The sequence below is a fragment of the Actinomyces sp. oral taxon 175 str. F0384 genome (assembly GCF_000223355.1).
In the GTDB taxonomy this organism is placed as follows: Bacteria; Actinomycetota; Actinomycetes; order Actinomycetales; family Actinomycetaceae; genus Actinomyces; species Actinomyces oris.
This window is the reverse complement of the sequence record NZ_AFUR01000001.1, coordinates 1434873-1490794: the sequence shown is the minus strand read 5'-3', so window position 1 is coordinate 1490794 and position 55922 is coordinate 1434873. Positions and strand designations below refer to the sequence as shown.

Sequence of the window (55922 nt, the reverse complement as noted above, 5' to 3'; positions counted from 1 at the left end):
CCAGATCGCCGCCTCCGTCTCCACGCCCCTGGCCCTGGCCTCCACCCGTGCGGGAACCACCGGGCACTACGGCTTCGACAAGGGGGCCGAGGCAGTCATGCCGCCAGTGACCAAGTAGTCCCTGTCCTCAGCGACGCAGGTGACTCGGCCGGCCCGGACGCTGCGGCCGCGTCATGGGTGGCGACGCCGCGATCGGTCCCCGCCCTGCCTTAGGCTGAGTCCATGGCTGGCACGATCACGCGAGTAAGGTCCTGCGCCCGAGACCTGGCGAGGACGGGTCTCAAGGCGGCGGGCACCGCCCTGTCCTGGTCCACCTGTCTGGCGCCCATTGCCCAGGGACTGGAGCGCACCAACTTCCACGGCCGCACCGTGAGCCTGCGCGGGGGAGTCGGGGCAGCAGCCGGTGCCGTGACGGCTGGGATCGAGGCCGGCAGGCTTCTGCGGGGCAGGACGGGCTCACCCTCACGGGCAGGACTGGCCGCCACCATCGCGGCTGGGGCCGGTGGGTGCGCCGGCCTGGTCGACGACCTCGATGCCGGGGCCCACGACGGCGACACCCCCGCCAAGGGGCTCAAGGGTCACCTCACCGCCCTGGCTCACGGGCGTGTCACCACCGGAGCCCTCAAGATCGCCGTCATCGGCTCAGGGGCGCTTGTCGGCGGTGTCCTCCTGGCCCGCCACCGATGCACGGGCGCCGGCGCACGTCTGCTGGCGTCCAGCGCCGTCGACGCCGCGTCCAGCGCCGTGGTCATCGCAGCCTGGGCGAACCTGCTCAACCTGCTCGACCTGCGCCCCGGACGGGCGCTCAAGACCGCCTGCATCGTGAGCACCCCGCTGCTGGCCACCCCCGGACGCGACGGCGAGCCCACCCGGATGCTGGCCGCGGGCACCCTGGGAGTCAGTCTCGCAGCCCTGCCGGAGGACCTCCTGGAGAACACGATGCTGGGGGACACCGGGGCCAACGCCGTCGGCGCCCTGCTGGGCACCGCCCTGGCCTGCCACCCCCACGCCGCGGTGCGCGCCGGGGCCGCCCTGAGCGGGGTGAGCCTCATCCTGGCCAGCGAGAAGGTCTCCTTCTCCCGCGTCATCAGCGAGACCCCGGTGCTGGCCGCACTCGACGGGCTGGGACGCCGCCCCTGATGACGGCCCAGCAACGCCGCGGCGGACTGCTCTCAGTGGCCGGGTCCGTCGCCGGCCTGACCCTTGTCTCCCGCGTCCTGGGGTTCCTGCGCTGGCTCGTCCAGGCCGCCACCGTCGGCACCGGAACGGTGGCGGGCGCCTACACCACGGCCAACCAGCTGCCCAACACCCTCTACGAGGTCGTCGTCGGCGGGGTCCTGGCCGCCACCGTCGTTCCGCTCCTGGCGGCACCGATCGCCGCGGGCCGGCGTGAGGAGGTCACCGCCACCGCCTCGGGGCTGCTGGGCCTGGTCCTGGCGGTCCTGACCCCACTGTCCCTGGGGCTCATCGTCCTGGCCGCCCCGATCGCCTCCCTGTTCCCCACCTCCCAGGGCGTGGACCCGACGCTTCAGCATGAGCTCGTCGCCTCCTTCCTGCGCATGTTCGCCCTGCAGGTGCCCATGTACGGGGTGGCCGTCGTCCTCACCGGTGTCCTCCAGGCTCACAACCGCTTCACCTGGCCAGCGCTGACACCGATGCTCTCCAGCCTCGTGGTCATGGCGACCTATGGTCTCTACGGGGTGCTGGCCGGCGGCGACGACGCGGCCGCCTCCAGGCTCGCCCTCCAGGTGCTGGGTTGGGGGACGACCCTCGGGGTGGCCGCCCTCAGCCTGCCGCTGCTGTGGCCGGTCCACCGGCTGGGGCTGGGTCTGCGCCCCACCCTGAGACTGGGGGGCGCCCAGGCCCGGCGGGCGCTGCGGCTCGGCGGGGCCGGGGTGTGGACGATCCTGGCCCAGCAGGTGAGCGTCCTGGTGGTCCTGGCCATGGCCCGTTGGGGAGGGCAGACCGGAACTGCTGCGGTCTATCAGTACACGCAGGCCGTCTACGTCCTTCCCTACGCGGTGCTGGCCGTCCCCGTGGCCACCGTCCTCTACCCCCGCCTGACCGCCGCCTTCGAGGCCCGCGAGCTGTCGGCGGGCAGTCCTGGCGGCACAGGCGAGGAGAACGTCAGGAGGCTGGTGGCCACCTCCACGGCCCTGGTCACCGCCGTCGCCGTGGCCGGAACCGCCATGCTGCTGGCCGCCAGCGCAGCCGCCGAGCGCTTCTTCTCCTTCAAGCAGGTCGACGGGATGGGCCAGGCGCTGGCCGTCCTGGCTCCGGGATTGATCGGCTACGCCCTCATCTACCAGGTCACCCGGGTCCTGTTCGCCGCCGACCGCTCTCGGCCCGCCGCTCACGCCACCGCGGCCGGCTGGCTGACCGTGGCGGTGGCCTGCGCCGCCTGCGTGCGCCTCATGGCGCCCGCAGGCGGGGACGGGCGCGCCACCCTCGTGGCCCTGGGAATGGGCACGACCATTGGGATGACGGTGGCTGGGGTGAGTCTGCTCGCCGTCCTGGCCCGAGTCATGGGGGGCCGGGTGCTGCGCGCGACCCTGACCGCGCTCGGTGCGGGGCTGCCCGTGGCCCTCGTCCTCGGGCTGGCCGTCCGAGAGGCGACCACCCGCGTCACCTCCCTGCCCCTGGCCGTCATCACCGCCGTGATCGGTGCCGCTGCGGCCGCGGCCCTCGTCCTGGTGGTCATCCACCTGGCTGACCGCAGCCTCCTGGCATCGGTACTTGGCGGCAGGCCGACGGTGACAACGAAGGACGACAAGGAGCAACCATGAGCGACGTCGACGCCACGAATAAGCCCGGTGCCGTACAGGACCCGCAGGTCGGGCGCCGGAGGATCCTCCAGGTGTGCGGATCGGCCGCTGGAGGGGTGCGGGCCCACCTGGCTGACTGCGCCCGCCTCCTGGCCGCCGACGGCCACGACGTCATTGTTGAGGCCCCTGCCGCGGTCCTTGACGGACTGGATATCGAGCCGGCTCGCGCCGAGCCACTCGAGATCGGCCCCCGCCCCAGCCTCAACGACACCCTGGCCGTGGCCAGGCTGCGTCGCCTGGGCCGGCGCGCCGACGTCCTTCACGCCCACGGCCTGCGAGCCGGGGCCCTGGCCGCCCTGGCCCTGGGACGACGCCGCCGCGGACGCACGCGGCTGGTCGTCACCCTCCACAACCTCACCGTCGGGGGGCGCCTGACCACCTTGGTGGGGGACAGGCTCGAGCGGCTCATCGCCCGGCGCGCCGACCTCGTCCTGGCGGTCAGCCCCGACCTGGCCGAACGGGCCCAGGATCTCGGCGCCCCACACGTCGAGCTCGCCATCATCCCCGCGGTGCCACCCCAGCAGCCCGCTGAACCGGGCGCCTCCGACGCGGCCGCGGCGGAGGATGCCTGGCCGCGAAGCGGGGCCCGCCTCCTGACCGTCGCCCGCCTGGCTCCGCAGAAAGGCCTGCCGCTGCTGCTCGAGGCCGCCGCGATCCTCTCCCGCGAGGTTGACGCCGGCCGGCTGACCGCCTTCACCTGGGCCCTCGCCGGGGACGGCCCCGGCCGCGAGCAGGCCGCTGAGCGCATCGCCGCCGAACAGCTCCCGGTCACCCTCCTGGGGCGGCGAAGCGATGCTCCGGCCCTCATGGAGATCGCTGACGTCGTCGTCCAGACCAGCCTGTGGGAGGGCCAGCCCCTCACCATCCAGGAGGCTCTGCGCGCAGGCACCGCGATCGTGGCCACCGACGTCGGAGGCACCGCCGTGACCGCCAGAGGAGGAGCCGTCCTCGTGGACCCTCAGGCCCAGGCCATCGCGGAGGCACTTCGAACCCTCCTGAGCGACCCCGATGCCCGCACTCGCGCCGCTGAGCGCGCGCAGGCGGCGGCCAGAGGCCTTTCCGGGCTCGAGGACCTGGCGGCCCAGCTGCGACAGACGGTCCTCGATCTGCACTGAGCCGCCCTGTCCCGAGCGGTAGCATCGTGGTGCCCGAGCGCCCAGCAGCGACGACGCCGGCAGCGAGAATGAGGAGCCAATTGTGGATCATCCGGTGATGAGGACCCGCAGCAGCGACGGCATAGTGAACAGCCTCGCTGACACGCGAGAACCTGGGCGGGAGCTGGTCTCCAGCGAGCGGGTCTGGAGCGGGCCGATCTTCGCCGTCGACGCCGACCAGGTGCGCCTGGGGCCCGGTCAGGAACCGGTGTCCCGTCAGGTCGTCGTCCACCACGACGCCGTCGCCGTCGTCGCCCTGCGCGAGGGCGATACATCCTCCCAGCCCGACGGCGCCGCGGAGATCCTCATGATCCGCCAGTACCGTCATCCCGTGCGCGCCTGCCTGTGGGAGATCCCCGCGGGACTGCTCGACGTGGCGGGGGAGGAACCGGCCGTCGCCGCCGCCCGAGAGCTCGCCGAGGAGACCGACTACGAGGCGGCCACCTGGCACACGCTGGCCGAGTTCTACGCCTCGCCCGGCTTCACCACCGAGGGGGCCCGGATCTTCCTCGCCCAGGACCTGACCCTGCTGCCCGAGGACCGGCGCACCGTCCGCGAGGACGAGGAGGCCGAGTTCGTGCCCACCTGGGTCCGTCTGGATGAGGCCCTCGACGCCGTCATGGGCGGCCGCCTGCACAACCCCTCCACGGTGCTCGGAGTCCTGGCTACGGTCCAGGCGCGCACCCGCGGCTGGGTGGGACTGCGTCCCGCTGACGCCCCCTGGCTGCGCAGCCCGGAGAGCCTCTAGGAACCCGCACCGGAGTAACGGCTGCAGGAGTAGCAGACAGTACAGGGCAGCAACGGGCCTCACAGCCGTGGAATCAGCGCCATTCCACTAGTTAGGTGTTCCTAAGTGAGGCTCACCTTTGATTAGGTGACGTGTTCAATCCCACCTTGCGACGCTCCGTCGTGAACTTGCCAGCGTTGAATTCGGCAAGCAAGATCTTGGTTAAACTCGTGGCACAACGACCAGCGACGCCTCGCAGGTCAGTGCCTGGAGCCGGTCCAGGGCAAGGCCGAACCGGCCGCAACGGGGCAGGCCGTGAGGCGTCGGAAGCGACTAGGGGAGGAGAACCGTCATGACTCAGAGTGACGACGACTCTACCCGGGCACGCGTTCTCGACCTCATCGCTGAGAAGGGACCGGTGTCGGCGGCGCAGCTCGCCAAGGTCCTGAGCCTGACGCCGGCCGCCGTGCGCAGGCACATCACCGCCCTTGAGGACGCTGAGCAGATCGAGGTGCACACGCCGGCCCAGACGGGCAAGCGCGGCCGCGGTCGCCCGGCCCGGCACTACGTCCTGACGCCCAAGGCCCGCACCTCCTTCGCGGAGGGCTACTCCGACCTGGCCAACCGCGCCCTGCACTACCTGTCCCAGGTGGCCGGTGACAAGGCGGTCGACTCCTTCGCCGCGGCCAGGGGCCGTGACCTCGAGCGCCGCTACGCCACCGTCGTCGAGGCGGCCGGCAAGGACCCCTCGGAGAGGGCCCGCGCCCTGGCGGACGCCCTGACTCTCGACGGCTACGCGGCCTCGGTGCGCGACGTCGGGGACGGGTCCTTCGCCGTCCAGCTGTGCCAGGGCAACTGCCCGGTGCGCGATGTGGCCGGGGAGTTCCACGAGCTGTGCGACGCCGAGACCCAGGCCATCTCCCGGCTCGTGGGCGTCCCGGTCCAGCGTCTGGCCACCCTGGCCGGAGGCGAGCACGTCTGTACCACCCACATTCCGATCGCCATGCCCGCGCTGCGCAAGCGCGCGGTTCGGGCGGCGGCTAAGACGCGAGGCCTTGAGACCAAGCGAATGGAAGGAACCCGATGACACTGCCGACAACCGAGACCACGCGTAGCACCGACGACGAGATCATCGACTCGATCTCGACGAGCTACGACTTCGGCTGGCACGACTCCGACGAGGCCGGTGAGAAGGCCAAGCGAGGCCTTGATGAGCAGGTGGTCCGCGAGATCTCCGCCATCAAGGGCGAGCCGGAGTGGATGCTGGCCAAGCGTCTCAAGGCCTACTCCACCTTCGAGCGCAAGCCCATGCCCACCTGGGGCGTGGACCTCTCCCAGCTCGACATGGACGCCGTCAAGTACTACGTGCGCTCCACGGACCGGCCGGCCAACTCCTGGGACGACCTGCCCGAGGACATCAAGAACACCTACGACCGCATCGGCATCCCCGAGGCCGAGCGCGAGCGCCTGGTGGCCGGCGTGGCCGCCCAGTACGAGTCGGAGGTCGTCTACCACCAGATCCGCGGTGACCTGGAGGAGCAGGGCGTCATCTTCGTGGACACCGACACCGCCGTGCGCGAGTACCCCGAGCTCGTCAAGGAGTACTTCGGGACCGTGGTGCCCGCCGGCGACAACAAGTTCGCCGCCCTCAACACGGCCGTGTGGTCCGGGGGCTCCTTCATCTACGTCCCCAAGGGCGTCCACGTCGAGATCCCGCTCCAGGCCTACTTCCGCATCAACACCGAGAACATGGGCCAGTTCGAGCGCACGCTCATCATCGCCGACGAGGACTCCTACGTCCACTACGTCGAGGGCTGCACCGCCCCCATCTACTCCACCGACTCCCTGCACTCGGCGATCGTGGAGATCGTGGTCAAGAAGAACGCCCGCGTGCGCTACACGACCATCCAGAACTGGTCCAACAACGTCTACAACCTGGTGACTCAGCGCGCTACCTGCGAGGAGGGCGCCACCATGGAGTGGATCGACGGCAACATCGGCTCCAAGCGGAACATGAAGTACCCGGCCGTCTTCCTCATGGGCCCTCACGCCCGCGGCGAGGCCCTGTCCATCGCCTTCGCCGGCGCGGACCAGCATCAGGACACCGGCGCCAAGATGGTCCACATGGCGCCCCACACCTCCAGCCACATCGTCTCCAAGTCGATCGCCCGCCACGGTGGCCGCAGCGCCTACCGCGGACTGGTGCAGATCATGAAGAACGCCCGGCACTCCAAGTCCAACGTGCTGTGCGACGCGCTCCTGGTCGATGAGATCTCCCGATCGGACACCTACCCCTACGTCGACGTGCGCACCGACGACGTCGAGATGGGCCACGAGGCGACCGTCTCCAAGGTGAGCGCCGACCAGCTCTTCTACCTCATGCAGCGCGGGCTGACCGAGACCGAGGCCATGGCCACGATCGTGCGCGGCTTCGTCGAGCCCATTGCCCGGGAGCTGCCCATGGAGTACGCCCTCGAGCTCAACCGGCTCATCGAGCTGCAGATGGAGAACTCGGTGGGCTGACCCACCGCAGCGGATCCTCCCTCGTCAGCCCACTCAGCCTTCGACCCACACCTCATCACACCGGCCTGCTGCCGGCCAAGGAGCACCTCCACATGCCTGAACTCTCCACCGACCACTCGAGCGCCACGCTCGACGGCGCCCACTCCCACGGCGGGCCGCGCTACGTCTCCTCGCGCGCCGACCGCCCCACCTCCTTCGACCCCGCCGACATCCCGGTGCCGCGCGGCCGTGAGGAGGAGTGGCGCTTCACGCCGATGAAGCGCTTCGCCCCGCTGTTCGACCTCGACGCCATCCGCGCGGCCACCGCCGGCCAGAGCGATGCCGGTGTCCGTATCGAGACGGACCTGCCCGACGGCGTGAGCCTGGAGACGGTCGCGCGCAGCGACGCCCGCATCGGCACCGTGGGTGCCCCGGTCGACCGCACCGGCGTCACCGCCTGGAACGGCACAGAGACCGCCACGGTGCTCACGCTGGAGCCCGGCGCCCAGCTGGAGCGGGCCGCCCGACTGAACATCATCGGCCAGGACGCACAGCTCGCCCGCCCCACCGCCCAGCACATCCTCGTCGCTGCCGAGGCCGGTTCCAAGGGAACCGTCGTCCTGGACCACACCGGCACCGCCGCCCTGACCCAGGGTGTCGAGGTGACGGTCGCCGACGGCGCCGAGCTCACCCTGGTGACCGTCCAGGGCTGGGAGGACGGGGCTGTCCATGCCTCCAACCACCGGGTCAAGGTCTGTGACCGCGGCGTCCTCAAGCACGTCGTCGTCAGCCTCGGCGGAGACGTGCGCATCTGCCCCGACCTGGGCTTCTCCGGCGAGGGCGGCCACATCGACGCCTACGGCGTCTACTTCACCGATGCCGGCCAGCACCAGGAGCACCGCCCCTACGTGGCCCACACCGAGCCCCACTGCTACTCGCGTGTCACCTACAAGGGCGCCCTCCAGGGCGAGGGGGCGCACGCCGTGTGGGTGGGGGACTGCCTCATCGGCCAGGCCGCCCGTGGCACCGACACCTACGAGCTCAACCGCAACCTGGTCCTCACCGAGGGGGCCAAGGCCGACTCCGTGCCGAACCTGGAGATCGAGAACGGCAACATCGAGGGGGCCGGCCACGCCAGCGCCACCGGCCGCTTCGACGACCAGCAGCTGTTCTACCTGCGTGCCCGCGGCATCCCCGAGACCGAGGCCCGCCGCCTCGTCGTCCTGGGCTTCTTCAACGAGATCGTCGCCGAGATCGGTGTCGACGAGGTCGAGGAGCGCCTCATGGCCGCCATCGAGAAGGAGCTCGAGCTCACCGGACTCATCACCGCCCGCACCGACCAGGACCCCGCCGCCGAGCCGGCAGCCGAGTGACAGGCCGGACCCGCACGACGGTCCGCCCACCCGCAACCAGACCACAACCCAGCTGAAAGAAACGTCGCATGAGCACTCTGCAGATCAAGAACCTCCACGTCCAGGTGGCCACCAACGACGGCCCCAAGCCCATCCTCAAGGGCGTCGACCTGACCATCGACTCCAACCAGGTCCACGCCATCATGGGCCCCAACGGCTCGGGCAAGTCCACCCTGGCCTACTCCATTGCCGGTCACCCCGACTACGAGGTCACCGACGGTGAGGTCCTCCTCGACGGTGTCGACCTGCTGGAGATGAGCGTGGACGAGCGCGCCCGGGCCGGCCTCTTCCTGGCCATGCAGTACCCCGTCGAGGTCCCCGGCGTCACCGTGGCCAACTTCCTGCGCACGGCCAAGACCGCCATCGACGGCCAGGCCCCCAAGGTGCGCCAGTGGGTCGGCGAGGTCAACCAGGCCATGAAGAACCTGCGGATGGACACCGCCTTCTCCCAGCGCGACGTTAACGCCGGCTTCTCCGGCGGTGAGAAGAAGCGCTTCGAGATCCTCCAGATGGAGCTGCTCCGTCCCCGCTTCGCCGTCCTGGACGAGACCGACTCCGGCCTGGACGTTGACGCCCTGCGCATCGTCTCCGAGGGCGTCAATCGCCTCCACGACGAGACCGACGCCGGCTTCCTCCTCATCACCCACTACACGCGCATCCTGCGCTACATCAAGCCCGACCACGTCCACGTCTTCGTCGACGGGCGCGTGGCCGAGGCCGGCGGCCCCGACCTGGCCGACCGCCTCGAGGAAGAGGGCTACGACCGCTACCTGGCCTGACAGTCCTCACCGTGCCGGGGCCGACGACGGTGCGCCGCGCAACAAGGCGCCGTCGCCGGCCCCGGCATTGAGGCAGGGGGACTAGGGTTCCTCGTGACCTCAGCCCCCGCCGTCGGCGACCATGCCCGGAACCGCCCCGCACCGAATCGGAAAGGCACGTCATGACTCAGTCCACGGCCCCACTCACCGGGGCGCCTTCGACCGGCGCGCTCAACGCGGAGGAGGTCGCCGCGATCCGCGCCGACTTCCCCTACCTGGAGCGGCCCGCCCGCAACGGCGAGGCTCTGGCCTACCTGGACTGGGCGGCCACGAGCCAGAAGCCCGCCGGCGTTATCGCCACGGAGGCCGACTTCTACCGCATGTCCAACGGCGCGGCGGGGCGCTCGACCTACCAGCTCGCCGACGAGGCCACCGCCACCTTTGAGGACGCCCGCGACGCCGTCGCCGCCTTCGTCGGGGCGCGCGGCAGTGAGCTCGTCTTCACCAAGAACGCCACCGAGGCCATCAACCTCGTGGCTCTGGCCATCGGGCACGCCAGCCAGGGCCGGTCGGCGGCCCGCGGTGGCGGGCCTTCCGCGGCCGATGACCCGGCTCGGCGCCTCATCATCGGAGAGGGCGACGAGGTGGTCGTCACCCGCGCTGAGCACCACGCCAACCTCGTGCCCTGGCAGGAGCTGTGCGCCCGCACCGGCGCCACCCTGCGCTGGCTGGACCTGACTGAGGACGGGCGCATCGATGCCGCCACCCTGGACGTCATCACCGAGCGCACCCGCGTCCTGGCCCTGACTCACGCCTCCAACGTCACCGGTGCGATCAGCCCACTCGACCTCATCCTCCCGCGCGCCCAGCAGGTCGGTGCGCTCGTTGTCCTGGACACCTGCCAGTCCGCTGCTCACCTCCCGTTGGACTTCGGCGCCCTGAAGACCGCGGGCGTGGACGCCATGGTGCTCTCCAGCCACAAGATGCTCGGCCCGACCGGCATCGGCGCGCTCGTGGCCACCGAGGAGCTCCTGGCTGCGATGCCACCGGTGCTCACCGGCGGCTCCATGATTGAGATCGTCACCATGGAGTCGTCGACCTTCATGAGCGGCCCGCCCCGTTTCGAGGCCGGCAGCCAGCCGCTGGCGCAGGCCGCGGGATGGCGCACCGCCGTGGAGTACCTGGCCCGGATCGGCCTGGACCGGCTCCACGCCACCGAGCAGGCCCTGACCCAGCAGGTGCTCGAGGGCCTGGCCCAGGCTCCCGGGCTGCGGCTGGTCGGCCCGGCCGACACGACCGACCGCCTGGGCGTGGTCGCCTTCTCCATCGAGGGAGTCCACCCTCACGACGTCGGCCAGGTCCTCGACGCCGCCGGCGTCGCCGTGCGCACCGGCCACCACTGCGCCCAGCCCATCCACCAGCACTTCGGCATCCACGCCTCCTCGCGCCTGTCCTTCGGGGCCTGCTCCACTCCCGAGGAGGTGGACCGCTTCCTGTCCGCCATCGCCGACGTCCGGCGCTACTTCCAGAGGTGAGCATGAACGAACTCGACCAGCTCTACCAGCAAGTCATCCTCGACCACTCCCGCGAGCGCCACGGCTCCGGCGCCCTCGACGCCCCGGACGCCACCAGCCACCAGGTCAACCCCACCTGTGGTGACGACGTGACCCTGGGGGTGCGCGTCAAGGACGGCAAGATCGAGGCCATCGGCTGGGAGGGGGACGGCTGCTCCATCTCCCAGGCCTCCATCTCCGTCATGCACGACCTCGTCAACGGCGCCGACCTGGCCACCGTGGCCCGCCTCGAGGCGGACTTCGATACCCTCATGCACTCGCGCGGCAAGGGCGTCGACGACGCCGTCCTGGATGACCTGGAGGACGGGGCCGCCTTCGAGGGTGTCTCGAAGTACCCCAACCGCGTCAAGTGCGCCCTGCTGGGGTGGATGGCCCTCAAGGACGCCCTGGCCAAGTCCGGCGTCGCCCTGCCCACCGTTGAGCCGAACGGCGCCGAGTAGATCAATTTCCTGACACCACTGTCCGACCCGCGAGGAAGAAGGAAGAAGCCATGAGTGACAACCCCAGCGGGATGCCGGCTGCCGCCGACAACCCCATGGCTGCCCAGCAGCCGCCGGCCCCCGTCGCCAGCACCGAGGGCGTCGATGTCGCCGCCGTCGAGGAGGCCCTGCGCGACGTCATCGACCCTGAGCTCGGTATCAACGTCGTCGACCTCGGCCTGCTCTACGGGGTGTCGATCGAGCCCGACGGCACTGTCGTGCTCGACATGACCCTGACCACCGCCGCCTGCCCGCTCACCGACGTCATTGAGGAGCAGGCCCAGCAGGCCCTGTCCCTCATTGCCGACAAGGTCCGCATCCAGTGGGTGTGGCTGCCGCCGTGGGGGCCGGACAAGATCACCCCTGAGGGCCGCGAGCAGCTGCGCGCCCTGGGCTTCAACGTCTGAGCCTCTGTCGAGGCCGCCGTCAGGTCAGGTCCTCCTCGACACCGAGGACCGCCTCGCGCAGGACACGCGCGTGGCAGTGGACGTGGTCGTGGCCGGCGAACAGGAGCGTGACGCGCCCATCGAGGGCCTCGTCGCGCAGGTGCTCGACGGCGGCGACTGCCTCGGGCCTCTCGGTGAGCTCGGCCCGGTAGGCCTCGACGAACTGGGGCCAGGGCAGGTCCCCGCTGTGGAAGGCCCGCCGCAGCTCGGTGGTGGGGGTGGCGTCCTTGGCCCACTCGTCGAGAGCGGCGCGCTCCTTGGACACGCCACGGGGCCAGAGCCGGTCCACCAGGACCCGTGCTCCGTCCTCGGCACTGGGCTCCTCACGGATGCCTTTGAGAACCACGTTGTCAGATGAAGGAAGGCGTTGACTCATACCAGCGACGCTACTCGCCCAATCCGTCGGTGCGGTCCCATCGGCTCGCAGTGAACCGGGCGTGCGAGCGGCGCTCACCGACTCAGGCGCCATCGGTCGATCGCGGTGAGGAACTCCCGTTCCAAGGCCCGGGTGAGCCGCGCATCGGGGTACCCCGTGGCTCCGATGAGGCTGAAGAGCCCCCGGACCGCATCGCTGTCGACGCTGCTGGCCAGGGCTCCAAGGCGCTCAGGCGGCAGCCGGGCCTCCATCCGGGAGACCATGACCTGGGCGCGCTGCTCGATCTGCGCCTCTGACATCTCGGTCGGCTCCTGGGAGTAAAGGGCCAGTGACTCGGCGTCGTAGTCAGGATCCGGGTCCACGAAGAGGAACTCCGCCTCCGGCGGCATCTGGCCGCGATAGCAGGCCAGGTCGGTCAGGTCCCGCTCCTTGCGTACGGCGCAGCGGGTGGCCTCATCGGCAGCGGCCTGCTCCAGCCGGTCGAAGAAGGCCGCCATACGTGGGGACATCGGTGAGACCGTCGAACCGGCTTTGGCTCGCTCCAGCAGGCCGGCGAGCATGTCCCTCTGTCTGGCGACCTCGGCCAGGTGATCCTCCACGGCGGCCAGTGCCCCGGCCAGGTCCTCGACCACGGAGCCGGCCGCAGCGCGGGCTTCAACCGTTTCGGCTGCGGGCGCGTCGTCGGGTTGCTCGACGCCGGTAGCCTCGGACTCGTCGAGAACGCGCCTGATGGTCTCCAGGGACACACCGGCCTGGACCAGCCAGCGGATCCGGGAGAGCCGGGCCACATGGCTCAGGTCGTAGTCGCGCCAGCCGCCACGTTCACCGGGAACTGGAAGCAGCCCCAGCGAGTGGTAGTAGCGCACCGTGCGCACGGTCGTTCCGGTCAGCTCGGCGATCTCAGCAACGCGCATGGGGACAGTCTCACACGGCACCCGGATCCTGAACTGTTCGGATCCGCTTGGCGGGGGCGAACCATGGGGAGAGCGAACCGTTTGCCGGGGCATGCCCGCGTTGCTACTGTGCCCGCGTGATGACAGGCGGATCAGGTACCGACGGCGGCAGCGGCGCCCCGTCTCACCCTCCGCAGGCGGGAGGGTCCTGGTGAACGGCACGCGAGGCAACCTGCAGGTCGGCGACCTGCTCCAGGGCACTGCAGGCGCCCTGTCAGTCACAGGCTGCCTGCTCTTCAAGGAATGGGACTCCCAGGACCACTGCTTCTACTACTGGGAGGAGTGGCAGCTTATCGGGGCCAGCAACGCCGACACCTGGGTCGAGGTCGACCACGATCCCGGCAAGGTCCTCTTCTACGAACCCGTTCGTCTCCAGGAGACGATCGAGCCGTGGGCCCTGACCGTCGGCCAGACGATGCCGCTGACGATCAATGGCGTCCTGCACCGGGGCATGGTTGAGGAGGTGACCACCGGTACCCTTGAGAACGTCATCGGTTCCCCGGTGTGCCCACTCAACATCGGCGAGACCATGACCTACGCCGAGGTGCGGTTGACGGACCCGGCCGGCGTGACCAGCAGACTGACCATCGACAGCCACCGTTTCCGTGACCTCCTGGCATACCGCAAGACCTCCTTGTCCACTGCGCAGCAGAAGCAGTTCTTCGGGCGGGTCCTGTACAACCGCCGATCTGCCCCCGGAAGAACCGGCCGGAACATCGGATGCGCGGTCGTCGCTGCCTTCGTCAGTATCGTGCTCGTCGGCGGACTGTTCTCGGCGTGCACCAACCCCAGCCGCTACAGTGGCGACGCCGATCCCACCAGCACCTCGCACTCGGGCTCCTCGCGGGGCTATCGCCACCGGCCGGTCTACGGGGGTGGCGGAGGCGGAGTCGGCAAGTAGGTCCGCCCCATCGGTGGTGGGCTTCCCGCCATGCATTGTTGACGGCGGGAGAGCGAGGATGGGGACCTCAGCCCGTTTGTCGGCTGTCCGCCTCGTTGCTACCGTGCTCGCGTGATTGCGGTGAGCCTGTGTTCCGTCAGCTACAAGATCAGTGGCGCCGAGCCGTATGCGCTCAACGACCTGTCCACCGTGGAGTCAATTCTCCTTGGCGCCGCCCAGACGGCGGGACTGACAGCCGTCTCCAGCGCTCACCACCGCTTCGAGCCCCAGGGACTGAGCGCCGTCATCATTCTGTCCGAGTCGCATATCGCCGCCCACACCTGGCCCGAGTCCGGCACCGGCTACGTGACGCTCACCAGCTGTCGCACACTGACCCCCGCCCAGATCGAGGCCGTGGGGGAGCTGGTGCGCAAGCGCCTGCGGGCCCAGCAGGTGACCAGCTCGGAGATCACGCTGTGAGTGTCAGAGGCGATCTGAGAGTCGGTGAGACACTACGGGGTTCCCTGAGGAAGAAGCGCCGCTCCTACACCGTCATGGGACGAGTTGTCCTGAAACGACGGGATCAGGGAAGCCGGCGCCCCGTCAAGCGGGAGCAGTGGCGCCTGATCGACGACGAGGGTAAAGAGCTCTGGCTGGAGATCCGTCGAGACACCAACAAGGTGGTACTTCACGAGCCGGTTCCTGTTCAGCCGGCGATCGACCCGCTCACCCTCGAGGTCGGTTGGAGCCGGAAGCTGAGAGTCCGCGGCCGGCCGTGCACCGTCGAGGTCACGAATGTGCGCCGTGCTGAGATCGACCACGAGACCGGGGCCATCAATCATCCGCACGGGGCTCTCACCGCGACGACGTGCGCCGATCTCCGCGTGGTGGAAGCGCAGGGCTCGATCTCCACCATGGTGGTCGATGCACATCGCCTCCACACCCGAGAGATCTACAGCGAAACAGGTCTGTCCTCCTCGAAGCAGTACAAGGTCTTCGGTAGGCCCGTGACCCGGCCGTGGTGGATACCCGGTTTCATGCGAAGGTTCTGGCGGTGGTTCCCCGCGGCAATCTCCGGGGCGAGTAGAAGCGATTGGGCCCCTGTGTTCTGGATCGTCCTGATGTTCGTCGTTCTGGTGCTGGCCGAGCTGATCGATGACGAAGAGGGTTTCATTCCCGCAAGCGGCGGCTCCTTCCGGAACCGCTCGGTCTACGGCGGCGGGGGCGGCGGCGTCGGAAAATGACCTGGAGCCCACTAACTCAACCCCCTCAACGGTCACACACGAAGGAGAAGACATGTCGCTCATGACCATCGCTCACCACTCATCGGTCGACCTCAACTGGCAGTCACTGCTGAGCACCATCGTCTACGCGGTGCTCGGAGTGGTCCTGCTCATGGTGTTCGCGCTGCTGGTCAACCGCATCTTCCGCCTCGACCTCAGACGCGAGCTCATTGAGGACCAGAACATCGGCCTGGGGGTCGCCTTCGCCGGCACGGCGCTGGCCATCGCCATCATCATCGCCGCCACCATCCTGAGCTGAGCCGCACACCATGACCCACGGCCGAATCGGGCGACGAGAGAACGTCGCCCTGTTCACTGCGGCGCTGCTCGCCGCGATCGGCGGGCTCATCTACGAGCTCATCCTGGGCACGGCCGCCTCCTACCTCCTGGGCGACTCCGTGCTCAGCTTCAGTCTGGCCACTGGTATCACCCTGTTCGGCATGGGCATCGGCTCACTGTTGGTCAACCGCTTCCGTGCAGCGCCGGCAGTCGTCTTCGGTGTCAGCGAGGTGCTCCTGGGCCTCATCGGTGGCAACTCCGTCCTCCTGCTGTACCTGGCCTTTGGGCGCACCCGCCTGCACTGGGTCGTCTTCGGCGGCATCAGCCTGACCATCGGCATCCTCATCGGCCTGGAGATCCCGCTGCTGGTGCGGACCTTCGCCGCCTTCGGACGCCGCTCGACCAGCGAGCTGCTCGGCAAGGTCATGGCCATCGACTACTTCGGCTCCCTGGTGGCCTCCCTGGTCTTCCCCCTGGTGCTCCTCCCGCAGCTCGGTCTCATGCGCGGGGCCTACCTGGTAGGTGCCCTCAACGTCCTGGTGGCACTGCTCGTCCTGCTCCAGGTGCGCACACCGCGCAAGATCCTGTGGGCGGCCACCGCCGCCGTCGTGGCACTGGTCGGCATGTTCGCAGCCGCCAACCGCATCGAGCGCAGCGTGGAGGCGCTGACCTACAACGACCCGATCGTCTACTACCAGCAGACCGCCTACCAGAAGGTCGTCCTTACCCAGTACCAGGACGACCTGCGCCTGTACCTCAACGGCCAGCTCCAGTTCTCCAGTCTGGACGAGGCCAGGTACCACGAGACCCTGTCCGCCAGTGCCATGACCTCGGTGAAGGAACCCGCCCACGTGCTCGTGCTCGGCGGCGGCGACGGCCTGCTGGCCCGAGAGATCCTGCGCTACCCCAGCGTCACGGACGTCACCATCGTGGACATCGACCCCGACGTCACCGAGCTGGCACGAAGCAACCGCCTGCTCAAGGACCTCAACCACGCCTCCCTGTCCGACCCCAGGGTGAAGGTCGTCAACGACGACGCCTTCACCTACGTCCAGAACTCCAAAGCGACCTACGACGTCGCTCTCATTGACCTGGTCGACCCCTCCAATGAGAAGCTCGCCAAGCTCTACTCCACCGAGTTCTATCGGAACATCGAGGCGCGGCTTGCACCCGAGGGCGTCATGGTCACCCAGGCCACCTCCACCTTCTTCTCACCCCACGCCTTCTCCACAGTGGCCAGCACCGTCGCCGCCGCTCAGCCGGATCGACAGATCCTGCCCTTCTCCACCAATGTCCCCTCCTTCGGGGAGTGGGGCTTCGTGCTGTCCACCAGGACGCCGCAGAAGCTCATCAGCCAGCCGCTGCCCAAAGGCCTGACCTACCAGGACCGGAAGACCCTGGAGTTCATCATGCGAACCAAGCCGGCCCGCACCGAAACCATGGAGCCCTCCACCCTTCTGCATCCCCGGATCGTCGAGGTCTACAACCAAGACATGCGGCAGTGGCGCTACTACTGAACCGCCCGGAAAGAGACGGCGAAGCCGGTTCGGTCTGAATCGTCCCGAAGCGACTTCGCCGTCACCCTGTTGCCGCATCGCGGCGGCCGCCTCACCTCATCTCAAGATTCTGATGGACAGCCAGGCGGCGATTCCGCCGATCATCACGCAGCTCATGAGGGACATGATGACTGCCATGCCGATGATGAACAGATAGTGCATTGCCGCCAGTGTTGCCAGCCAGATGAGCGTGACACGAGCAGCGCGAGGAAGTGCCGTCGCCAGGCATGCCCCTGCTGCGACGATCACCAGGCCGCTGACGGCGAAGCTCATGAAGCCGGGGTCAGTGACGCTGACCGACTCGAGCGTCCCTCCCCAGATGATGATGAGGAGACCGCAGACGGCCAGGCATGCTCCGGCGATGTCTCGTCCGCTCAGCTGCTGCCGGGACGACTTGTCGCGGTTCGTTGCTGTCATGTTGTTGTCTTCCTTCCGATGATGCGATGTACAGTCGTTGTCGCGGCGGCGCCTGTCGCTATCCGGTCTTCGCCGAGTCCGCGAGCTCGCGTCCCCAGCTGTGGGCGTCGGTCTCCTGGCCGGTGGCCAGCGGGCCCTTGTTCGCCGTGACCACGAAGCTTCTGACCGACACCGTCCGCCGACCCTGACGCCGCTGTAGCGTCTTGGCGATCGCCTTGGCCGCTGAGCCGCTGAGCCAGCCCTTGGAGATGACCGTGTCGAAGGCGGCGACGCTGAGAGCGGCTGGAACCTCTGCGTCTCCCAGCCACTCGCTGATCCCCGGGGAGTTGTTGCCCGGCCCCGCCTGCGCACGGGCCTTGGCCCGCGTGGTCATGGTCGGCAGGCGCCGGTTGTGGGTGGGAGCTCCCAGGACGAGCAGATCCAGGTCCGAGGGCAGGGCACTCGGAGCCCGGGCAACGTCGACGACCTGAGCCTCGATGCCGCCCTCGATCAACCCGGCGGCGACGGCCTCGGCGATGACCCGGGTATTGCCGAAGTAGGACTCAACAACGATGAGTGCCCTGGTCATGGTGTCCTCCTGAAGGCTGGTACCGGCGATGTCACTGGCGACGTGTGCGTCATGAACCCACTGTCAGGTGTGACGCCACGTCGCACGCAAACGGGGCCCGCCGCTCTCAAGGCGGCGGGCCCCGTCAGACCGAGAGGATCGGTGGGGAGGAAGGACGAGCCGGGGCGACGAACGGCGTCGCCCCGGCGTGTCTCAGAGCTGGGAGGCGTCGACGGCGAAGGTGTTGCAGGCCTGCACTGAGCCGGAGTTCATCCCGGTGGTGAACCAGCGCACGCGCTGCTCGGAGGATCCGTGGGTCCACGTGTCGGAGTCGACGTGCCCCTTGGCCCGCTCCTGGATGTGGTCATCGCCCACGGCCTCGGCGGCGCCCAGCGCGCCCTTGATCTCCTCACTGCTGGGACGATTGAGGAAGGGCTTGCCGGTGTCCGGGTCGGGGGTGGAGGAGGCGTGGTTGACCCAGATCCCCGCGTAGCAGTCCGCCTGGAGCTCCAGTCGCACCGAGTCCGACGTCGCACCGCTGCCCGAGCGGTCGGCCTTGGCCATCTGCCCGGTCAGGTGCTGGATGTGGTGGCCGAACTCGTGGGCCACGATGTACTCCTCCGCCAGGGGCGTGTCAGCGGCCCCCAGGGAGCGCTCCATCTCGGAGAAGAAGCTCATGTCCAGGTAGACCGTCCGGTCCCCTGAGCAGTAGAAGGGACCGACCGCCGAGGAGGCGTTGCCGCAGGCCGAGGAGATCTGGGTGCCGTCCCACAGGACGAACTCGGGCTTGGCGTACTTGAGCCCCGCCTGGGCCGGCAGCTGCTCGGTCCACACCGCGTCGAGGGACTCCGCGGTGGCCACCATGCGGCACTGGGTGTACTTGTTGGCACTGTCCCCGCTGGTGCACACGGAGGTGTCGATCGATGAGGCCGTCGACGTCGTCGTCCCGGTCTGCTGCTGCGCTCCCAGCATGGACGTCAGGTCCACTCCCGTGAGCTGGGAGATGAGGACGACGGCGATGACGGTCAGGATGGAGCCGCCACCGATCATGGCGCCCCGGCCTCCGCCGGAACGGGTCTGGACCCGGTTGGGGTCGAGCTGGATATCGCGGTTGAAGGACACTGGCCACCTCTGAGAACACGCCTGCAATGAGGCTCGGACGAAGCCCACGCTACCGCGACACCACCACCGGCGCGAAGCGGGGACACCGAGGAGAATAGCGGCGGGACCCTGCACAGTCCCTGGAAGGCCTGGTCGGGGTAGCCTGATGCCGTGCTCTACGACCTGCTGTACAAGACCGTGCTGACCCGTATCGACCCCGAGCTGATCCACGACGTGTGCCTGGACGCGATCGAGATCACCGGCAAGGTTCCCCTCGTCAGGGACGTAGTGCGCCAGATGTGGGGGCGCAGGCCGGTCTTCCCCGTGCCCTCGGCCAACCAGGGCGGCCCCTTCGCCCGACCCGTGCCCGGCATCCTGGGGCTCGCAGCGGGCATGGACAAGGAGGGGCAGGCTGTTGAGGGCCTGGACATGCTCGGCTTCGGCTTCATCGAGGTCGGCACCTTCACCGCCCACCCCCAGGGCGGCAACGACAAGCCCCGCATGTGGCGCTACCCGCAGATGCGCGCCGTGCGCAACCGCATGGGCTTCAACAACTCCGGGGCGGATGAGGCCGCCAAGCGCCTGCGGGCACTGCGCCGCACTCCGCGAGGGCGATCCATCGTCGTCGGCGCGAACATCGGCAAGACCAAGGTGACCCCGCTCGAGGAGGCGGTGGAGGACTACCGCTACTCGGCCGCGGCAGTGGCCCGCTGGGTCGACTACCTCGTCGTCAACGTCTCCAGCCCCAACACCCCCGGGCTGCGCAGCCTGCAGAGCGTTGAGACGCTGCGACCGATCCTCGAGGCGGTGCGCGAGGCCGCCGACCGCGCCGCCAGGCGGCACGTCCCGCTCCTGGTCAAGATCGCCCCGGACCTGGCTGACGAGGACATCGACGCGGTTGCGCAGATGGTCCTGGACATGGGCCTCGACGGGGTGGTGGCCACCAACACGACCATCGACCACGACCTGGGGGAGGGCGGCCTGTCCGGCGCCCCACTTCTGCCCCGCGCCCTGGAGGTCGTGCGCCGCCTGCGCCGCGGGCTGGGGCAGGAGCCCACGATCATCGGCGTCGGAGGCATCTCCTCCGTCATGGACGCCGAGCTCATGCTCGACGCGGGTGCGGACCTGCTTCAGGCCTACACGGCCTTCATCTACAACGGTCCCGCCTGGCCGGGGCGCATCAACCGGGCCCTGGCCACCGGCTCCGCCGCTCGGGCGACTGCCTGAGCCCCGGGCGACCGCGGCGCCGCCCCACAGCTGCCCGGAACGGATCAGGAGGGGTACTGCCCCCGACTGACCAGGGCGGCGGGACGGCGCCAGCGCCGCAGCATGAAGCAGCGCGACATGATGTAGAAGAGGATCGTCCCCTCGTCCTTGACCTTCTCCTGACCGAACTTCGCGGTCAGGCGGCGGCGCAGACGCGCCCAGCACCAGACGGCGTCGGCGATCGCCAGAAGTAGGTAGCCGTTCATCGCCAGCACTGTGTAGAAGCTGACGAGCGGGTAGTGGGGCAGGATGCGGCTGAACCCGAAGGAGATGATGAGCAGGACGAAGATGAGGGGCATGAAGTACTCGCCCAGGTTGAAGCGCGCATCAACGAAGTCGCGGATGTAGCGCTTGATCGGCCCCTTCTCACGGGAGGGAAGGTACTTCTCCTCACCGGTGATCATGGCCTCGTTCTGGCGCTTCCAGGCGGCGTCACGGGCCGCTCGCGCCTCCCGCTTGGCGGCCGCACGGTCCTTGGGGACCACGGGGTGCAGGTTCTTGGCCTGCTGGTCCTTACGCCGGGGCGTGGGGCGTCCTTTGCCTCCGGGCTTGGGGGAGGGCTCGGCCACGGGCTCCGGCTCAGGGGTCTGGCTGCGCTTCTTGAACAGGCTCACGGTGCCAAGACTAGCGGCAGCGGCGCGATACCCTGAAAACCATGATCACCGTTGATGCCGTGCGCACCGCCGTGCACACCTCCATGCCCACCATCGTCTCCGACCTGACGGACCTGGTCGCGATTCCCTCGGTCTCCGCCTCCAGCCACGACCAGTCCGAGGTCCAGCGCTCCGCCGAGGCCGTGGCCGCGCTCCTGCGCGACAGCGGTCTGGATGCCGAGATCCTCTCGGTGCCCGCCCCCGACGGCACCCCCGGTCGGCCCGCCGTCCTGGCCCACAAGGCCGGCCCCCAGGGCAGCCCGCACGTCCTGCTCTACTCCCACCACGACGTCCAGCCCGTCGGCGACCCGACCGGCTGGGACCAGGCCGACCCCTTCACCGCCGAGCGGCGCGGGGAGCGGCTGTTCGGACGCGGAACCGCTGACGACAAGGCCGGCGTCATCACCCACGCCCACGCCCTGCGCATCCTGGCCTCCCTGGCCGACGGCGAGCTGCCCTGCTCCGTGACGGTCTTCATCGAGGGTGAGGAGGAGGTGGGCAGCCCCTCTTTCGAGAACTTCCTGACCACCCACCGCGACCGCCTGGCCTCCGACGTCATCGTCGTGGCCGACTCCTCCAACTGGAAGGTCGGCATCCCGTCCCTGACCACCTCGCTGCGCGGCGTCGTCCAGGTCGACGTCCGTCTCGACATGCTCGACCACGCGCTTCACTCCGGCATGTACGGCGGCCCCGTGCTGGATGCCGCCACCGCCATGTGCCGACTGATCGCCTCCTGCCACGACGACGCCGGTGACGTCGCCGTGGCCGGACTGGTCAGCCGGTCCCAGGCCGACGCCGACTTCCCCGACTACCCGGAGGCCGACTTCCGCGCCGACGCTGGCATTCTCGACGGCGTCGAGCTCACCGGCACCGGCGACCTCACTGCCCGGCTGTGGACCAAGCCCTCCCTGACGCTCATCGGCATGGACGTCACGCCCCTGGACCTGGCCGGCAACGTCCTGACCCCCTCGTGCACGGCCCGGCTCTCGCTGCGCATCGCTCCTGGACAGGATCCGGCCGCGGCCCAGGAGGCCCTGGTCGCCCACCTGGAGAAGCACGTGCCCTTCGGGGGCCGGCTGACCGTCAACGGCCGTGAAGCCGGGCCCGCCTTCGACGGCTCCGAGGTCACGCCCGCCTCCGAGGCCGCCCACTGGGCCCTGTCCACCGCCTGGGACACCGAGGCCGTCAATATCGGACAGGGCGGCTCCATCCCCTTCATCGCCACCCTCAAGGAGACCTTCCCGGGGGCCCAGGTGCTCGTCACCGGGATCGAGGACCCCGACACCCGGGCCCACAGCGAGAACGAGTCCATGCACCTGGGCGAGCTCGAGCACATCGTGGTCGCCGAGGCCCTCCTCCTGGCCCGTCTGAGCGGCGCCATCGGCTCATGACGGCCAGTGCTCAACGCGCCCACCACCGGAGAACGAGCACATGAAGGTTCTCCTCGCCCCTGGCGGGCTGTGGCCCGAGCCCGCTGGAGTGCCCCTAGCGGGCTCGGGACCAGGTCTCGCCCCGGGCCGGGTCGCCTCCTGTCTGGCACGGGGCTGGCGGGCGGCGCGCCCCCATGACGCCCTGACCCTGCTGCCCATAGCGGACGGCGGACCGGGCTCGGCCCAGGTGATCGCCCCCGATCAGGTCGCCTCCCGGGAGGTCATTCAGGGGCGGGGCCCGCTCGGACAGGTTAGAGAGGTCGACCTGGTACGTCTGGTCCCCAGGGCGGCACGATCCGGGAACCGGCACCCCGCAGAGGTGAGCACCTGGTTCCTGGATGCCGCCCGTCTCCTGGCGCTTCCCTCAGATCCCGATGAGGCGGCCCAGGAGGCGCTGGAGGGCAGCACCTCCGGTTTGGGAGAAGTCATCGGTGCAGCCCTGAGCCGTACCGGCCCCTTGGACACGCTTGTGGTGGGGATGTCGCGCTCCGCCGTTCACGACGGGGGTCTGGGAGCCATGGACGTGCTGGGCGGTCTACGAGCTGCCAAGGACCTCGTGTCGCATCGCAGCCTGGGACTAGCCCTGGCTGACGACATCTCCCTGGGAGGCATGAACGGTGCCGGGGCGGCACTGACGAGTATCACCTCCATCAGCCCGGAGCGGGCCCAGGAACTGGACCGCCGCGCCTGCGCCAAGGCAATGGAAAGCGTCAGGGCGGCCGAGGACCTCGATCCCGATGGCCTCGGTGTACGCAGGAGTCTGCCTGTTGTCTCTGCACTCGGCGACGCCGGGCCGTCCGCCTCTGCGCACGCGGCGGACTCGGCAGGGACGGCTCGCCTGAGCGTGTCGACCTGGGGGACCGGGGCGGGCGGGGGCAGCGCCCTGCTGCTGCGGGCCCTGGGAGCCTGGGCGCGGCCCGGGGCGCGAGTCATGGCTGAGCTCGTCAGTTTGAGCGAGGCCGCCTACGGGCAGGATCTGGTGGTCTCGGCCTGGGGAGAGCTCTACGACGTCCTGGCCGACGGCGTCGTGGGCGTCGTCGGCCAGCAGGCCGCCTCACAGGCACAGCCGTGCATCCTGGTGTGCGGGCGCTGCGCCGTCAGTCGCGGCGAGCTGGCCGCAGCCGGTGTCACCAACGCCTACGGCCTGCAGGAGGCTCACGCCGCCGAGCCCTGGGAAGCGACTGACTCCCACGGGCTGGAGGCACGGCTGACGGACCTCGGCTCCCGGTTGGCCCGCACGTGGTCGCGCTGACCGGATCACTGGCGTCAGCACACCGCTGCCGGCCAACCGGGGCTCAGTCGATGGGGGCCGCGGCAGTCGAGTCGCGCACGATGAGGTCGGGGGCGAAGAGCATCTCGGTGTCGGCCGGCCGCTGCCCGTTGAGCTGCGCGAGGAGCGTGGAGACGGCCGCTCGGCAGATGGACTCCACGGGCTGACGCACCGTGGTCAGCGGCGGGTCCGTCATGGGGATGAGTGGCGAGTCGTCGTAGCCGATGACGGAGACGTCATGAGGCACTGACCTGCCCGTCTGGCGTACCCCGTGGACCACACCCAGGGCCATGACGTCCGAGGAGCAGACGATGCCGGTGCAGCCCTGCTCCAGCAGGTGCAATGCTGCGCTGACCCCGCCCTCGTAGGTGTAGAGCGTCTCCACGATCCGCAGCGGCTCCTCGGGAATGCCCTCGCCCATGGCGTCCTCGTAGCCGGAGCGCTTGCGCTGAGCCGGCACCATGCGCATCGGTCCCATGGCCAGGCCAATGCGCTGGTGACCCAGGGCGATGAGGTGATCCACCGCGATGCGGGTCGCCCGGCGGTCATCGGTGGCGAAGCCCGGTGCCTTGATGGTCGGCGCGTTGCCGTTGATCGTCACCAGTGGTACGCCACGCTCACGCAGGCGCTGGTAGCGGGTCACGTCACCGGTGGTGTCCGCGTGGCGTCCGGAGACGAAGATGATGCCGGCGACACCGCGGTCCACGAGCATCTCGATGTACTCGTCCTCGCTGATACCGCCGGGGGTCTGGGTACACAGCAGGGGAGTGTGCCCGGAGGGTGCCAGGAGCTGTTCGATCTGCTGGGCGAACAGCGGAAAGATCGGGTTGCTCAGCTCAGGCACGATCAGCCCCATGAGACCGCGGGAGGTCTGGTGCACCGACTCGGGCCGCTCGTAGCCCAGGATGTCGAGCGCAGCGAGTACCTGCCGACGGGTCGAGTCAGCCACGTTGGACTTTCCATTGAGCACACGGGAGACAGTCGCGGTGGAGACGCCCGCCTGGTCGGCGATGTCAGTGAGAGTGAGTCTCTGTGGCATGAGTGAATCCTACGAAGAACGGTCAGGATGGAGGGGCTGACTCGCCTGAACCGACAGCGGAACGTCGCGTCCCTCGACTGACCATCATCGCAGGTCATGTCCCGTTTGTGGGAATCCGGGACGGTGAGGTGTGGCGCCGTCGGCCCCTGATTCCCGGCTGATGGGACGGGAAGGATGCGTCAAGGCGCCCGGCCCCGATCAGCCCTTGACCGCACCCGAGATCGATCCGCCGACGATATAGCGCTGCAGGTACTGGAACAGAGCGATCACCGGGGCCATGGTGAGGACCGCCCCGGCGGCGAAGATGCCCAGGTTGTTGGAGCGGTCGCCGACGAGCATGCCGTAGAGCCCCACTGCGAGCGTCTTCTGGGAGTTGTCGGTCAGAATGATCGAGCCCAGGAGGAACTCGCTGATGACACCCACGAAGGCCAGCAGGAAGGTGGTGGCGATGATCGGCTTGAGCGTGGGCAGAAGGATGATGTGGAAGACCTGCCAGTGCGTGCAGCCGTCGATGATGGCGGCTTCATCGAGCTCGCGGGGAATCGTGTCGAAGGTTCCCTTGATGAGCCACACCTGCCCCAGTGCTCCGCCCATGAGCGCCAGGCTGTAGCCGGCCAGGGTGTTGAGGCCGAGGAAGGGGACGACCTGGCCGATGTCGGAGATCATTGTGTAGATGGCGATCATGGACAGGATCGCGGGGAACATCATAATGAGGAGCAGGGCGAGCAGGCCGCCGCGGCGTCCGGTGAAGCGGAACCGGGAGAAGGCGTAGGCCCCCAGCAGGGACAGGAAGACCTGAGCGGTGGCCACCACTGTGCAGATGATGATCGTGTTGAGGTACCAGCGCAGGAATGGGCCTCGCGCCCCCGACAGCAGGTTCTGGTAGTTGACCAGACTCACCTTGGTGGGGATCAACCCGGTGGATGCCACCGTGCCCAGGGGGTTGAGAGAGGCGGAGATGACGTAGAGGACGGGGAAGGCTGCGAAGACCAGGGCGATGACGCCGACGACGTGCCTCCAGCCGATCTCCCGGAACCAGCGTGAGAACGGCATGTGATTCTCGATGACGACGCTGTCCTCGGACCTGTTTGATGCGGACCGGGACACGGGCTGCGATGAGGTGCTCATGATGATGTTCTTTCCGAGGTCGGCTGGTCAGTTGACGTCTTCGAGCTTCTTGGTGGCTCGGAACTGCAATGCGGCCAGGACGCCGGTGACGGCGAACAGGACCACGGAGACGGCCGAGGCGAATCCGAAGTCCGAGCCGGCACGGCCGAAGGCGATGCGGTAGACCATGGAGATGAGGATGTCGGTTCCGCCGCGTGTGTACTCCCCGGCCGGGAAGGGCCCACCCTCGGTCAGCAGCTGGATGGCATTGAAGTTGTTGAAGTTGAAGGCGAAGGTGCTCACCAGCAGAGGGGCGACGGCGACCAGGAGCAGTGGGGTGACGATGCGCCATGTGGCCTGCATGCCACTGGCGCCGTCCATCTTGGCCGCCTCCTTGACATCGCCGGAGATGGACTGCAGAGCGCCGGTGCACACGATGAACATGTAGGGGAAGCCCATCCACGTGTTGGTGAGCAGGACGGCGATCTTGGCCATGGTCGGGTCGGACAGCCACGGGATACTGAGGTGCATCATCCGATTGATGAGGCCGAAGTCCTGGTTGTAGAAGTTCGACCACACGAGCAGCGAGATGAAGCCGGGTACGGCGTAGGGCAGCAGGAGGAAGGAGCGGTAGAGCTTCTTACCCTTGATGCGATCATCATTGAGGGTCAGCGCCAAGAAGAAACCGAGGCCGAAGGTGAGCAGCACCGAGCCCAGGGCGAAGATGATGGTCCATGCGAAGGCCTTGAGAAACTGGGAGGCCAGGTTGCCCTCAGTGAAGAGCCGTGAGTAGTTGGCCAGTCCCACGTTCTGCTTCCAGGACTGGGCCAGCCTCTCTCCCTCGGCGTTGACGAAGTGCTCGGACAGCCCCACCTTCTTGACCGAGTAGACGTCCCCGGTGGCAGTGTTGGTCATGGTGTCGGAGGACTTGTTGTAGACCATCCGCTTGGTTCCCTCGAAAGCGGTCCGGATGCCCTGAACCTTGACCGTGGTCTTGTCCGTGAAGGGAACCGACATGGCGCTGATGTCCTCGTAGGCGGTGTTGATCTGCCTGGGGGACAGGATCGTGTATCCCTCCGCCTTGGTCACCACGCCGTTGTCGACGGTGACGGTGCTGGCGTCGACCTTCTCCAGCTTCTTCCCGTCACTTCCCCGCAGCACCTCCTTGGTCTGCGGATTGACGAGGAACAGTGAGAAGGGGCCCTTGGTGACGTCGCCGTCGGTCGCGACAGACAGACCATAGGTGGGAGAGTCCTCCGTGCGGACCATGGAGTTGTTGGTGATGGAGGTGATGGCCTCCTCCTTGGTCCCGCGGTACCCGTCCCCGAAGTTGGTGAAGGAGGTTTGAATGGTCAGCACGATGGGGACGATGAGGAAGACGGTGAGGAAGAACGTGCCGGGGAAGAGGTACTTGGCGGGCACGAACCTCTTGGTCGAGTACAGCAGGAACATGGCCCCCGTGGTCAGGACGACTATTCCCAGCCACAACCACATCCGATAGGCGATAAGAAGTGGGACGAGGTAGATCGCTGCGACCAGCGTGAGGGACAGCACGATGATGCGACCGACGAGACCTCTGATGGTCGTGGTCTTCTCCCTCGGGGTGGTGGATGCGGACGTCATTATCTGCGGGTCCTTTCCAGAAGTGGGAAAGCAGTATGAGGAATAGTCGGGCGCGTGGAGAAGCGTTCCGCTCTTCGGCGTCGAGGCGGTTTACGAGCCCTTGATCGACGCCTTGATGGTCTGGCCGACCCCGGTCATAGTGCTGGCGGGATCGGCCCCACCGACGATGTTGGCCTGAGCGCGTCCAAGGGGTTCCCACACTGAGGACATGGCGGGGATCGCGGGCATGGGGTCGGCCTTGGCGGAGAGCTCCGTGAAGGTGACCATGTCGGGGTGCTCCGCCTTGAGCTTGTCCGCGAGGTCCTTCTGGGCCGGGGGCAGCTCGTTGGTGGGGAACATCGATGCCGCGAAGGTCATGTCCTTGGCCGCGTCGGCCACGAAGGTCTCGGCGAAGGCCTTATTCTTCCCGTTGGAGGCGACATAGAAGCAGTTGACTCCGACGAAGGGGCTCGCCTGACTGTTCTTGATGTCTTTGAAGCCCGGAATCCGAGTGAGCTGGTAGTCGATACCGGCCTTCTTGATATCCGCCAGGGCCCATGGCCCCGAGATGAGGTAGGGAGCCTTACCATCGGTGAACAAGGAAATGTGGTTGGCGGCCGTGACTGACTTCCTGAGGACTCCCTGCTGGCCGAGCTGGCGGATCTTCTCCGCGGCCTTGATGGATCCCTCCTTGCCGATACCGAGGTCATTGGGATCGTAGGAGCCGTCAGGGTTCTTGCCGAACATGTAGCCGCCGGCGGCGGTGTAGATCGGCTCCATGTTGTAGGCGTCGCCCTTCTCGTCGACGACCTGCGACAGTACGAGCTCGGTTCCGGCCGCCTTGCCGGCCTCGATCATCTCCTCGATGCTGGCCGGCTGGGTCACTGAGGTCAGTGCCTTGTTGACGAACAGGCCCAGGCACTCGACGGCGTAGGGCGTTGCGTAGATCTGGCCGTCGTAGGTGACCGCCTTGAGCGCGATGTCGGAGTAGTTGGATTCGGCCTCGGGGCTCAGAACGACCGGCCGGATCGCGCTGTTCTGCACCAGGTTGCCGATCCAGTCGTGTGCGCCGAGGACGATGTCAGGGCCGTTGCCGGCCTGGTTGGCGGTGATGAAGTTGGGCTGCAAGTCATTGGCGACGGTCTGGACCGCCACCGAGATGCCCTGCTGCTTGCCCCAGGTCTTGGCGATCTCCTTGAGGGAGTCCGCCTTCTTCTGATCCGCCCAGATGACCAGATCGGTATCGGAGTCGCCTGCCGAGGCGTCAGATGCCTGTGAGGCAGCGCCGCCCGAGGCCGCCGTACCCGCAGTATTGCGCGAGCCGGAGCAGGCGGCCAACGTTGGCACGGTGGAGGCCAGAGCGGCCATCGTCAGGAAGGATCGGCGGGTGGGTGCCACAGGGATTCTCCTTCGAATCAGATCCGCAGCGAGGAGTTCCTCGCCTGGCACCATAATTTAATCGGCTTATGTAAAGATTGCAAGAGACTAATGAAACTTGCATCCGTGTGCCCTAGGCAACGGTTGTGGCCTCCAGCCACGTCGTCGTCGCCGGGGGCACGAGTAGACGCCCATCCTCCTGGCGCAGGGGCTGGGAGGATAGGAGAACCTTGGCCTCGGCCGGCAAGGTGACGGGGGAGTCGGAGGTGTTGACGACGACCAGGACGCCGCGCACCAGGAAGGAGAGGGTCTGGGGCGGGCACCACTCCAGCCCGGTGACGAAGGCCAGGGGAGCGCAGGCCAGGTTGTACTCGTGCCGCACGTGGGCCGCGTGGCGCACGGTCGCAGTCGGAGAGCCGAACTGAGAGGACTGCACCTGCGTGTGCTCAGCCACCATGTCGGCCAGCTCCAGGGGAGCGGTTGGCTTGTCGGAGTCGGACAGGGCGATCTCATCGCCCTGACGTAGGTAGAGCGAGCCGGGCAGGGCGAGCATCATGGCCTGCAGGGCGAGCCCTCGACGCAGCCGTTCATCGTGGTCGGCGGAGTACCAGCGCTGCCCGTCGCCCGGATCCAGGTGCTCGGAAAGAATGTGGGGAGGCAGGAATCGCCAGGTGGGGGGTGCCCCGAAGCGGTCGTGCTCGTCCAGCGACCGGGTCAGGTGGGACGTGAGCGACTCGGCGTTCCACCGTGTCAGTGTCAGACAGTCGTCGCGCAAGTGGTGCACCCAGTCGTCCTGGAGGTGATGACGCAGTGACTCCGGGTAGTCGGCGGTCACGTCGGCACCGATGATGCCCTCGTCGACGTACTCGGCCAGCTGGCCGTGCAGCATGGCGCAGTAGGTGCTGAGTCGATCCAGCCGGATTCCGCTGGTGAGCTGGGGAGGCACGATCGTGCCCAGGTCGATGCCGGCCGCACCGGCCTGCAGGTAGGCCTCCGAACGGCGCAGCAGGTCGTCAGCGGCGCCTTCGAGGCCGGTGACGAAGCCGGTGGTCTGCTTGGCGTAGGGTCCCGTGATCGGACCCAGCGCACCGGAGATGCGCACGATGGTGCGCAGCCCCTGCTCTCCGGCCTCGTCGATGAAGCGGCGGATCGAGTCCATCTCGGTGTCGATGTCGAGCAGGCTCGGACGGATGAGTACCGCGTCCATGCCCAGGTAGCGGGCGTGCTTGATGATGGGATCGGTGCGGTCCAGCTCGGCTGCTCCCAGGGCAGGTGAGGGGATCTCGTAGACCAGTGCGTGGCGCCACCACTCTTCCGGACCGTCGTAGGGTCGGTGAACGAGGGTTGTGGTGGTGGTCACGGCAGGTGTCTCCCTTCCACCGGGTGTGCGCCCGGGGACTTGACGTCCAAGAAGTGATTCATCGATGTGAGGAGGGTGCGTGGTGACCACAAGCTGGAGGGATCGGGTACCGGTGCTCCCCTGGGATGGTGTCGGAGGTGTCGGAATGGTGACGACCATGGTAACCCGCTTCTGCGCTACCTTGTGACTATGTCAGCGCAGAAATCTGGATCCGAACCTGTGCGTATCGACGGACGAGACGCCCTTGACCTGTCCGGGTACCGGGTGCAGGACGTGGAGCGCTTCGTTCACGAGCAGGCGAAGAATCCCCAGCGCACCCCTTTCGAACGCGACCGGGCCCGGGTCCTGCACTCCTCGGCGCTGCGGCGCCTGGGGGCCAAGACCCAGGTGCTGGGGCCCGCCGCTGACGACTTCGTGCGCACCCGGCTCACCCACTCCCTGGAAGTGGCGCAGGTGGGGCGCGCCCTGGGGCAGGCGCTGGGATGCGACCCCGACGTCGTCGACACCGCCTGCCTGTCCCATGACCTGGGCCACCCTCCCTACGGGCACAACGGTGAGAAGGCGCTCGACGTCGTGGCCCGCCAGATCGGGGGCTTCGAGGGCAATGCCCAGACCTTCCGGATCCTCACCCGGCTGGAGCCCAAGACCCTTGACGCAGCCGGGCGGCCGGTCGGCGTCAACCTGACGCGGGCCAGCCTCGATGCCGTCGCGAAGTACCCGTGGCTCAAGGGGAGGGGGCCGGGTGGACCGAGCGGGCGCAGTGCGCGCAAGTACTCCGCCTACGACGACGACGCCGAGATCTTCGCCTGGATGCGTCAGGGGGCCCCGGAGAGCAGGCGCTGCATCGAGGCACAGATCATGGACCTGTCCGACGATGTCGGCTACTCCGTCCACGATGTCGAGGACGCGATCGCCCTGGGACGCCTGGACCCGGCCTGCCTGACCGACCCCAAGGAGGTCGATGAGCTGCTCGGGGCCACGCGGGCCTGGTACGGCACCGACCTGAGCGCCGACGCTCTTGGGGCGGCTTTCGACAGGCTGGCCGGCCGGCCCTACTGGATCCGCTCCTACAACGGCTCGGTGGCCGACGCAGCGCATCTGAAGAACCTCACCAGCGAGATCATCGGACGCTTCGTCTCCGCGGTCGCCTCCGCCACCCGCCAGACCTACGGCGACGGGCCCCTGACCCGTTACGAGGCCGAGCTCGTCATCCCCGAGGAGACGGCCGCGGAGATCCTCCTGCTCAAGGGCATCGCCGTGCGCTACGTCATGGAGCCGAGGGAGCACGAGCCGGTCTACCTGCGTCAACGAACCCTCATCTTCGACCTCGCCGACGTCCTCATGACCGGCGGCGGGAAGGGCATCGACCCGGTTCTGCTCGATGTCTGGCACCGGGCCGAGAACGACGATGCGCGCCTGCGGGTGGTGGTCGACCAGATCGCCTCCTTGACGGACACCTCCGCGCGGGCCTGGCACGCCCGGCTGTGCGGCATGTTCTCCGAGGTCTAGCTGTACTGGTCGGGGAGCCCCTTCAAGCCCTGGCGCAGGATGTCGGTGCCCTCGCCTACGATGGCCCTGTGGCGGGACTGATTAGACGTGAGGACATCGAGGCGGTGCGCGAGCGCGCCAGGCTTGAGGACGTCGTCAGTGAGCACGTGACCCTCAAGAGCGCCGGCGTCGGCTCGCTCAAGGGGCTGTGCCCCTTTCACGACGAACGCACTCCCTCCTTCCACGTCCGCCCCCAGCTCGGTTACTGGCACTGCTTCGGCTGCGGTGAGGGCGGTGACGTCATCACCTTCATCGAGAAGATCCACCACCTCGGATTCGCCGAGGCCGTCGAGTACCTCGCTGACCGCACCGGGGTCCAGCTGCGCTACGAGGAGGGCGGCGCGGTGCGGCGCGGGGTCGAGCCGGGCACTCGACAGCGCCTTATGGATGCCAACCGCCTGGCCGAGGCCTGGTTCCGCGAGCAGCTCGCCACCCCGGAGGCACAGCCAGGGCGGGACTTCCTCACGTCCCGGGGCTTCGACCGCCATGCCGCCGCGCACTTCGGCGTCGGCTACGCGCCCGCCGGATGGGACAACCTCGCCCGCTACCTGCGCAGCTCCGGCTACACCGAGGCCGAGCTGGTCGACTCCGGCCTGTGCAGCCGGGGCGGGCAGGACGGGCGCCGCGTCTACGACCGCTTCCGCGGCCGCCTCATCTGGCCCATCCGGGACGTCACCGGAGCCACCGTCGGCTTCGGGGCGCGCAAGCTCTTGGAGGAGGACCAGGGCCCCAAGTACCTCAACACCCCCGAGACCCCCGTCTTCCACAAGAGCCAGGTCCTCTACGGGCTGGACCTGGCCAAGCGGGAGGTCGCCCGCTCCCACCGGATCGTCGTCGTCGAGGGCTACACCGACGTCATGGCCGCCCACCTGTCCGGGGTGACCACGGCCGTGGCCACGTGCGGGACCGCCTTCGGTGCGGACCACGTGCGGGTCGTGCGCCGCCTGCTAGGGGATGTGGACGACCCGGCAGCGGGGGTGGTCACCGGTCAGGGGCGCGAGGCCCGTGGCGGCGAGGTCATCTTCACCTTCGATGGTGACGCGGCCGGTCAGAAGGCCGCGCTGCGTGCATACGCCGAGGACCAGCGCTTCGCCACCCAGACCTTCGTGGCCGTCGACCCCGGCGGCCTGGACCCCTGCGACCTGCGCATGAAGGAGGGGGATTCGGGCATCCCGCGCCTGCTGTCCCGACGGGTGCCGCTGTTCGAGTTCGTCATCCGCACCTCCCTGTCCCACCTGGACCTGGACACCTCCGAAGGCCGCGTCCGGGGGCTGCGCTCGGCGGCGCCGGTGGTGGCCGGGATCCGGGACCGGGCGCTCAAGCGCGAGTACACCCGGCGCCTGGCCGGATGGCTGGGCCTGCCCGATGCCGAGGTCCACGCCGCAGTCCAGGCCGCAAGCAGGCGAGGGGCCCAGCCCAGCACGGCGCGGGGCGGCCAGTGGCCCGCCGATGAGACTGCCGGTCCCGATGCCGCCGCCCCCGTGCGGGGGCTGCCGCCGGTGACCGACCCTGTTGAGCAGCTCGAGCGTGAGGCTCTGGCGGTTATCATCCAGTTCCCGGTGGCGGCCCACCAGGCCGGCGCAGACGAGCTGGGGGCCGACTCCTTCGGCCAGCTCACCCACCGGGCCGTCTATGAGGCCGTCGCCGCCGCCGGAGGCACTGGGGAGGTGCCGGGGCTGGTCCAGCAGGCAGTGGCCGCGGGCATGGGGGAGCAGGAGGCGCAGCGCCGGGCCACGCTGCGTTGGCTCCAGCAGGTGCGCGACGGCGCCATCGGCCTGGTCGAGGCCGCCATCACCGAGCTCGCCGTGGCACCCCTGCCCCTGCCCACGATCCGGGGACGGGGCACCGAGGTGGACGCCTCCGGTCTGGAGCGCTACGCCAAGGGCGTGCTCGACTCCCTGGCCGTCATGGGCATCAACCGTCGGCTGGTCGAGATGCGCTCACGCCACCGGCGGATGTCGCCGCAGGAGGAGGGCTACCGCGAGCTCTTCTCCCAGATCGCCGCCCTCGAGCAGCGCCGCATGCAGATCAGGCAGGGGACCTGAGGCCGGTCGGCGGCCCACGTCGGCGAGCAGGTGCAGGTAGCCTGACGGTCATGCCGATCCTGCGCCGTCGTCAAGGCACATCCACCCGCTCAACCGCCACGCTTCCGCTGGAGATGCGCGAACAGCTGCGCGAGCCCGCCCTGGGGGCCGTTCCCCTGGACGCGGAGGGCTCGACATGGGCGGTGGCCACGGCAAGTTCCCTGGTGGTCTTCAACGGGCGCAGCAGGCCCGAGACCCACCCCTGGGACGAGGTGGAGCAGGGGAGCTGGGACGGCCAGGACCGCGTCTTCACCCTGAGATGGACGCAGCAGAATCGCGAGGACCTTGCCTTGAAGGTCCCGGCCGGAGTCCGCAACGGCGATGCCTACGCCTCAGCGGACGTGGCCCCCTTCGCCAAGGCCCTGCGCCAACGGGTCGAGGCCGCCATCATCCACAGCGCCGTGGCAACGCTCCCCAGTGGCGCCATGGCCACGGCAAGTGTGCGTCGAGGCGGTGACGGCGAGCTCTACTCCGTCACCCGGCCACTGATCTCACAGGTCGACGAGGCGGAGGATCGCCGCACGCTTCGAGAGCTGGAAAACCGCGTCCGTGAGGGTGTGGGCCTGCCCACACGGTAGGATGTCCTTGGAATATCAGCGTTTCCTGTGCTTCACCGGATTCGACGTCGCCGCGGGATGTTGCTAAAGTTCACTGCGCGTCAAACGCATTCCTGCGTAGCTCAATGGCAGAGCATCCGACTGTTAATCGGACGGTTGCTGGTTCGAGTCCAGCCGCAGGAGCCACCAGGGGAGTCCTCGGTCGATCAGGCCGGGGACTCTTCCTTTTTCACGTACTCGGCCCTGGGGCCAGGTGGCCTGTTCTCGATGGTGCCGGTGCGGTGTGCGAGCAGCAGATCGCGACGTGAGCCGAACATGACCGTGTCGCGTCGGTCATGGGAGGATGCCGCCATGGCATACCGCGACATCCGCATCATCGGCGACCCGATCCTGCGCACCGAGTGCGACTGGATCACTGACATCGACGACTCCGTCAAGGCCCTGGTTGAGGACCTGCTCGAGACGGTCGATGAGGACGGCCGGGCCGGCCTGGCCGCCAATCAGATCGGGATCGGTCTGCGCGCCTTCTCCTGGAACATCGACGGCGAGATCGGCTACATCCTCAACCCCAAGATCGTCGAGGTCTCCAAGGACGAGTACCAGGACGGGGACGAGGGCTGCCTGTCAGTGCCGGGTCTGTGGTTCCCCACGGAGCGGGCCTGGTACGCCCGTGCTGAGGGAGTGGACCTGGACGGCAAGGAGGTCGTCGTCGAGGGGGAGGAGCTCATGGCTCGTTGCATCCAGCACGAGTGCGACCACCTGGAGGGCCACCTCTACCTCGACCGTCTCGACCGCAAGAACCGAGCCAAGGCGATGAAGGAGCTGCGAGCGCAGGGACTGTAACGTCCCCAGGACGCAAACCGGGTGGGGCAACAGGTTGCGAGACCTGTTGCCCCACCCGATTTTCAGCAGGCGATGAGGCGTTCTGTGCTCGGCGTTCCTAGCCGACGCGGTGCAGCCAGCGCACGGGCGCACCGGCTCCGGCGTAGCGGAAGGGCTCGAGCTCGTCATCCCAGGCCTGGCCCAGAGCCAGGTCGAGCTCGCGGCGCATCCGGTCAGGATCAGCCGCGTAGACGAGCGCAGCACGGATCCGGTCCTCAGGGACGACGACGTTGCCGTGAACATCCGTCTGGGCGTGGAAGATGCCCAGGTCCGGGGTGTGGGACCAGCGGCCGCCGTCGGTGCCGACACTCGCCTCCTCGGTCACCTCATAGCGCAGGTTCGCCCAGCCGCGCAGAGCGGAGGCGAGGCTGGCTCCTGTTCCAGCGGGCCCCACCCAGCTGGTCTCGGCCCTCATCATGCCCTGGGCCGCAGGCTGCTCGGTCCAGTCGAGGTGGACACGCGAACCGAGCACCTCGGCCGCTGCCCACTCGATGTGGGGGCAGAGCGCCCGAGGTGCTGAGTGCACGAAAAGTACACCGCGGGTGTAGGCACCGATCATGAGTATCGCCTCCTGGTTGGTTTCGAGATTCGCCTTCCCCAACGGTCTCGACCCTCAACCGGGCTCATGTCATGACGTACGCGGCATGCACGGCTATTGTGCCTGACCGCACCGGCCGGGTCCAGAGCCGTGGGTCACAGGCGAGGTCTCATGGCGGCTCCCGCCTGAGTACGGCTACTGGCGGGTGAAGACCAGGGCGACGTTGTGCCCTCCGAAGCCGAAGGAGGTGCTGGCCGCCGTCGTCAGCTGGGGCAGGTCCCGGCCCTGCGGTCCAACAACGTCCAGTCCGAGCTGGGCCAGCTCTGGATCCACTCCGGCCGGCAGCAGCGTGGGCGGGGCCCAGCGCGCCTGCAGCGCCATGACGGTCAGCACCGCCTCCAGCCCCCCGGCCCCACCCAGGAGGTGACCGGTGGCGGACTTCGTGGCGCTGATGGCGGCATTCGGCACCGTCCTGGCCAGGACACCGGCCTCGACGATGTCGCCGGCCGGCGTCGAGGTGGCGTGAGCATTGACGTGCCCGACACAGCCGGGGTCAAGCCCCGCGCGCTCAAGAGCCAGCCGCAGAGCCCGCTCCTGCTCCGCACCCGATGGCTCCGGGCGTGCGACGTCGTAGGCGTCGGCGGTGACCCCGGAGCCCGCCAGCACGGCCAGAATCCGTGCTCCTCGGGCCTTGGCATGCGCGGCGCGCTCCAGGACGAGGAGCCCGGCGCCCTCACCCAGGACGAAGCCGTCGCGGTCCGGGGCGAAGGGGCGTGAGGCGGTCTGCGGGTCGGCGTTGCGCGTCGACAGGGCCCGCATGGCAGCGAAGGCAGCCACGGTCATTGGGTGGAGGGCGGCATCCGTCCCCCCAGCCACGACGATGTCGGCCCGTCCCAGCGTGATGAGGTCCGCACCGTAAGCGATGGCCTCGGCCCCGGAGGCGCAGGCCGAGACCGGAGCATGGATGCCGCCGTGGGCACCCACCTCGATACCGACAGCGGCCGCCGGGGCATTGGGCATGAGCGCCGGGACCGCCGTCGGCAGAACCCGCCGGGGCCCCTTGTCCCTCAGAGTGTCCCACGCCTCCATGACCGACAGGACCGGTCCCATGCCCGGGGAGACGGACACCGCCAGACGCTGGGAGGCGACCTGCGGGGCCCCCGCCTGCTCCCAGGCCTGGCGGGCGGCCAGCAGTGCGCACTGACTGGCGCGGTCGAGGCGGCGCAACTGGCGGGGTGGAAGCATCTCGGCAGGATCGAGCGCCAGGGGGGCGCCGATCCGCACGGGCAGGTCATGGCTCTCGACCCACTCGTGCTCGAGGGTGCGAACCGCGCAGGTCCCCTCGTGCAGGGCGCTCCAGGTGGACTCGACGTCTGCGCCCAGAGGATTGATGGTCCCCAGTCCGGTGACGACGACGTCATCCGGGCGGCACTCGGCTTCCGGGCTCATGTGTGTCGTCAGGCCTTCTTGGAGGTCACCAGGTCGACCAGCGCTCCAACGGTGGGCAGGGTCGGGATGAGGGAGTCGTCCAGGGTCACGCCGAAACGCTCCTCGACCTGGGTGGCGATGGTCAGCAGACCCAGCGAGTCGACGTCGAGGTCCTGGGCGAAGGCGGTCTCGCGGGTGATGTCCTTGGCGGCGACGCCGGACTCCTCGCTGACGATCTGGGTGATGACGGACAGGACGTCGTCCTTGCTCTGCTCAGCCATGGTGGCTCCTTCTGGTGCCGTGACGGAGCATTCAGGTTCCGTGACGGCGCAGTGACTCGATGATGGTTGTGGTTAGCCAGCGGCTGCGCCGCAGGTCAGACCATTGTCCCAGATGAGAAGGGGTGCTCCTGCATCGATGCGCCACAGGGGCCGGCTTGCGGCCGGGGCGCGGTCATAGCGCCACGACCGGACCCGTCCGAGGGTGACGGACGGGTCCGGTCGTGAAGGAGTGGACGAGGGTACGTATTAGGGCGCGGCGCGTCAGGCCTCTCGACTGACAGCGAGTCGGCCCACGATGATCGCCATGTGCAGCATGAGGCCATCACGGGCGTTCGTCGCGTCCCAGCCGACCTGCTCGCTGACCCGGCCCAGGCGGTATCGCACCGTGTTGGCGTGCACGAACAGGTTCCGAGCAGTGGCCTCCAGGCTGCCGCCCAGGGCCAGATAGGTGGCCACCGTGCTCTCGAAGGGGTCGCCCATCTCGTGCAGGGGGGCGTGCACCAGGTTGAGGATCTGCTCGCAGGCGAGCTCATCGCCGGCTAGAAGGCGCTCGGGCAGGAGATCGTCGGCGTGGACCGGGTTGGGAGCCTCGGCCCAGCCGGGAAGCGCGCGCAGCCCGGCCAGGGCCGAGCGCAGCGAACGACCCGCGTGCGAGATCCCTGGAACCACCGGGCCGACGACGGCTGACCCGCCCAGGCCGCCGGCCACCTGCATGGCCGCCTGGTCCACCAGCTGCTCAGGGGTGGCCTCCCGGCCGGAGTGCTTGGACGTCCCAGCGTGAGCCGCCTGGCTGTCGCCCAGGACGATGAGGACGGAGTCGCCGCGTACGGATACCAGACAGTCGCTGGCCAGGTTGCGGCACTCGTGGCGCAGCCTGGAGACGCCGAGCGCATCCAGAGTGGTCTTGGCAGCGATGGCCGCCACCGGCCCGGTCCCGTTCCAGCCGGCGGTTCCGGCCCGGGTCGCGGCGTCCTCGGGGGCGTCATGAAGCATCGCGTCGACCGCTACGGACTCCAACCGTGCGTCCCAGGCGCCGCGGGCCTCAGCTGCCCGGGCGTAAACCTCGGCCGCGGCGAAGCCGACGTCACGTCCGAAGGTCAGGACGAGGATGCGGACGGTGTCATGGTCCTCCTCGGGTACGGCACGAGGCGCCTCGTCAACAACAACGTCGAGGACCGTGCGCACCAGAGCCAGGGTCTGCTCCAGCGTGATGACGCCGGTCAGGGCCGCAGGCGCCACGGAGAAGATCTGCGAGGGGGTCAGCGGTGTCGAGGGGTTCTCCGCCGAGTCGACGAACATGGTGACGCCCAGGCGGGCCACCGCCGCGATCTGGTCGCGCGATCCTTCCGGCAGGGTTCGGTAGAAATCGTGGGCCGAACTGATGCGGTCCAGTGAGTGTTCAATAATTGTGTCCTGCGCCTGTCGCAGTGCAGACACTCCCGGAGCGCTCAACTCATCCATGCTGTGGATGCTACCGACTGGAATATCATGAGGACAGTAGGTTCTCGATTGGCGCGGCGTGTGATCCGACACGAGTTTGTCTTGAAAATACGGGGATAACTGAGGGTGGTGTGTCGTCGAGGCGGAGTGGATTAGGCAGGTTACAATAGCGTAACCATTGTGGAAGCCATGGTATGTGAATCTGCAATGACCTGAACGTGCGCGTCGTATGTCAGCATGGATGTGCGCAAGCAGGTGCCTAGCTAGACAACTCGGAGGCTCAGGATGACGAAGGCAACCCGCACAGAGGAAGATCTTCTTGGTGCACGGGAAGTTCCATTAGAAGCCTATTGGGGAATCCACACGCTACGTGCGATGGAGAACTTCCAGATCTCTGGATCAGTGGTTGGCGACGAAGAGGCCTTTGTTCGCGGCATGGTGCAGGTGAAGAAGGCATCAGCGTTAGCGAACAGTGATCTTGGGGCTCTTGACCCGGAGGTCGCTGGTGCGATTGTGTGGGCGTGTGACCAGGTGCTGGTTGCTGAGCGTTGCCTCGATCAGTTCCCGGTCGACCAGTTCCAGGGTGGTGCTGGGACCAGCGTCAACATGAATACCAACGAGGTGATCGCCAACCTCGCGCTGGAGTACCTGGGATATGCCAAGGGCCGTTATGACATCATCAATCCCAACGATCATGTCAACAAGTCCCAGTCGACGAACGACGCCTACCCGACCGGATTCCGTTTGGGACTGTTCGCCCTCGTCGGTTCGCTCATCGAGGAGCTCGAGCGACTCATCGCGGCGATGCGAGCCAAGGGAGCCGAGCTCGTCCATGTTCTGAAGATGGGGCGTACTCAGCTTCAGGATGCTGTTCCGATGAGCCTGGGGCAGGAGTTCGAGGCCTTCGCCGTTCTGCTGGAGGAGGAGGTCAGCCGGCTTCACAACAATGCCGCCCTGCTTCTGGAGGTGAACCTCGGGGCCACGGCGATCGGCACGGGGCTCAACACGCCTCCGGACTATCAGAGCACTGTTGTCGGGCGTCTGCGGGAGATCACCGGTCTGGACATTCGAGGAGCGCATGATCTGCTGGAAGCCACGAGTGACACGGGTGCCTACGTCTCGATGCACGCGGCGATCAAGCGTCTGGCGGTGAAGCTGTCCAAGATCTGCAACGACCTGCGCCTGCTGTCCTCCGGACCTCGTGCGGGGCTGGGGGAGATCAGGTTGCCTGAACGCCAGGCCGGATCCTCCATCATGCCGGCCAAGGTCAATCCGGTGATCCCCGAGGTGGTGAACCAGGTCTGCTTCAAGGTCATGGGAAACGATGTGGCGCTGACCTTCGCCGCTGAGGCGGGACAGCTTCAGCTCAACGTTATGGAACCGGTGATCGCCCAGGCGATTTTCGAGTCGATCAATCTGCTCACCCGCGGGATGTCGACCCTGCGGGAGCTGTGTGTCGTGGGGATCGAGGCCAACGAGGAGGTATGTCGCCGCAATGTGCTGGACTCGATTGGAATCGTTACCTACCTCAACCCGGTGATCGGTCATCACAACGGCGACCTGGTGGGCCGTGAGTGCGCCCGTTCAGGACGCAGCGTGCGAGAGGTGGTTCTGGAGATGGGGCTGCTCGAGGAGTCTGTTCTTGATGAGATTCTCAGCCCTGAGAACCTTCTGCGCCCCCATTTCCGCGACTTGAACGTCTACTCAGGATCCGATCCGTCAACTCCGCCGGTTGTGTCCGCGGCGCCTGACTCGGAGGAGTAAGGGGAATCGGCCTTCCGAAGGCCGGCGGGCGGTCAGCGGCTTGTCGCACTGCCTCGCCGACCTCAGAAGGCCGATTCCGGCTCTATCCCGCAGGGCATCATGAGAAGGATCGGCAGGAGCGGACGACCGGGGCGTGAACGTCCTTGCCGATGATGTTGAGGCCTTGCGGATCCACCTTCGCCTGCGGAGGCCTGGAGTGCCAGAAGACATAATTTTGGTTGTCACCGTCGTTCGCGCCGAACGTGACTTTATTGGAAGCGCCGACCCAGACCGTGTTGTCGAAGCCGTTGATGGTCAGTGACTCGATCTCCCCCTCGATGACGACCACGAGACTTTGTGCGGTGATTGTTACGTCTCGAGCGCCTGCCGAGACCTTGACCACCTGATCGGTGGAGAGCTCGTTAGCGGTGACACTGACCTGCTCGGAGGCCGGTATGACCTTGGTGACCTGGGCCTCCGCCTGGGCACGGGTGTCCTCCGCGTCGTTGTCGGTGAGCTCGTCGTCGTAGTCCTGGATGTCGGAGGATGTGCAGTTGCCGTACTCCAGCGGATCCATGGGACTGGTGTCCTCCAGCTTCCCTGTCGGCTCCTCCGCGGCCTCTGGGGCGGCGTCCTGAGCCTGGTCCGGCGGGGCCGAGGACGTCCCCCTGGCGCCGGTCCAGCCGACTGAGCAACCGGACAGGGTCAGTAGGCACGCGGCCATGAAGGCGGTGGAGCGCAGGAGCTGGGAGCGGGACACGGGGGGACCTCATTCGGCAGACATGGTGGTGCCGGTGGAACACGGAAGACCGCGCTCCACCGGCACCACAATTGGTCAGTGCGTCCAACTATAGCCGCACGGGGCGGATCAGGACTCCCCTCCCTGGGAGCCGGAGGTGCCTGCGTTGACGTTGGTCAAGTCATAGCGTGCAACGGCCTGGGCCAGGACGGAGCGGTCGAGGCGCCCCTGCTCCACCAGAGCCTGGAGGGCGCGCACCACCACCGACTGGGCGTCAATGAGGTAGTGGCGCCTGGCGGCGGCCCGAGTGTCGGAGAATCCGAAGCCGTCGGCGCCCAGCGTGTAGTAGTCGCCGGGCACCCAGGCGCGGATCTGGTCGGGGACCAGGTGGTCGTAGTCGCTGGTGGCGATGAAGGGGCCAGTGGCCTCGGAGAGCTTCTGCGTCAGGTAGGGGACCTGCCGCTCGCCGTCGGGGGCCAGGAAGTTGGCCTTCTCCACCTCCAGGGCCTGGCGCCGCAGCTCGTTCCAGCTGGTGACGGACCAGGTGGCGGCGCGCACGCCCCAGTCCTCGGCCAGGATACGGCGAGCCTCCTCGATCCAGGGCACTCCGACGCCGGAGGCCAGGAGCTGGACCTCGGGACCCTCGCCGTCAGGAGCCGTGCTGATGCGGTGAATACCGCGCAGGATTCCCTCGACGTCGACGCCGTCGGGCTCAGCGGGCTGGTGGATCGGCTCGTTGTAAACGGTCAGGTAGTACATGACGTCGCGGTTGCGACCCGAGTCCGGGCCGTACCAGCGCTCCAGGGCGTCACGCACGATGTGCCGGATCTCGTAGGCGTAGGCCGGGTCGTAGCTGACGACGGCGTCATTGGTGGCCGCGATCATGGGGGAGTGGCCGTCCATGTGCTGGGTGCCCTCACCGGTCAGGGTGGTGCGCCCGGCGGTGGCCCCGATGATGAAGCCGCGGGTCAGCTGGTCGCCGGCGGCCCAGAACTGGTCGCCGGTGCGCTGGAAGCCGAACATCGAGTAGAAGATGTAGACCGGGATCATGGGCTCGCCGTGGGTGGCGTAGCTCGTTCCGGCCACCTGGAACAGGGAGACCGAACCGGCCTCGTTGATGCCCGTGTGCATGAGCTGACCGGAGGTGGACTCCCGGTAGGACAGCATCATGTCGGCGTCGACCGGCGTGTAGTTCTGACCCTGGGTGTTGAAGATCTTCTTGGTGGGGAAGAGTGACTCCAGGCCAAAGGTGCGCGACTCGTCCGGAACGATCGGGACGATGCGCCGTCCGATGCCCTTGTCCTTGATGAGCTCCTTGAGCAGACGCACGAAGGCCATCGTGGAGGCGACCTCCTGCTTGCCCGAGCCGCCCTTGAGGATGTCGTAGGTCTTGTCACCGGGCAGCTCGAGCTCGACACCGGCATCGCGGCGCTCGGGGATGAAGCCGCCGAGCTGGCGGCGCCGGTCCAGCATGTAGAGCAGCGAGGGGTCGTCGGCGGCCGGCCGGTAGTACGGCGGCATCTTCGGGTTGGCCTCGAGCTGCTCGTCGGTGATCGGGATGTGGAGCCGGTCGCGCAGGGCCTTGAGGTCGTCCAGCGTCAGCTTCTTCATCTGGTGGGTGGCGTTACGGCCGGCGAAGTGGCCGCCCAGGAGGTAGCCCTTGACCGTGTGCGCCAGGATGACGGTGGGCTGGCCCTTGTGCTCCATGGCCGCCTTGTAGGCGGCGTACATCTTGCGGTAGTCGTTGCCGCCGCGCTGCAGGGCCCAGATCTCGTCGTCGGTCCAGTCCTTGACGAGCTCGGCGGTGCGCGGGTCGCGGCCGAAGAAGTGCTCACGGATGTAGGCGCCGTCGTTGGCCTTGAAGGTCTGGTAGTCGCCGTCGAGGGTCTCCATCATGAGGTGCTCGAGGGCGTGGTCCTTGTCCGCGGCGAGGAGCTGGTCCCAGCCACGGCCCCAGATCACCTTGATGACGTTCCAGCCCGCGCCCTTGAAGAAGGCCTCGAGCTCCTGGATGATCTTGCCGTTTCCGCGCACCGGGCCGTCGAGGCGCTGGAGGTTGCAGTTGATGACGAAGGTGAGGTTGTCCAGCTGCTGGTTGGCGGCCAGCTGCAGCATGCCGCGCGACTCGGGCTCGTCCATCTCGCCGTCACCCAGGAAGGCCCAGGTGTGCTGCTGAGAGGTGTCCTTGATGCCGGCGCCCTGGAGGTACTTGTCGAACCAGGCCTGGTAGATCGCCTCGGACGGGCCAAGACCCATGGAGACGGTGGGGTACTCCCAGAAGTCCTCCATGCGGCGCGGGTGGGGGTAGGAGGGCAGGCCGCGGCCACCGGCCGGGCGCGACTCCTCCTGGCGGAAGCCGTCCAGATCGGCCTCGGTGAGACGGCCCTCGATGAAGGCGCGGGCGTAGTTTCCCGGTGAGGCGTGGCCCTGGAAGAAGACGTGGTCGCCACCGCCGGGGTGGTCCTTGCCGCGGAAGAAGTGGTTGAAGCCGACCTCGTAGAGGGTCGCGGTCGAGGCGTAGGAGGAGATGTGTCCGCCGACCCCGACCCCGGGGCGCTGGGCGCGGGTGACCATGACGGCGGCGTTCCAGCGCAGCCAGCGCCGGTAGGTGCGCTCGGCGCTCTCGTCACCGGGGAAGTAGGGCTCGTTGGCGACGTCGATGGTGTTGATGTACGGCGTCGTCGTCTCGGTGGGGACCGTGACGTTCTTCTGCCGGGCCTGGGCCAGCATGCTCAGCAGGATGTAGCGCGCACGCTTGGCGCCCTTGTCCGCGATGAGGGCATCGAGGGACTCGTGCCACTCCTTGGTCTCCTCTGGGTCGTTGTCGGTCACCTTTGTCAGGAGGCCGTCAATGAGCGGCGTGGAGTCACTGGTGGGGCTCACGGAATCCTCTTTCCTCGCGTCTGTGCGGTCGGCCCGAGCCTCATTGCGTGCCGTGGCGCCGAAGGTGGCGTCGGCGTGCGCCTGAAGTCAGGCCACTGTGGATGACGGCCCTAATCTACGACCTGCAACGGCGCGAACGCTGCACCCAACGGGAGGAAAGTCCTACCTCACGTATGGTGTGGCTCACAAAGTAGTGGGTTGATTTCGGTGCCTGGGGCAGAGGGGAAGGAGCCTCGAGTTCGCGGCCGCGCTGGAACCGACCTTCAAAGGAAAGTCCAAGGTAACCTGACGTGCGTGTTCACTTGCGCGGCTGGTGCCCGGTGCGGTGGGCTAGTACCCATCGCTCAGCAGCGGGCGAGCGGTAGACGGGCTGGGCCCAGAAGGACGGTGTAAAGACGTGGCGAGTACAGCGGGTGGGGCTTTCGGCTTCGCCTCCGGTCTCATCATTCAGGAGTTCGGCTACGACGACGACGTCGACGAGACCTTGCGGCAGGCCGTTGAGGCGGAGACCGGAACCACTCTGGTGGATGAGGACTATGAGGACGTGGCCGACTCGGCCATCGTGTGGTGGCGTGACGACGACGGCGACGTCGACGACCTCACCGATCTCCTCGTGGACGCTCAGGCCAACCTCGACGGTGCAGGACTCATCTGGGTGCTGACGCCCAAGGCGCGCACCACCGGCGCCGTTCCGGCCGCTGAGGTGGAGGAGGCCGCCCAGACGGCAGGCATGCATGCGACCTCCGCAGCCTCCATGGGGCAGCACTGGAGTGGCATCAGGGTCTCCAGCCGAGGGCGCTGAGACGACCCCGATGGCCGCGTGACATTCTCCGCTCTCCGTGGCGGAGATGATTGGTGGCACGTCCGGCGGAGACGGTAAAGTCTCCGGCTAAGGCGGCTCGCGCCGTCAGTTTTGTGTGCAGGCACTGGGAACTCGGGCAACGTGCTCCCGGGAGCCACTGCACCTGGACCTGTAGCTCAGTTGGTAGAGCAACGCGTTTACACCGCGTCGGTCGTCGGTTCGAGTCCGGCCGGGTCCACCATGAGCGTGACCTGGTGCTGACAGGCCCGCGCAGTACTTCAGGCCTCACCCTGCGAGCCGAGGCGCCGAGCCAGGCCGGCGACTGCGTCGACGAGTTCCGTGAGTCCCGGGTCCTCGACGGGGAAGTGGCCGCACTCGCGCAGAATCACCAGATCGGCCGGACCCGCGGCCCGCGACAGAACTCGGGCGCTGAGCTCGATCGGCGTCCACGCGTCCCGACCTGGGTGCAGCAGCGTCACCGGCGTGCGGTTGCGCTCGGGTGGGGTGTGTGCGAACCGCAGGTAGGAGGCGAGAAACCCTAAGGGGACCCTGGCGGCGCCCCCACGCGGATCGATAGAGCACAGACGAGACAGTGCGCGATCGCGGCTCATCCTCCGCAGGTTCGCCACCGCGCTCATCGAGACCATGGTGTGCGCCAGTCCTCCTCGGGCGAGTATCGACAATGGCCCGCCCAGGACGCCCAGTGCTCCTGCACGCGTCATATGCGCTCTGGCGCGCCAGTTGCCCGGGTCGAGCAGACACGTGGCTGCCACCGCCGCAACATGCGGCGAATGGGCCGCCACCTCATAGGCGAGAAGGCCACCGATGCTAGCGCCCAGAAGCACCAGGGGGCGGTGGTCGCGCTCGGCCTCAACGAGGTCGATGAGGAGATCGACCCAGGTGTCGTAACGCACGGCTGCGGGAACCGGAGACCTCGTGCGCCCGTACAGAGGCAGGTCGACGGCACTGATGTCGATACCGCGTGAGGCCACCAGTGCGGCGATGGGCCACAGCGCCCCGCTGTGCCCGCCCGCCCCGTGGACGAGCAGCACCCTGGCTGGCGCCTTCGGTTCGGGTGCACGTGCAATGTGCACCCGATGGCCGTGCCACTGCCACCACGTCGACTTAGGCGCCAGCGAGGCCGCGTGCTGGTGGTGGGGTGGCAGGAAGGGCGCGTACGGATTGGCCTGCATACGTCGATGCTAGTCGTGCGAGCCTCTGCGCCTGTGCTTGGGTCTACGACGGAGGCCCATTACGAGCTGCCTAACTGTCCCTTATCCGTGCGATAGTTCTGTCATGCTGCCGGAGGAGAGGCAATGAGTGACGAGCAGACGGCCATCCCGGAGGAGCTGTCCGAGGCGCTGTCGGAGAACGAGGCGGCGGGGAGAATATTCGGGGCTCTGCCTCCGTCGCACCGCAACGAGTACATGCGATGGATCGGTGAGGCGAAGCGCGCCGAGACCCGTCGTCGTCGGGCCGCCAAAGCGGCAGAGATGATGGTGGACAGGCACGGATAGTCCCAGCCCGGACCTGGCTGCCCGCGCCGAGCCGCCGTTGACGCGATCGCTCAGGCGCGCTTGGCGAACCGGTGGTGCTGGTCGGAGTGGGTGCCGAAGTGCTGGGGGCGGTGCTGCCCGCGGGTGATGACCTGGTCGTCGACCCAGCGCTCCCAGTGCGTGGCGCGCTTCCGATCACCCGCACTCAGTGGTGCGGCCACGCCGCCGTCGAGCAGGTCGTCGAGGATCAGGAACGAGGGCTCGGGGGTCTCGACGTCCCAGTCGATGAGCCCCCATGGCCCATCGGGGCTGAGGAGAACCAATGAGCGGTTGAGGTCGTGCAGGTCGTTGAAGTGCTCGTCCTTGCCGCTCGTGGAGTTCCAGTACCAGCGTGCCAGCCGGAATGACTCCGACACCTGCGTCCAGCTCCGATAACGCTCTCGCAGCCCCTGATCCAGGATCGCGAGCGTGTCCCAGGTCTCGTCCTCGGTCAGCCACCCCAGCGCGAATCCACAGCGCGTCAGCATGCCGGCACGCACCAGGTCCCAGGCGGAGAAGTCCACGTTGCGGATGTCGCGATCATTGTTGAGCATGCGCTCGAGGCGCCACAGTGTCTCTGCTGCGTCTGAGGATGACTTGGCAGTCTCTCGTAGTTCGTGGCGTTCGGCCTCCGCCAGGGAGGTGTCGACCCAGCGGGCGCGCTCGGCATCGAAACTGGTGCGGTGCCCGGAGGTGATGAGCCAGTAGACCTGGGAGAGAAGGTCGGCGCGCGAGCACACTCCCCAGTCGAGGGAGAGCATGGTGCGCGTGCCGTCAAGATCGGAGCAGGCGAGCCGGTCCCACGGGTCCCGGCGGCACAGGGAGTACGGCGCGCAGATCGCCAGGAGTCGCTCATGCGGGCCGGCGGTGAACTCCTCGGGCTCGGAGTGTCTGACGGGTCGATGATGCTCGGTGAGCTCATTCCATGTGGACTCCTCACCTCGGTGCGGGGCCGAGGCTGCCTTATCGCGGCGCAAGCGTATTCTTTGATGGATTGATTTGGAGATCTCGATGGTGGCGATCACTCCAAAAAACACCAGCGCGGCGGAGAGGAGCAGGGTCTGCATGGACATGACGAGAATTGTGCAACATGTGAACAGGTGAGTGCCACATTGATGTGCACGCCTCGACTCAAGATTATTGAGTTGAATGCCTGTTTATTTACAGACTGTTGATGAAAGCTTCGAGGCGCTTCATTCCTTCGTGCAGCTCGTCGCGGGAGGCCGCGTAGGACAGTCGAACGTGGGTGCGGGCCGTGGTCGTGGAGAAGTCCTGTCCCGGAGTAAGGGCCACATGCGCCTCCTCCAGGGCGCGGTGACAGAAGGTCTGGGCGTCAAGACCCGTGGAGGAGACGTCGAAGTAGACGTAGAAGGCGCCGTCGGGCAGGACCGGGACCGGAAGGCCGATGCGTTGCAGCCCGTCGAGCACGATGCTCCTGCGGGCGAGGAGCTCTTGTCTGCGTTGCTCGCACACGGAGATGGATTCGGGGGAGAAGGCCGCCAGCGCGGCCTGCTGAACAGGCGTCGAGGCGCACAGAAAGTAGTTGACCGCCAGGTTCTCGGCGGGGGCCACGAGCTCCTCGGGAAGAATCGCCCAGCCCAGGCGCCATCCCGTCATCCCGAAGTACTTGGAGAAGGAGTTGATGACGATCGCATCAGGATCGGTCTCCAGGACGGTGCGCGCAGGCCTACCGTCCTCGCCTGGATCAGCCAGGCCCAGGTAGATCTCGTCGACGATCCGCCAGGCGCTGCGTTCGCGCGCCAGCTCGCAGATCGATGCCAGCTCCTCGAAGGGGATGGATGTGCCTGTGGGGTTGGACGGGGTCGCCAGCATCACCGCGCTCGTCTGAGGAGTCCATGCCGCCTCGGCTGCTGCCCGGTCCATCTGGTATCGGCTGGCAGAACTGGTGGGTGCCAGAACGATCCGGCCGCCGTAGGTCTCCACCAGCTGCCGGTTGCAGGGGTAGGACGGGTCGGCGATGACGACGTCGTCGCCGGCCTGCGTGGTGGCGGCGGCCACCAGCAAAAGCGCCGACGACGCACCGGTGGTGACGACGATCCGGGCGGGATCGACCTCGACTCCGTGCCTGTCCCGGTAGAAACCCGCAATGGCCTCACGCAGTGCGAGCAGGCCCAGGGCGGGGGAGTAGGGAAGTGGCCGGCCGTCCATGATGCGGCACATCTCCTCGCGGACCGCGGGAGGGGCGCCGAAGTCGGGCTCACCCAGGCTGAGCTTGGCGATCGAGTGGCCCTCCGCCTGGAGGATTCCGGCGCGTTCGCCGATGCTCATCGCATAGAAGGGCTGAGCGGCTGTGGCCCGGGCGGCGATCTTCATGACGACTCCTTGACGCGGGGGTGGGACAGGGACAGTGTCCCCCTTCCCGTAGCGGGAGGGCAAAGGTGTGTTGATGGGACGCCGATGTGTCGAGAATCGGAGGTGAGGGTTTGTAGGCTCTTCGTATTTGAGGGTGTTTTAGGCGGGGCTTATCGGCTGGTTTAGGTGGTTGCTGCCAGGTGGTCTTTGAGGCGTCCGGTGTGGATGAGGCTGCGGATGGTGTAGTGCGTGAGGTTGCGGAATCCCAGGGCGATGCCGCGTAGTTGCTCCAGGCGTCCGTTGATCGCTTCGGTGGGGCCGTTGGAGGTACGGGGGCGGTCGAAGTAGGCCAGGATGTCGGAGGCTCTTTCGGTCAGGGTTCTGGCCAGTGTCTGGATCTCCTCCAGCCCGTCGGGGACGGCCTGCCTCAAGGAGTCGATGAGCCGTTGCATCAGGTACTTTCCCAGGCCCGCCTCCTCGGTGCGGTAGGCCTGGATGAGGCGCTGGTAGACGCCCCAGGCGGCCTGGACCGCAGCGTGGCGCTCATCGGCGAAGAGGTTCTCCAGGCGCTCGGCCTGGGCATCGGTGAGCAGGCCGGCCCCGGTCAGCAGAGTGCGCCGGGCCCGGTAGAGCCGGTCACCCGCTCGGCCCCGCCGGCCCGTGATCGCCCGCTGGATCCGCCGGCGGCACTGGTCAAGCTTGCGGGCCGCCAGGGCCACGACGTGAAAGGGATCCATGACCGCCCGAGCCTGTGGGAGCTCCTCGCCGGCGGCGCTCTTGAACCCGGTGAAACCGTCCATGGCTACCACCTCGACCCGCCCACGCCATTCCTGGTCGCGCTGGGAGAGCCAGGTCTTGAGGACCTTCTTGGAACGACCCGGGACCACGTCCAGCAGACGCGCCGGACCACTGCGGTCGCGCACGGGAGTCAGGTCGATCATGACGGTGACATAGCGGTCGCCCCGCCTGGTGTGGCGCCACACATGCTCATCAACTCCGAGAGCCTCCACCCCCTTGAAGCGGTCTGGCGCCTCGTTGAGGATCTGCTCGGCTCGGGTCAGGATTGCGTTGTTGGCGGTGTGCCAGGAGATCCCCAGAGCGGCTGCCACCCGGGAGACCGACATGCACTCCAGGGCAAGGGACCGCAGCCCCCACTCCACCGCCGAGCGCGTCAGCCGCGCCCTGGGCTCAGCCAGGCCGCTCGTGTCCTGTCTCCACACTCGACGGCAGTGGGTGCAGGCGAAGCGCCGCACGCGCACCACCAGCTGCGTGGGCCTCCACCCCACCGGCACGTGGGCCAGGCGTCGGGCCACCGTCCCACGGGATACTCCCTGAGCGCCGCAGGCTCTGCAGAAGGGGTCCTCGAACCCGATCGGCATGCGGCACTCCACAATGGCTCTCGTCGAGGTCAGGAGCTGACCCACCGCGGTCAGTCCCAGGGCATCCAGGCCCAGGAAGGTCGTCAGATCAGGGCAGGCGAAGGTAGTCTCAGGCACGTCGAGGTCTCTCGTGACGGTTGTGTAGCAGCTCCCATCATCGGGAGACCTCGACCTCTACCCAAGCAACGACGCACCCACCCCACCTATGCACTTCAATAGGCTCCAGCTACCACACCCTCAAACGCGAAGAGCCGGTTTGTATAGCGATGCTGTGGTGCCTCCGGCGGGACTCGAACCCGCACGCCCGTAGGCAGCGACTTTTAAGGTCGCGGTGTCTACCGATTCCACCACGGAGGCGAGACGCGCCCCAAAATATGAATAAAAGGGGCGACAGTACAACTCCGCACCATTGACCCTAACAACCTGATGGTGCTGCTGGACTTCCGAAGGAAGCTGGCCGCCGGTGAGGGCGGCCAGGTGTGTACCGGCCCCAATGTAGCGCATCTGCCGGCTACTGACGGGTCGGATGGCGCGGTGAGCGATGCGGACGAGCCCATGCCGTCTCACGGGGCAGATTCGGCAGGGCCAGAAGGTGAGTCCCTGCAACGACGATGCACCGCACCGGCCACCAACGTGGGGGAGCGGCCGAACGGTGAGAGTGATGCGCCCGACACAGCGTCACGGTCACCGCGTGTGGTCGACCGCATCAAGCAGACGAAGTTCTGACCGCTCACACCCGAGCAGCGCCAGCAGGTGATTGACTTGTACCGTGCCGGCGTCCCCGTCAAGGAGATCGTCCGGCAGACGGGCGTCAACCGCTCGACGGTCTACCGGCTGCGCGGGCAGACAGGGCTGGAGCGCAGCCACCGCTTCACCGACGACGACCGCGCCCAAGCGATCCACCTCCGCCAACAAGGCCTGACCATCGCTGAGATCGCCAAACGGCTGGGCTTCAGTGGCATGACCATCGGGCGTCACCTGGCGGCTGCTCACGAGGAGTGATGCAACTGCGGTGAGAACGGTGCCTCCGTCGTCGAAGAGCGCCCAGAGCAATCTGGGGCCTGGGGCCGCCGATAGCCTTTGCCATCGACTGGATCAAAGTCGCTATGCGGCGACTTGACACCCCGCGCTGGCGGGGCCCCTCAAGCCCTCTAGAAACGGCAATAGCGGCCGTTATGGCCCGTTGCCGGATTACTAGCCTGACGTGAGTTGTATGCTTCGGCCTCGCCATTTTGCCAAAAATACATACAACTATTGACATTACCGACGAACAGCATATAATCATAATCAGACACAGTTGATCACCGTGTCACCCGAAATCTCCGGCAGGTAGTTTCTAGGCTGCACCGCGGGAGATTTTTATTTTAGACTGATTTAGTGCGGCTTTCTGTCGAAGACAGACATGAAGTCTTTGCGCTTTGTTCGTATGTCTTCCTTGACTTGAATGCAGAAATGGCTGCCGTCTTTCGTTACACCATAGAACCGATAGAGCAGCATCCGCTGATCTTCGGTGCTAGCGATCGTATCTGGATTGATCTGAGAATTGCGAAGCAGGTCAAGCGCCGCCTTATAGAAGCGAAGTCGCTTGGTGCGATCCTTCTGATTCTTATCCATCAAATGTGTCCAAAACACGGCGAGAAATACTTTCTCGCCGCTGAAGAACTTCGACTTGACGTACGGCTGTCGCTTGGTTGAGTGTGCGATGACGTTGTATTCCTGGCGAGCACGCTTTAGTACTTCATTGTATGACGATCCTGAGAGTTGTGGGTATTTTGTATTATATGCATTCATTACTCCAATCAGTATACAATGATTGCAATACTATGAGAAGGCTCGAAACGGTGTTACAGTGCAGGTTTGGTGCCGACACAGGACTGCTAATGGCATGCTTGCATCCAAGCGCGACAGGTTCTTGTATAGCGCATCAAGCCTATCAATCTAACTTGTGTGACAATTCTTCTCCAAAGTATCGCGCTCGAGAAGATTTGAGAAGCATTGCAGGAGTCCAGTGAGGAGCGTTTCTAGCGGGCGGGGTCGGGGTTTTAAAAATTTGGCTTCTCCGCTCATCGCATTGCGCAGCAAATTCTTCTGTGAGGGAGCGTCTTGCCTCTAGATTGCCGGTACAGTCGTAGTCGTAGGTATCGATCTCGGCTAATACAAACACCATAAACATGCGAAGGCGTTCATCGAATTTGCGTTCTGCATAGAATGGAGATTTTCCCCATTCAGAGACTTCTGGGTCGATAGTCAGTCGGGGGTTGACACTAACTCCTTCAGCGGATTCTGAATCAGGGAAAGTTAGTCGAGCTAAGTCGCAATATCCGGACTCAAGCATCCTTTCTCCCCATTCCCATCTAGGTTCTACTCCGCTTGGAATATGGGCGATCGGATCTGCTGTAACGATTCGAGCCGCCCAAATAGTTAATCGGCGGTGGCGATCTATACGAGTTAGCCTATTGATCCAACCTAGATAGTTAGCATCAACGTCAGAGGCGAATGGCTGCATGGTTCGCAGCAATTCCAGTTGGTGCTGCGGGAGTACTGACAACTTTTGGGAGGTGCGTTTCCAGGAATTTTGGCTATCGCAAATTGGGTGCTGGAGGCGATCTTCGTGTGGAGGGGGTAGCCTACCCGAAGAATAGGCTGCAGCTGCCCAAATAATGTAATCGAGAGCTGACCTAAGATTATACAGCCACTCTCCAAACAGCGCAGGAAGTTCCTGGGGAAATTCTTCATATTGCTCCACTGTGAGGATATATTCCGTGGCGTTGGTGCGCGTTAAGTGCGCAGCAAAGGGGTGTGGCTCCAAAAACTCATTTCAACACTCGATCATCTCTCTGGAATGAACTTTCGCTCTTTCAACTCGGTGGCGTGCTGGCTTAAATAAATTCACTCCATTCTTTCCGTAGGTGCGTACGGTCGCGTCCTGAGCTTCTCCGCAAAGGGTTATCGCCGTCGCTAGCCAGCCCGGCGTCATCGCATCCGTCTGGTTTCGTACCGCGACTTCTTCATCGTACGTCGGCAGCTTACCTGTAGATATTATCGTCATCTACAGTTTAATTTTTATCTACGAATATAATTCAACTCGACAATTCCATTATTTGTTATCGTGTTGATTAATTTCAATTTATGTTCCGCATCATTTTGGCTAAATAATTTTATACCATTCCCTAAAATTGTCGGAATAATGGATATAAGATACTCATCAATCACATCTGAAGAAATGGCTTGTTGAACTAAGTCTGCTCCTCCACATATCCAAATGTCTTTTCCTTCAACCCCTTTTAATTTCTTGATCAATTCCTCCATATTATCACTTGTAAAAATGATCTTATCGGAATCTTGTTGTTCTCGGTGAGTGAAAACATAAGTCAATAAATTGCTATAAACCCAATTATCAGGGGATAACTCAGTTATTATCTGATTGTAAGTATTCCAACCCATCAGAACTATGTCTATATTTTTTATGAACTCAGAATAGGTGCTTTCGTTTTCTAAACAATCTTCATGACCTTGCAGAAAAGCGACACCCCCATTTTTATCGGCAATATAGCCATCTACACTCATAGCTATAAACAATTTTACTTTTCTCATACCTTAACCTCAACTTCTAATTTTTCTCTCTAAATATTTTAGGATATTATACCATTTTCAGAGCGTCTGTTTTCTTTATTCTTTCCGCTGGGCTTGCACTATCTTTAATAGCTTATCTTGAAAGGTATCTTTGCTCGTTTTATCAAAGTATATCTCGGTTACAAAGGTCTTTCCGTTCATCTTTTTTGTTAGAACACCATCAGGCTTGCCTCTACCCTGCGCCTTTGCTGTGCTCGCAGATCGCAGTCTGGTAACGGGGTTGCGTATCCCTGCCATCGCTGGCAAACCCTCGAAGGGATCGAGCTCTTCTCCTACACCTCCAACCCGCTCACCAGCCCACCGGCGTCGGTGTCGAGGGCGTGGGCGATGCGGAGGATGTTGTGGAGGCTGAGGTTGCGTTGGCCGCGTTCGACCTGGCCGATGTAGGACCAGTGCAGGGTGGTGCGCTCGGCCAGCTTCTCCTGGGACAGGCCCAGCTGCTCGCGGCGGGCGCGCACACGCCGGCCAAACTCACCAGTGGCTGGTGAGAGCGGCGGCTTGCGGTCGGTGGGCACGGCTCCATCTCAACCGGCCGAAGACTCCCAATCCAGAGACTATGTATCTCATGACGATGTATCCTGTGGCTGTCCGTAGCGGTCGAGCAGGTGAGGAGGTGGTCATCATGGGTGGCGGCGAGTGACCAGAACTAGCTGTACTTCCTTGGGAGGTTGTGAACGGGGCTGAGGTTGTGTGAAGGCCTCCGGCATGATGTGGGTTGACACACTCGCATCGCTGACCGGAGGCCTTCATGACCCACGCTAACGCACCGCTGACCCCGGAGGGGCATCGTCGTCTTGCTCGTCTGGTGGTGGAAGACGGCTGGCCCGTGCGCCGGGTGGCCGAACGCTTCCAGGTCTCGCCGGCCACCGCCAGCCGGTGGGTGGGCCGGTACCGGGCCGGCCAGCCCATGGAGGACCGCTCCTGCCGTCCCCACCACAGCCCCGGACGGCTGGCAAGGCGCACTGAGCGGCGCATCATCGCCTTGAGGCTCAACCGCCGGTGGGGACCCCACCGCATCGCCTACCACCTGGGCCAGGATGTGCTCCACTGTGGCGCGCGTCCTGGCCCGGTACAGCATGCCCCGCCTGAGGGAGGTGGATCAGGCCACCGGGCTGGTGGTGCGCCGCCCGGTGCCGGTGCGCTATGAGAAGACCAGTCCCGGGGAGCTGGTCCATCTCGATATCAAGAAGCTCGGCCTCATCCCCGACGGCGGGGGCTGGCGCGCTCACGGACGGGGCTCAGCGCCCGCCCTGGCCGCGGACCGCGCCAAGACCCGCACCCGCCGTCGGGGCGGCCCGGTGGGAGGCTATCGGTACATCCACCACGCGATAGACGACTACTCGCGTGTGGTCTACTCCGAGATCCTCGATGATGAGCGCAAGGACACCGCTGCCGGGTTCTTTCAGCGCGCCCACGCGTTCTTTGAGGACCTGGGCGTCACCGTCCAGGCCGTCATGACCGATAACGGGGCCTGCTACCGCTCACAGGCCTTTAACCAGGTCCTGTCCGCAGCCGGCGTCAAGCACCGCTACACCCGCCCCTACCGGCCCCAGACCAACGGCAAGGTCGAGCGCTTCAACCGCACGCTGGCCCGCGAGTGGGCCTACGCCCACACCTACACCAGCCAGACCCAGCGCGAGGCCGCCTACCAGACCTGGCTCCACCACTACAACCACCACCGACCCCACACCGCCCTGAACGGCCAAACCCCCGCCAACCGCGTTCACAACCTCACGGGGAAGTACACCTAGAGCTCCTCAAAGA

At 66.7% G+C, this 55922-nt stretch carries 54 protein-coding genes, 3 tRNA genes and 2 pseudogenes (2 of these 59 cut by a window edge); 33 read left to right on the top strand and 26 right to left on the bottom strand.

From position 1 onward, the window contains the following. The 12 genes from HMPREF9058_RS06245 to HMPREF9058_RS06190 all read left to right on the top strand — a co-directional run. On the top strand, positions 1-118 hold the end of the coding sequence (locus HMPREF9058_RS06245) for a copper transporter (protein WP_004564682.1). The gene continues 818 nt to the left of window position 1, outside the view; 118 of the gene's 936 nt are visible here — the last part of the coding sequence; its start codon lies off the left edge, out of view; the stop codon is at positions 116-118. Between the two features lie 104 nt (positions 119-222). Beyond that, positions 223-1140, top strand: a complete 918-nt coding sequence (locus HMPREF9058_RS06240) for a hypothetical protein (RefSeq protein ID WP_009406170.1) — start codon at positions 223-225, stop codon at positions 1138-1140. Beyond that, the gene (murJ, locus tag HMPREF9058_RS06235; protein ID WP_043537670.1) at positions 1140-2786 is read left to right on the top strand and encodes a murein biosynthesis integral membrane protein MurJ; all 1647 of its coding nucleotides are present in this window, start codon (positions 1140-1142) and stop codon (positions 2784-2786) included. The genes HMPREF9058_RS06240 and murJ overlap by 1 nt, the downstream gene beginning before the upstream one ends. Then, positions 2783-3940 (top strand): glycosyltransferase family 4 protein, encoded by a 1158-nt coding sequence (locus tag HMPREF9058_RS06230; protein WP_009406398.1) that lies wholly within the window; start codon positions 2783-2785, stop codon positions 3938-3940. Before murJ ends, HMPREF9058_RS06230 begins: the two co-directional genes overlap by 4 nt. Positions 3941-4037: 97 nt before the next feature. Next, positions 4038-4727 (top strand): NUDIX domain-containing protein, encoded by a 690-nt coding sequence (locus tag HMPREF9058_RS06225; RefSeq protein ID WP_050797997.1) that lies wholly within the window; start codon positions 4038-4040, stop codon positions 4725-4727. A gap of 331 nt (positions 4728-5058) precedes the next feature. Beyond that, complete coding sequence (locus tag HMPREF9058_RS06220) at positions 5059-5793, top strand: metalloregulator ArsR/SmtB family transcription factor (RefSeq protein ID WP_009747484.1); 735 nt, start codon at positions 5059-5061, stop codon at positions 5791-5793. Next, complete coding sequence (sufB, locus tag HMPREF9058_RS06215) at positions 5790-7229, top strand: Fe-S cluster assembly protein SufB (protein WP_004564693.1); 1440 nt, start codon at positions 5790-5792, stop codon at positions 7227-7229. Before HMPREF9058_RS06220 ends, sufB begins: the two co-directional genes overlap by 4 nt. 92 nt (positions 7230-7321) lie before the next feature. Next, the gene (gene sufD / locus HMPREF9058_RS06210) at positions 7322-8581 is read left to right on the top strand and encodes a Fe-S cluster assembly protein SufD (protein WP_009405797.1); all 1260 of its coding nucleotides are present in this window, start codon (positions 7322-7324) and stop codon (positions 8579-8581) included. 68 nt (positions 8582-8649) lie between these two features. Continuing rightward, on the top strand, positions 8650-9399 hold the full coding sequence (sufC, locus tag HMPREF9058_RS06205) for a Fe-S cluster assembly ATPase SufC (protein ID WP_009405576.1): 750 nt from the start codon (positions 8650-8652) through the stop codon (positions 9397-9399). 161 nt (positions 9400-9560) lie between these two features. Then, entirely contained in the window at positions 9561-10913 is a 1353-nt protein-coding gene (locus HMPREF9058_RS06200; RefSeq protein WP_009406378.1) for a SufS family cysteine desulfurase, read from the top strand. 2 nt (positions 10914-10915) lie between these two features. Beyond that, the gene (gene sufU, locus HMPREF9058_RS06195; RefSeq protein WP_009406112.1) at positions 10916-11392 is read left to right on the top strand and encodes a Fe-S cluster assembly sulfur transfer protein SufU; all 477 of its coding nucleotides are present in this window, start codon (positions 10916-10918) and stop codon (positions 11390-11392) included. A gap of 50 nt (positions 11393-11442) precedes the next feature. Then, on the top strand, positions 11443-11838 hold the full coding sequence (locus HMPREF9058_RS06190) for a metal-sulfur cluster assembly factor (RefSeq protein WP_004564698.1): 396 nt from the start codon (positions 11443-11445) through the stop codon (positions 11836-11838). A gap of 19 nt (positions 11839-11857) precedes the next feature. Here the strand turns inward: HMPREF9058_RS06190 and HMPREF9058_RS06185 are convergent, their stop codons facing one another. Beyond that, positions 11858-12253, bottom strand: coding sequence for a DUF488 domain-containing protein (locus HMPREF9058_RS06185; RefSeq protein ID WP_009406372.1), 396 nt, complete (start codon positions 12251-12253; stop codon positions 11858-11860). 74 nt (positions 12254-12327) lie between these two features. After that, positions 12328-13167, bottom strand: a complete 840-nt coding sequence (locus HMPREF9058_RS06180; RefSeq protein WP_043537668.1) for a MerR family transcriptional regulator — start codon at positions 13165-13167, stop codon at positions 12328-12330. A gap of 190 nt (positions 13168-13357) precedes the next feature. On the opposite strand from HMPREF9058_RS06180, the gene HMPREF9058_RS06175 reads away from it, so the two are divergent. The 5 genes from HMPREF9058_RS06175 to HMPREF9058_RS06155 all read left to right on the top strand — a co-directional run bounded on the left by HMPREF9058_RS06175 (position 13358) and on the right by HMPREF9058_RS06155 (position 17165). Then, entirely contained in the window at positions 13358-14107 is a 750-nt protein-coding gene (locus HMPREF9058_RS06175) for a hypothetical protein (protein ID WP_009747640.1), read from the top strand. A 120-nt stretch (positions 14108-14227) separates the two neighbouring features. Next, on the top strand, positions 14228-14566 hold the full coding sequence (locus HMPREF9058_RS06170) for an S-adenosylmethionine decarboxylase family protein (protein ID WP_009406152.1): 339 nt from the start codon (positions 14228-14230) through the stop codon (positions 14564-14566). A gap of 74 nt (positions 14567-14640) precedes the next feature. Next, positions 14641-15330: a hypothetical protein gene (locus HMPREF9058_RS06165; protein WP_254654072.1), complete on the top strand. Its 690-nt coding sequence runs from the start codon at positions 14641-14643 to the stop codon at positions 15328-15330. 52 nt (positions 15331-15382) lie between these two features. Beyond that, complete coding sequence (locus tag HMPREF9058_RS06160; protein ID WP_003780291.1) at positions 15383-15628, top strand: DUF350 domain-containing protein; 246 nt, start codon at positions 15383-15385, stop codon at positions 15626-15628. Positions 15629-15638: 10 nt separating this feature from the next. Continuing rightward, positions 15639-17165 (top strand): polyamine aminopropyltransferase, encoded by a 1527-nt coding sequence (locus HMPREF9058_RS06155; protein WP_009405718.1) that lies wholly within the window; start codon positions 15639-15641, stop codon positions 17163-17165. A gap of 96 nt (positions 17166-17261) precedes the next feature. Here the strand turns inward: HMPREF9058_RS06155 and HMPREF9058_RS06150 are convergent, their stop codons facing one another. From HMPREF9058_RS06150 to HMPREF9058_RS06140, 3 genes are all read right to left on the bottom strand, one after another. Then, the gene (locus HMPREF9058_RS06150; RefSeq protein ID WP_009405580.1) at positions 17262-17621 is read right to left on the bottom strand and encodes a hypothetical protein; all 360 of its coding nucleotides are present in this window, start codon (positions 17619-17621) and stop codon (positions 17262-17264) included. A 58-nt stretch (positions 17622-17679) separates the two neighbouring features. Beyond that, positions 17680-18189, bottom strand: coding sequence for a flavodoxin family protein (locus HMPREF9058_RS06145; protein ID WP_009406277.1), 510 nt, complete (start codon positions 18187-18189; stop codon positions 17680-17682). Positions 18190-18381: 192 nt separating this feature from the next. Then, the gene (locus tag HMPREF9058_RS06140; protein WP_009747567.1) at positions 18382-19290 is read right to left on the bottom strand and encodes a neutral zinc metallopeptidase; all 909 of its coding nucleotides are present in this window, start codon (positions 19288-19290) and stop codon (positions 18382-18384) included. A gap of 150 nt (positions 19291-19440) precedes the next feature. Here HMPREF9058_RS06140 and HMPREF9058_RS06135 point away from each other — a divergent pair, with 150 nt between their 5' ends. Then, positions 19441-20496, top strand: coding sequence for a quinone-dependent dihydroorotate dehydrogenase (locus HMPREF9058_RS06135; RefSeq protein WP_004564709.1), 1056 nt, complete (start codon positions 19441-19443; stop codon positions 20494-20496). Positions 20497-20540: 44 nt separating this feature from the next. Here HMPREF9058_RS06135 and HMPREF9058_RS06130 read toward each other — a convergent pair whose 3' ends face one another. Next, on the bottom strand, positions 20541-21149 hold the full coding sequence (locus HMPREF9058_RS06130) for a DUF3043 domain-containing protein (RefSeq protein WP_009405453.1): 609 nt from the start codon (positions 21147-21149) through the stop codon (positions 20541-20543). Between the two features lie 41 nt (positions 21150-21190). Between HMPREF9058_RS06130 and HMPREF9058_RS06125 the strand changes: the two genes are divergently transcribed. Beyond that, positions 21191-22579 (top strand): dipeptidase, encoded by a 1389-nt coding sequence (locus tag HMPREF9058_RS06125; RefSeq protein ID WP_009405421.1) that lies wholly within the window; start codon positions 21191-21193, stop codon positions 22577-22579. 40 nt (positions 22580-22619) lie between these two features. Then, entirely contained in the window at positions 22620-23870 is a 1251-nt protein-coding gene (locus tag HMPREF9058_RS06120; protein WP_009747254.1) for a glycerate kinase, read from the top strand. A 43-nt stretch (positions 23871-23913) separates the two neighbouring features. On the opposite strand, the gene HMPREF9058_RS06115 is transcribed toward HMPREF9058_RS06120, so the two are convergent. The 5 genes from HMPREF9058_RS06115 to HMPREF9058_RS06095 form a co-directional block, all read right to left on the bottom strand. Beyond that, positions 23914-24927 (bottom strand): LacI family DNA-binding transcriptional regulator, encoded by a 1014-nt coding sequence (locus tag HMPREF9058_RS06115; RefSeq protein WP_009405861.1) that lies wholly within the window; start codon positions 24925-24927, stop codon positions 23914-23916. Between the two features lie 198 nt (positions 24928-25125). After that, positions 25126-26055, bottom strand: coding sequence for a sugar ABC transporter permease (locus HMPREF9058_RS06110; protein WP_009747417.1), 930 nt, complete (start codon positions 26053-26055; stop codon positions 25126-25128). A gap of 27 nt (positions 26056-26082) precedes the next feature. Continuing rightward, positions 26083-27657: an ABC transporter permease subunit gene (locus HMPREF9058_RS06105; RefSeq protein ID WP_009405519.1), complete on the bottom strand. Its 1575-nt coding sequence runs from the start codon at positions 27655-27657 to the stop codon at positions 26083-26085. A 90-nt stretch (positions 27658-27747) separates the two neighbouring features. Continuing rightward, positions 27748-29034, bottom strand: a complete 1287-nt coding sequence (locus tag HMPREF9058_RS06100) for an extracellular solute-binding protein (RefSeq protein WP_009406156.1) — start codon at positions 29032-29034, stop codon at positions 27748-27750. A 112-nt stretch (positions 29035-29146) separates the two neighbouring features. Then, positions 29147-30373 (bottom strand): hypothetical protein, encoded by a 1227-nt coding sequence (locus HMPREF9058_RS06095; RefSeq protein WP_009405673.1) that lies wholly within the window; start codon positions 30371-30373, stop codon positions 29147-29149. Between the two features lie 219 nt (positions 30374-30592). Here HMPREF9058_RS06095 and HMPREF9058_RS06090 point away from each other — a divergent pair, with 219 nt between their 5' ends. From HMPREF9058_RS06090 to def, 5 genes are all read left to right on the top strand, one after another. Beyond that, positions 30593-31882, top strand: coding sequence for a deoxyguanosinetriphosphate triphosphohydrolase (locus tag HMPREF9058_RS06090; RefSeq protein ID WP_009405985.1), 1290 nt, complete (start codon positions 30593-30595; stop codon positions 31880-31882). A gap of 68 nt (positions 31883-31950) precedes the next feature. Continuing rightward, positions 31951-33966 carry a DNA primase gene (dnaG, locus tag HMPREF9058_RS06085; RefSeq protein WP_009405830.1) on the top strand — a complete coding sequence of 672 codons (2016 nt, stop codon included), beginning with the start codon at positions 31951-31953 and terminating at the stop codon, positions 33964-33966. 50 nt (positions 33967-34016) lie between these two features. Further along, complete coding sequence (locus tag HMPREF9058_RS06080; protein WP_043537665.1) at positions 34017-34583, top strand: hypothetical protein; 567 nt, start codon at positions 34017-34019, stop codon at positions 34581-34583. Between the two features lie 90 nt (positions 34584-34673). After that, a tRNA-Asn gene (locus HMPREF9058_RS06075) sits at positions 34674-34748 on the top strand. A 165-nt stretch (positions 34749-34913) separates the two neighbouring features. Continuing rightward, on the top strand, positions 34914-35405 hold the full coding sequence (gene def / locus HMPREF9058_RS06070; RefSeq protein ID WP_004564721.1) for a peptide deformylase: 492 nt from the start codon (positions 34914-34916) through the stop codon (positions 35403-35405). A gap of 97 nt (positions 35406-35502) precedes the next feature. On the opposite strand, the gene HMPREF9058_RS06065 is transcribed toward def, so the two are convergent. The 4 genes from HMPREF9058_RS06065 to HMPREF9058_RS06050 all read right to left on the bottom strand — a co-directional run bounded on the left by HMPREF9058_RS06065 (position 35503) and on the right by HMPREF9058_RS06050 (position 39152). After that, complete coding sequence (locus HMPREF9058_RS06065) at positions 35503-36003, bottom strand: DUF3145 domain-containing protein (RefSeq protein ID WP_004564722.1); 501 nt, start codon at positions 36001-36003, stop codon at positions 35503-35505. Positions 36004-36177: 174 nt separating this feature from the next. Continuing rightward, entirely contained in the window at positions 36178-37431 is a 1254-nt protein-coding gene (locus tag HMPREF9058_RS06060) for a beta-ketoacyl synthase (RefSeq protein ID WP_009747477.1), read from the bottom strand. Positions 37432-37439: 8 nt separating this feature from the next. Then, positions 37440-37691 (bottom strand): acyl carrier protein, encoded by a 252-nt coding sequence (locus tag HMPREF9058_RS06055; protein WP_009747458.1) that lies wholly within the window; start codon positions 37689-37691, stop codon positions 37440-37442. A gap of 261 nt (positions 37692-37952) precedes the next feature. Next, the gene (locus tag HMPREF9058_RS06050; protein WP_020991465.1) at positions 37953-39152 is read right to left on the bottom strand and encodes a CdaR family transcriptional regulator; all 1200 of its coding nucleotides are present in this window, start codon (positions 39150-39152) and stop codon (positions 37953-37955) included. Positions 39153-39416: 264 nt separating this feature from the next. Between HMPREF9058_RS06050 and aspA the strand changes: the two genes are divergently transcribed. Continuing rightward, positions 39417-40895 carry an aspartate ammonia-lyase gene (gene aspA / locus HMPREF9058_RS06045; protein WP_009405789.1) on the top strand — a complete coding sequence of 493 codons (1479 nt, stop codon included), beginning with the start codon at positions 39417-39419 and terminating at the stop codon, positions 40893-40895. A 97-nt stretch (positions 40896-40992) separates the two neighbouring features. Here the strand turns inward: aspA and HMPREF9058_RS06040 are convergent, their stop codons facing one another. Beyond that, positions 40993-41634 carry a DUF3060 domain-containing protein gene (locus HMPREF9058_RS06040; protein ID WP_009406301.1) on the bottom strand — a complete coding sequence of 214 codons (642 nt, stop codon included), beginning with the start codon at positions 41632-41634 and terminating at the stop codon, positions 40993-40995. Positions 41635-41742: 108 nt separating this feature from the next. Beyond that, positions 41743-44496 (bottom strand): pyruvate dehydrogenase (acetyl-transferring), homodimeric type, encoded by a 2754-nt coding sequence (aceE, locus tag HMPREF9058_RS06035; protein WP_009747360.1) that lies wholly within the window; start codon positions 44494-44496, stop codon positions 41743-41745. 397 nt (positions 44497-44893) lie between these two features. Between aceE and HMPREF9058_RS06030 the strand changes: the two genes are divergently transcribed. Then, positions 44894-45298, top strand: a complete 405-nt coding sequence (locus HMPREF9058_RS06030; protein WP_009406144.1) for a DUF3052 domain-containing protein — start codon at positions 44894-44896, stop codon at positions 45296-45298. A gap of 165 nt (positions 45299-45463) precedes the next feature. After that, positions 45464-45539: transfer RNA gene (locus HMPREF9058_RS06025), tRNA-Val, on the top strand. A 37-nt stretch (positions 45540-45576) separates the two neighbouring features. Here the strand turns inward: HMPREF9058_RS06025 and HMPREF9058_RS06020 are convergent. Continuing rightward, positions 45577-46491, bottom strand: coding sequence for an alpha/beta hydrolase (locus HMPREF9058_RS06020; RefSeq protein WP_009747524.1), 915 nt, complete (start codon positions 46489-46491; stop codon positions 45577-45579). A gap of 123 nt (positions 46492-46614) precedes the next feature. Between HMPREF9058_RS06020 and HMPREF9058_RS06015 the strand changes: the two genes are divergently transcribed. Continuing rightward, positions 46615-46815 (top strand): YdeI/OmpD-associated family protein, encoded by a 201-nt coding sequence (locus HMPREF9058_RS06015; protein ID WP_009406171.1) that lies wholly within the window; start codon positions 46615-46617, stop codon positions 46813-46815. A gap of 50 nt (positions 46816-46865) precedes the next feature. Here the strand turns inward: HMPREF9058_RS06015 and HMPREF9058_RS06010 are convergent, their stop codons facing one another. The 4 genes from HMPREF9058_RS06010 to HMPREF9058_RS05995 all read right to left on the bottom strand — a co-directional run bounded on the left by HMPREF9058_RS06010 (position 46866) and on the right by HMPREF9058_RS05995 (position 50882). After that, entirely contained in the window at positions 46866-47906 is a 1041-nt protein-coding gene (locus tag HMPREF9058_RS06010; RefSeq protein ID WP_009747448.1) for a DUF1266 domain-containing protein, read from the bottom strand. 88 nt (positions 47907-47994) lie between these two features. Beyond that, positions 47995-49167 (bottom strand): aminotransferase class I/II-fold pyridoxal phosphate-dependent enzyme, encoded by a 1173-nt coding sequence (locus tag HMPREF9058_RS06005; RefSeq protein WP_009405745.1) that lies wholly within the window; start codon positions 49165-49167, stop codon positions 47995-47997. A gap of 161 nt (positions 49168-49328) precedes the next feature. Continuing rightward, positions 49329-50642, bottom strand: a complete 1314-nt coding sequence (locus HMPREF9058_RS06000) for an ISL3 family transposase (RefSeq protein WP_009405997.1) — start codon at positions 50640-50642, stop codon at positions 49329-49331. A gap of 155 nt (positions 50643-50797) precedes the next feature. After that, positions 50798-50882, bottom strand: a tRNA-Leu gene (locus HMPREF9058_RS05995). 387 nt (positions 50883-51269) lie between these two features. Here HMPREF9058_RS05995 and HMPREF9058_RS13960 point away from each other — a divergent pair. The 3 genes and pseudogenes from HMPREF9058_RS13960 to HMPREF9058_RS13600 form a co-directional block, all read left to right on the top strand. Then, positions 51270-51353: pseudogene (locus HMPREF9058_RS13960) on the top strand (helix-turn-helix domain-containing protein); the annotation flags it as partial. 6 nt (positions 51354-51359) lie between these two features. Then, positions 51360-51527 carry a helix-turn-helix domain-containing protein gene (locus tag HMPREF9058_RS05990; RefSeq protein WP_302621221.1) on the top strand — a complete coding sequence of 56 codons (168 nt, stop codon included), beginning with the start codon at positions 51360-51362 and terminating at the stop codon, positions 51525-51527. Positions 51528-51902: 375 nt separating this feature from the next. Continuing rightward, positions 51903-52220 (top strand): hypothetical protein, encoded by a 318-nt coding sequence (locus HMPREF9058_RS13600; protein ID WP_175284675.1) that lies wholly within the window; start codon positions 51903-51905, stop codon positions 52218-52220. A gap of 1368 nt (positions 52221-53588) precedes the next feature. On the opposite strand, the gene HMPREF9058_RS13040 is transcribed toward HMPREF9058_RS13600, so the two are convergent. The 3 genes from HMPREF9058_RS13040 to HMPREF9058_RS05985 all read right to left on the bottom strand — a co-directional run bounded on the left by HMPREF9058_RS13040 (position 53589) and on the right by HMPREF9058_RS05985 (position 54673). Next, positions 53589-54119, bottom strand: coding sequence for a dihydrofolate reductase family protein (locus tag HMPREF9058_RS13040; protein ID WP_009747219.1), 531 nt, complete (start codon positions 54117-54119; stop codon positions 53589-53591). Positions 54120-54194: 75 nt separating this feature from the next. Then, positions 54195-54299: a transposon-encoded TnpW family protein gene (locus tag HMPREF9058_RS14000; protein ID WP_217491280.1), complete on the bottom strand. Its 105-nt coding sequence runs from the start codon at positions 54297-54299 to the stop codon at positions 54195-54197. A gap of 131 nt (positions 54300-54430) precedes the next feature. Beyond that, positions 54431-54673: a helix-turn-helix domain-containing protein gene (locus tag HMPREF9058_RS05985; protein ID WP_009233135.1), complete on the bottom strand. Its 243-nt coding sequence runs from the start codon at positions 54671-54673 to the stop codon at positions 54431-54433. 233 nt (positions 54674-54906) lie between these two features. On the opposite strand from HMPREF9058_RS05985, the pseudogene HMPREF9058_RS05980 reads away from it, so the two are divergent. Then, positions 54907-55909, top strand: a pseudogene (locus HMPREF9058_RS05980) (IS481 family transposase). Here HMPREF9058_RS05980 and HMPREF9058_RS13595 read toward each other — a convergent pair. Then, positions 55906-55922: the 3' portion of a hypothetical protein gene (locus tag HMPREF9058_RS13595; protein WP_175284674.1), read on the bottom strand. The gene runs 124 nt beyond the window's last position; the window shows 17 of its 141 coding nt (coding positions 125-141); the start codon falls outside the window, past its right edge — the gene reads right to left on this strand; the stop codon is at positions 55906-55908. The pseudogene HMPREF9058_RS05980 and the gene HMPREF9058_RS13595 overlap by 4 nt on opposite strands.

Coding starts and splice junctions, on each gene's coding strand:
- HMPREF9058_RS06240 (WP_009406170.1), top strand. CDS start 223: ATGGCTGGCACGATCACGCGAGTAAGGTCCTGCGCCCGAGACCTGGCG.
- murJ (WP_043537670.1), top strand. CDS start 1,140: ATGACGGCCCAGCAACGCCGCGGCGGACTGCTCTCAGTGGCCGGGTCC.
- HMPREF9058_RS06230 (WP_009406398.1), top strand. CDS start 2,783: ATGAGCGACGTCGACGCCACGAATAAGCCCGGTGCCGTACAGGACCCG.
- HMPREF9058_RS06225 (WP_050797997.1), top strand. CDS start 4,038: ATGAGGACCCGCAGCAGCGACGGCATAGTGAACAGCCTCGCTGACACG.
- HMPREF9058_RS06220 (WP_009747484.1), top strand. CDS start 5,059: ATGACTCAGAGTGACGACGACTCTACCCGGGCACGCGTTCTCGACCTC.
- sufB (WP_004564693.1), top strand. CDS start 5,790: ATGACACTGCCGACAACCGAGACCACGCGTAGCACCGACGACGAGATC.
- sufD (WP_009405797.1), top strand. CDS start 7,322: ATGCCTGAACTCTCCACCGACCACTCGAGCGCCACGCTCGACGGCGCC.
- sufC (WP_009405576.1), top strand. CDS start 8,650: ATGAGCACTCTGCAGATCAAGAACCTCCACGTCCAGGTGGCCACCAAC.
- HMPREF9058_RS06200 (WP_009406378.1), top strand. CDS start 9,561: ATGACTCAGTCCACGGCCCCACTCACCGGGGCGCCTTCGACCGGCGCG.
- sufU (WP_009406112.1), top strand. CDS start 10,916: ATGAACGAACTCGACCAGCTCTACCAGCAAGTCATCCTCGACCACTCC.
- HMPREF9058_RS06190 (WP_004564698.1), top strand. CDS start 11,443: ATGAGTGACAACCCCAGCGGGATGCCGGCTGCCGCCGACAACCCCATG.
- HMPREF9058_RS06185 (WP_009406372.1), bottom strand. CDS start 12,253: ATGAGTCAACGCCTTCCTTCATCTGACAACGTGGTTCTCAAAGGCATC.
- HMPREF9058_RS06180 (WP_043537668.1), bottom strand. CDS start 13,167: ATGCGCGTTGCTGAGATCGCCGAGCTGACCGGAACGACCGTGCGCACG.
- HMPREF9058_RS06165 (WP_254654072.1), top strand. CDS start 14,641: ATGGGACGAGTTGTCCTGAAACGACGGGATCAGGGAAGCCGGCGCCCC.
- HMPREF9058_RS06160 (WP_003780291.1), top strand. CDS start 15,383: ATGTCGCTCATGACCATCGCTCACCACTCATCGGTCGACCTCAACTGG.
- HMPREF9058_RS06155 (WP_009405718.1), top strand. CDS start 15,639: ATGACCCACGGCCGAATCGGGCGACGAGAGAACGTCGCCCTGTTCACT.
- HMPREF9058_RS06150 (WP_009405580.1), bottom strand. CDS start 17,621: ATGACAGCAACGAACCGCGACAAGTCGTCCCGGCAGCAGCTGAGCGGA.
- HMPREF9058_RS06145 (WP_009406277.1), bottom strand. CDS start 18,189: ATGACCAGGGCACTCATCGTTGTTGAGTCCTACTTCGGCAATACCCGG.
- HMPREF9058_RS06125 (WP_009405421.1), top strand. CDS start 21,191: ATGATCACCGTTGATGCCGTGCGCACCGCCGTGCACACCTCCATGCCC.
- HMPREF9058_RS06120 (WP_009747254.1), top strand. CDS start 22,620: ATGAAGGTTCTCCTCGCCCCTGGCGGGCTGTGGCCCGAGCCCGCTGGA.
- HMPREF9058_RS06115 (WP_009405861.1), bottom strand. CDS start 24,927: ATGCCACAGAGACTCACTCTCACTGACATCGCCGACCAGGCGGGCGTC.
- HMPREF9058_RS06110 (WP_009747417.1), bottom strand. CDS start 26,055: ATGAGCACCTCATCGCAGCCCGTGTCCCGGTCCGCATCAAACAGGTCC.
- HMPREF9058_RS06105 (WP_009405519.1), bottom strand. CDS start 27,657: ATGACGTCCGCATCCACCACCCCGAGGGAGAAGACCACGACCATCAGA.
- HMPREF9058_RS06080 (WP_043537665.1), top strand. CDS start 34,017: ATGCCGATCCTGCGCCGTCGTCAAGGCACATCCACCCGCTCAACCGCC.
- def (WP_004564721.1), top strand. CDS start 34,914: ATGGCATACCGCGACATCCGCATCATCGGCGACCCGATCCTGCGCACC.
- HMPREF9058_RS06065 (WP_004564722.1), bottom strand. CDS start 36,003: ATGATCGGTGCCTACACCCGCGGTGTACTTTTCGTGCACTCAGCACCT.
- HMPREF9058_RS06060 (WP_009747477.1), bottom strand. CDS start 37,431: ATGAGCCCGGAAGCCGAGTGCCGCCCGGATGACGTCGTCGTCACCGGA.
- HMPREF9058_RS06055 (WP_009747458.1), bottom strand. CDS start 37,691: ATGGCTGAGCAGAGCAAGGACGACGTCCTGTCCGTCATCACCCAGATC.
- HMPREF9058_RS06050 (WP_020991465.1), bottom strand. CDS start 39,152: ATGGATGAGTTGAGCGCTCCGGGAGTGTCTGCACTGCGACAGGCGCAG.
- aspA (WP_009405789.1), top strand. CDS start 39,417: ATGACGAAGGCAACCCGCACAGAGGAAGATCTTCTTGGTGCACGGGAA.
- HMPREF9058_RS06020 (WP_009747524.1), bottom strand. CDS start 46,491: ATGCAGGCCAATCCGTACGCGCCCTTCCTGCCACCCCACCACCAGCAC.
- HMPREF9058_RS06015 (WP_009406171.1), top strand. CDS start 46,615: ATGAGTGACGAGCAGACGGCCATCCCGGAGGAGCTGTCCGAGGCGCTG.
- HMPREF9058_RS06010 (WP_009747448.1), bottom strand. CDS start 47,906: ATGTCCATGCAGACCCTGCTCCTCTCCGCCGCGCTGGTGTTTTTTGGA.
- HMPREF9058_RS06005 (WP_009405745.1), bottom strand. CDS start 49,167: ATGAAGATCGCCGCCCGGGCCACAGCCGCTCAGCCCTTCTATGCGATG.
- HMPREF9058_RS13040 (WP_009747219.1), bottom strand. CDS start 54,119: ATGAGAAAAGTAAAATTGTTTATAGCTATGAGTGTAGATGGCTATATT.
- HMPREF9058_RS14000 (WP_217491280.1), bottom strand. CDS start 54,299: ATGAACGGAAAGACCTTTGTAACCGAGATATACTTTGATAAAACGAGC.